The organism is Paraburkholderia fynbosensis (assembly GCF_902859935.1).
Lineage (GTDB): Bacteria > Pseudomonadota > Gammaproteobacteria > Burkholderiales > Burkholderiaceae > Paraburkholderia > Paraburkholderia fynbosensis.
Genome location: NZ_CADIKI010000009.1, coordinates 1 through 57,252 on the forward strand (window position 1 = coordinate 1; position 57,252 = coordinate 57,252).

General features: G+C 64.3%; 51 protein-coding genes and 1 pseudogene (1 of these 52 only partly in view). 19 read left to right on the plus strand and 33 right to left on the minus strand.

Translation table 11 applies throughout. The features are described from left to right. Both HV770_RS16230 and HV770_RS16235 read right to left on the minus strand, forming a co-directional pair. Window positions 1-813 (minus strand): annotated as a pseudogene (locus tag HV770_RS16230) (hypothetical protein); the annotation flags it as partial. A 1,614-nt stretch (window positions 814-2,427) separates the two neighbouring features. Next, complete coding sequence (locus HV770_RS16235; RefSeq protein ID WP_175161133.1) at window positions 2,428-3,849, minus strand: UbiA family prenyltransferase; 1,422 nt, start codon at window positions 3,847-3,849, stop codon at window positions 2,428-2,430. A gap of 698 nt (window positions 3,850-4,547) precedes the next feature. Between HV770_RS16235 and HV770_RS16240 the strand changes: the two genes are divergently transcribed. Both HV770_RS16240 and HV770_RS16245 read left to right on the plus strand, forming a co-directional pair. Beyond that, complete coding sequence (locus HV770_RS16240; RefSeq protein WP_175161135.1) at window positions 4,548-6,158, plus strand: hypothetical protein; 1,611 nt, start codon at window positions 4,548-4,550, stop codon at window positions 6,156-6,158. Between the two features lie 315 nt (window positions 6,159-6,473). Then, window positions 6,474-7,199 (plus strand): DeoR/GlpR family DNA-binding transcription regulator, encoded by a 726-nt coding sequence (locus HV770_RS16245; RefSeq protein WP_121322178.1) that lies wholly within the window; start codon window positions 6,474-6,476, stop codon window positions 7,197-7,199. Window positions 7,200-7,308: 109 nt separating this feature from the next. Here HV770_RS16245 and HV770_RS16250 read toward each other — a convergent pair whose 3' ends face one another. The 7 genes from HV770_RS16250 to deoC all read right to left on the minus strand — a co-directional run bounded on the left by HV770_RS16250 (window position 7,309) and on the right by deoC (window position 16,771). After that, on the minus strand, window positions 7,309-8,367 hold the full coding sequence (locus HV770_RS16250) for an ABC transporter permease (RefSeq protein ID WP_121322180.1): 1,059 nt from the start codon (window positions 8,365-8,367) through the stop codon (window positions 7,309-7,311). 15 nt (window positions 8,368-8,382) lie between these two features. Further along, the gene (locus tag HV770_RS16255) at window positions 8,383-9,939 is read right to left on the minus strand and encodes a sugar ABC transporter ATP-binding protein (RefSeq protein WP_175161137.1); all 1,557 of its coding nucleotides are present in this window, start codon (window positions 9,937-9,939) and stop codon (window positions 8,383-8,385) included. 90 nt (window positions 9,940-10,029) lie between these two features. Then, entirely contained in the window at window positions 10,030-11,034 is a 1,005-nt protein-coding gene (locus tag HV770_RS16260; RefSeq protein ID WP_175161139.1) for an autoinducer 2 ABC transporter substrate-binding protein, read from the minus strand. Window positions 11,035-11,146: 112 nt separating this feature from the next. Continuing rightward, complete coding sequence (locus HV770_RS16265) at window positions 11,147-12,178, minus strand: ABC transporter permease (protein ID WP_175161140.1); 1,032 nt, start codon at window positions 12,176-12,178, stop codon at window positions 11,147-11,149. A 32-nt stretch (window positions 12,179-12,210) separates the two neighbouring features. After that, window positions 12,211-13,173: a ribokinase gene (gene rbsK, locus HV770_RS16270; protein ID WP_175161141.1), complete on the minus strand. Its 963-nt coding sequence runs from the start codon at window positions 13,171-13,173 to the stop codon at window positions 12,211-12,213. 162 nt (window positions 13,174-13,335) lie between these two features. Then, on the minus strand, window positions 13,336-15,744 hold the full coding sequence (locus tag HV770_RS16275) for an aldehyde dehydrogenase family protein (protein ID WP_175161143.1): 2,409 nt from the start codon (window positions 15,742-15,744) through the stop codon (window positions 13,336-13,338). 16 nt (window positions 15,745-15,760) lie between these two features. Next, entirely contained in the window at window positions 15,761-16,771 is a 1,011-nt protein-coding gene (gene deoC, locus HV770_RS16280) for a deoxyribose-phosphate aldolase (protein ID WP_175161145.1), read from the minus strand. Between the two features lie 250 nt (window positions 16,772-17,021). Between deoC and HV770_RS16285 the strand changes: the two genes are divergently transcribed. From HV770_RS16285 to HV770_RS16295, 3 genes are all read left to right on the plus strand, one after another. Continuing rightward, window positions 17,022-18,659, plus strand: coding sequence for a sugar ABC transporter ATP-binding protein (locus tag HV770_RS16285; protein WP_175161147.1), 1,638 nt, complete (start codon window positions 17,022-17,024; stop codon window positions 18,657-18,659). Next, window positions 18,656-19,657, plus strand: coding sequence for an ABC transporter permease (locus HV770_RS16290; protein ID WP_175161149.1), 1,002 nt, complete (start codon window positions 18,656-18,658; stop codon window positions 19,655-19,657). Before HV770_RS16285 ends, HV770_RS16290 begins: the two co-directional genes overlap by 4 nt. Before the next feature lie 97 nt (window positions 19,658-19,754). Beyond that, window positions 19,755-20,900 carry a substrate-binding domain-containing protein gene (locus HV770_RS16295; protein ID WP_175161151.1) on the plus strand — a complete coding sequence of 382 codons (1,146 nt, stop codon included), beginning with the start codon at window positions 19,755-19,757 and terminating at the stop codon, window positions 20,898-20,900. A 174-nt stretch (window positions 20,901-21,074) separates the two neighbouring features. On the opposite strand, the gene HV770_RS16300 is transcribed toward HV770_RS16295, so the two are convergent. Next, window positions 21,075-21,926, minus strand: a complete 852-nt coding sequence (locus tag HV770_RS16300) for a LysR substrate-binding domain-containing protein (protein WP_175161153.1) — start codon at window positions 21,924-21,926, stop codon at window positions 21,075-21,077. A gap of 100 nt (window positions 21,927-22,026) precedes the next feature. Here HV770_RS16300 and HV770_RS16305 point away from each other — a divergent pair, with 100 nt between their 5' ends. Then, entirely contained in the window at window positions 22,027-22,878 is an 852-nt protein-coding gene (locus tag HV770_RS16305) for an alpha/beta fold hydrolase (RefSeq protein WP_175161155.1), read from the plus strand. A 22-nt stretch (window positions 22,879-22,900) separates the two neighbouring features. Here the strand turns inward: HV770_RS16305 and HV770_RS16310 are convergent, their stop codons facing one another. Next, window positions 22,901-23,104: a hypothetical protein gene (locus HV770_RS16310; RefSeq protein ID WP_175161594.1), complete on the minus strand. Its 204-nt coding sequence runs from the start codon at window positions 23,102-23,104 to the stop codon at window positions 22,901-22,903. 253 nt (window positions 23,105-23,357) lie between these two features. Between HV770_RS16310 and HV770_RS16315 the strand changes: the two genes are divergently transcribed. Then, window positions 23,358-23,741 (plus strand): hypothetical protein, encoded by a 384-nt coding sequence (locus HV770_RS16315; RefSeq protein ID WP_175161157.1) that lies wholly within the window; start codon window positions 23,358-23,360, stop codon window positions 23,739-23,741. A gap of 163 nt (window positions 23,742-23,904) precedes the next feature. Here the strand turns inward: HV770_RS16315 and HV770_RS16320 are convergent, their stop codons facing one another. The 13 genes from HV770_RS16320 to HV770_RS16380 form a co-directional block, all read right to left on the minus strand. Continuing rightward, window positions 23,905-24,951 carry a vWA domain-containing protein gene (locus tag HV770_RS16320; RefSeq protein ID WP_246290941.1) on the minus strand — a complete coding sequence of 349 codons (1,047 nt, stop codon included), beginning with the start codon at window positions 24,949-24,951 and terminating at the stop codon, window positions 23,905-23,907. Next, window positions 24,948-25,517, minus strand: coding sequence for a tetratricopeptide repeat protein (locus tag HV770_RS16325; protein ID WP_175161159.1), 570 nt, complete (start codon window positions 25,515-25,517; stop codon window positions 24,948-24,950). Before HV770_RS16325 ends, HV770_RS16320 begins: the two co-directional genes overlap by 4 nt. Beyond that, on the minus strand, window positions 25,514-26,500 hold the full coding sequence (locus tag HV770_RS16330) for a vWA domain-containing protein (RefSeq protein ID WP_175161161.1): 987 nt from the start codon (window positions 26,498-26,500) through the stop codon (window positions 25,514-25,516). The genes HV770_RS16325 and HV770_RS16330 overlap by 4 nt, the downstream gene beginning before the upstream one ends. Further along, window positions 26,497-27,426, minus strand: coding sequence for a calcium incorporation protein MxaA (locus HV770_RS16335; RefSeq protein WP_175161163.1), 930 nt, complete (start codon window positions 27,424-27,426; stop codon window positions 26,497-26,499). Before HV770_RS16335 ends, HV770_RS16330 begins: the two co-directional genes overlap by 4 nt. After that, entirely contained in the window at window positions 27,423-28,286 is an 864-nt protein-coding gene (locus tag HV770_RS16340; protein WP_121322211.1) for a DUF58 domain-containing protein, read from the minus strand. Before HV770_RS16340 ends, HV770_RS16335 begins: the two co-directional genes overlap by 4 nt. Before the next feature lie 13 nt (window positions 28,287-28,299). Then, complete coding sequence (locus HV770_RS16345; protein ID WP_175161165.1) at window positions 28,300-29,319, minus strand: AAA family ATPase; 1,020 nt, start codon at window positions 29,317-29,319, stop codon at window positions 28,300-28,302. Window positions 29,320-29,598: 279 nt separating this feature from the next. Beyond that, window positions 29,599-30,138, minus strand: coding sequence for a DUF3280 domain-containing protein (locus HV770_RS16350; RefSeq protein ID WP_246290944.1), 540 nt, complete (start codon window positions 30,136-30,138; stop codon window positions 29,599-29,601). 44 nt (window positions 30,139-30,182) lie between these two features. Continuing rightward, window positions 30,183-31,199, minus strand: a complete 1,017-nt coding sequence (locus HV770_RS16355) for a LysR family transcriptional regulator (RefSeq protein WP_175161169.1) — start codon at window positions 31,197-31,199, stop codon at window positions 30,183-30,185. A 5-nt stretch (window positions 31,200-31,204) separates the two neighbouring features. Continuing rightward, the gene (locus HV770_RS16360) at window positions 31,205-31,543 is read right to left on the minus strand and encodes a carboxymuconolactone decarboxylase family protein (protein WP_175161596.1); all 339 of its coding nucleotides are present in this window, start codon (window positions 31,541-31,543) and stop codon (window positions 31,205-31,207) included. A gap of 110 nt (window positions 31,544-31,653) precedes the next feature. Continuing rightward, window positions 31,654-32,409 (minus strand): hypothetical protein, encoded by a 756-nt coding sequence (locus HV770_RS16365; protein WP_175161171.1) that lies wholly within the window; start codon window positions 32,407-32,409, stop codon window positions 31,654-31,656. Further along, complete coding sequence (locus HV770_RS16370) at window positions 32,406-33,320, minus strand: substrate-binding domain-containing protein (protein ID WP_175161173.1); 915 nt, start codon at window positions 33,318-33,320, stop codon at window positions 32,406-32,408. The genes HV770_RS16365 and HV770_RS16370 overlap by 4 nt, the downstream gene beginning before the upstream one ends. A 29-nt stretch (window positions 33,321-33,349) precedes the next feature. Further along, on the minus strand, window positions 33,350-33,769 hold the full coding sequence (locus tag HV770_RS16375) for a c-type cytochrome (protein ID WP_042325673.1): 420 nt from the start codon (window positions 33,767-33,769) through the stop codon (window positions 33,350-33,352). Window positions 33,770-33,937: 168 nt separating this feature from the next. After that, window positions 33,938-35,755 carry a methanol/ethanol family PQQ-dependent dehydrogenase gene (locus tag HV770_RS16380; protein ID WP_175161175.1) on the minus strand — a complete coding sequence of 606 codons (1,818 nt, stop codon included), beginning with the start codon at window positions 35,753-35,755 and terminating at the stop codon, window positions 33,938-33,940. Window positions 35,756-36,206: 451 nt separating this feature from the next. Here HV770_RS16380 and HV770_RS16385 point away from each other — a divergent pair, with 451 nt between their 5' ends. The 9 genes from HV770_RS16385 (at window position 36,207) to HV770_RS16425 (ending at window position 44,391) form a co-directional block, all read left to right on the plus strand. Beyond that, the gene (locus HV770_RS16385) at window positions 36,207-36,605 is read left to right on the plus strand and encodes a 4a-hydroxytetrahydrobiopterin dehydratase (RefSeq protein ID WP_121322225.1); all 399 of its coding nucleotides are present in this window, start codon (window positions 36,207-36,209) and stop codon (window positions 36,603-36,605) included. Between the two features lie 354 nt (window positions 36,606-36,959). Beyond that, on the plus strand, window positions 36,960-37,985 hold the full coding sequence (locus tag HV770_RS16390) for a beta-ribofuranosylaminobenzene 5'-phosphate synthase family protein (protein WP_175161177.1): 1,026 nt from the start codon (window positions 36,960-36,962) through the stop codon (window positions 37,983-37,985). 135 nt (window positions 37,986-38,120) lie between these two features. Further along, window positions 38,121-39,047: an NAD(P)-dependent methylenetetrahydromethanopterin dehydrogenase gene (locus HV770_RS16395; protein ID WP_175161179.1), complete on the plus strand. Its 927-nt coding sequence runs from the start codon at window positions 38,121-38,123 to the stop codon at window positions 39,045-39,047. Window positions 39,048-39,054: 7 nt separating this feature from the next. Then, on the plus strand, window positions 39,055-40,278 hold the full coding sequence (locus tag HV770_RS16400) for an ATP-grasp domain-containing protein (RefSeq protein WP_175161181.1): 1,224 nt from the start codon (window positions 39,055-39,057) through the stop codon (window positions 40,276-40,278). Beyond that, window positions 40,241-41,281, plus strand: a complete 1,041-nt coding sequence (mch, locus tag HV770_RS16405; RefSeq protein ID WP_425497433.1) for a methenyltetrahydromethanopterin cyclohydrolase — start codon at window positions 40,241-40,243, stop codon at window positions 41,279-41,281. Before HV770_RS16400 ends, mch begins: the two co-directional genes overlap by 38 nt. Further along, window positions 41,278-42,330: an ATP-grasp domain-containing protein gene (locus HV770_RS16410; protein WP_175161185.1), complete on the plus strand. Its 1,053-nt coding sequence runs from the start codon at window positions 41,278-41,280 to the stop codon at window positions 42,328-42,330. The genes mch and HV770_RS16410 overlap by 4 nt, the downstream gene beginning before the upstream one ends. Continuing rightward, entirely contained in the window at window positions 42,323-43,195 is an 873-nt protein-coding gene (locus tag HV770_RS16415; protein WP_175161187.1) for a triphosphoribosyl-dephospho-CoA synthase, read from the plus strand. Before HV770_RS16410 ends, HV770_RS16415 begins: the two co-directional genes overlap by 8 nt. A 153-nt stretch (window positions 43,196-43,348) precedes the next feature. After that, a complete protein-coding gene (gene fae, locus HV770_RS16420) occupies window positions 43,349-43,858 on the plus strand; it encodes a formaldehyde-activating enzyme (protein ID WP_175161188.1) in 510 nt (169 codons plus the stop codon). A gap of 122 nt (window positions 43,859-43,980) precedes the next feature. Further along, entirely contained in the window at window positions 43,981-44,391 is a 411-nt protein-coding gene (locus tag HV770_RS16425) for a hypothetical protein (RefSeq protein ID WP_175161190.1), read from the plus strand. 78 nt (window positions 44,392-44,469) lie between these two features. Here the strand turns inward: HV770_RS16425 and HV770_RS16430 are convergent, their stop codons facing one another. Continuing rightward, entirely contained in the window at window positions 44,470-44,961 is a 492-nt protein-coding gene (locus HV770_RS16430) for a dihydroneopterin aldolase (RefSeq protein ID WP_175161192.1), read from the minus strand. Window positions 44,962-45,311: 350 nt separating this feature from the next. Here HV770_RS16430 and HV770_RS16435 point away from each other — a divergent pair, with 350 nt between their 5' ends. Genes HV770_RS16435 through HV770_RS16445 form a run of 3 tightly spaced genes read left to right on the plus strand, consistent with a single transcriptional unit; the run spans window position 45,312 to window position 49,317 of the window. Continuing rightward, window positions 45,312-47,363 carry a sigma-54-dependent Fis family transcriptional regulator gene (locus tag HV770_RS16435; protein WP_175161194.1) on the plus strand — a complete coding sequence of 684 codons (2,052 nt, stop codon included), beginning with the start codon at window positions 45,312-45,314 and terminating at the stop codon, window positions 47,361-47,363. Next, window positions 47,360-47,956, plus strand: coding sequence for a flavoprotein (locus tag HV770_RS16440; protein ID WP_175161196.1), 597 nt, complete (start codon window positions 47,360-47,362; stop codon window positions 47,954-47,956). Before HV770_RS16435 ends, HV770_RS16440 begins: the two co-directional genes overlap by 4 nt. Then, window positions 47,935-49,317 (plus strand): DUF6513 domain-containing protein, encoded by a 1,383-nt coding sequence (locus HV770_RS16445; protein ID WP_175161199.1) that lies wholly within the window; start codon window positions 47,935-47,937, stop codon window positions 49,315-49,317. Before HV770_RS16440 ends, HV770_RS16445 begins: the two co-directional genes overlap by 22 nt. 10 nt (window positions 49,318-49,327) lie before the next feature. On the opposite strand, the gene rpe is transcribed toward HV770_RS16445, so the two are convergent. From rpe to HV770_RS16485, 8 genes are all read right to left on the minus strand, one after another. Next, on the minus strand, window positions 49,328-50,032 hold the full coding sequence (gene rpe / locus HV770_RS16450) for a ribulose-phosphate 3-epimerase (RefSeq protein ID WP_175161201.1): 705 nt from the start codon (window positions 50,030-50,032) through the stop codon (window positions 49,328-49,330). 21 nt (window positions 50,033-50,053) lie between these two features. Further along, window positions 50,054-51,091, minus strand: coding sequence for a class II fructose-bisphosphate aldolase (fba, locus tag HV770_RS16455; RefSeq protein ID WP_175161203.1), 1,038 nt, complete (start codon window positions 51,089-51,091; stop codon window positions 50,054-50,056). A 32-nt stretch (window positions 51,092-51,123) separates the two neighbouring features. After that, the gene (gene tkt, locus HV770_RS16460) at window positions 51,124-53,175 is read right to left on the minus strand and encodes a transketolase (RefSeq protein ID WP_175161205.1); all 2,052 of its coding nucleotides are present in this window, start codon (window positions 53,173-53,175) and stop codon (window positions 51,124-51,126) included. 55 nt (window positions 53,176-53,230) lie between these two features. Continuing rightward, on the minus strand, window positions 53,231-54,103 hold the full coding sequence (locus HV770_RS16465) for a phosphoribulokinase (RefSeq protein WP_121322256.1): 873 nt from the start codon (window positions 54,101-54,103) through the stop codon (window positions 53,231-53,233). Between the two features lie 82 nt (window positions 54,104-54,185). Next, on the minus strand, window positions 54,186-55,289 hold the full coding sequence (locus tag HV770_RS16470) for a class 1 fructose-bisphosphatase (RefSeq protein WP_175161207.1): 1,104 nt from the start codon (window positions 55,287-55,289) through the stop codon (window positions 54,186-54,188). 27 nt (window positions 55,290-55,316) lie between these two features. After that, a complete protein-coding gene (gene cbbX / locus HV770_RS16475) occupies window positions 55,317-56,357 on the minus strand; it encodes a CbbX protein (RefSeq protein ID WP_246290946.1) in 1,041 nt (346 codons plus the stop codon). 68 nt (window positions 56,358-56,425) lie between these two features. Continuing rightward, window positions 56,426-56,860: a ribulose bisphosphate carboxylase small subunit gene (locus HV770_RS16480; RefSeq protein WP_175161209.1), complete on the minus strand. Its 435-nt coding sequence runs from the start codon at window positions 56,858-56,860 to the stop codon at window positions 56,426-56,428. Window positions 56,861-57,005: 145 nt separating this feature from the next. Further along, on the minus strand, window positions 57,006-57,252 hold the 3' portion of the coding sequence (locus HV770_RS16485) for a ribulose-bisphosphate carboxylase large subunit (protein WP_175161211.1). It continues 1,247 nt past the right edge of the window; the window shows 247 of its 1,494 coding nt (coding positions 1,248-1,494); its start codon lies beyond the right edge, outside the window — the gene reads right to left on this strand; it ends in the stop codon at window positions 57,006-57,008.

A 57,252-nucleotide genomic window follows, 5' to 3' on the forward strand; every position in this document is an offset into this window, starting at 1 on the left:
GAGGCCAGCACTCTGGAAAGCCTGCGCGATCTTGACCACAGCGTTGATCTGATTCTGATCCCGCGTGCACCCCACGCGATACGTCGTGCAGCCCATGCCCTTGAGGAGCGATACGAGCTGAGTTGGTGTGTAGGTGTAGTCATAGTGTCCGTTGACACCGTAGAACATGCCAGCAGCAGGCGCCGCTGCGATACGCGGGTCGGATGCGGGCAGCCATTGCGCTGCCACGCTGCGCACGTCCACGTTCACGTAGAACTGGCCGCCCGTGCCGCGAAGCCAGACTTTGCCGCCGTACCAGAGGACCAAGGACACGTTATACGTGTTGCCCACAGTCGCGCCGTTGCGGTAAACCACGCCATTCACGAGCGTCCAGACCGTGTTCAGCCTGTCGATAATGTAGGGCGAAGCGGGCAGCGTGGTACCTTCCGCCGATGTGCCTCCCATACGCGGGTCGAGGCATGCCGTCCATCCCGACCCGTTCCACGAGTAGAACTGGCCGCCGGTACCTTTGGAATAGATGGTGGTGCCGTAATAAATGATGAGTGTTACGTTGGAGGTATTCCCGGCTTTCGCGCCGTTTCTGTATACCACGCCGCCCGATAGCGTCCAGACTGCGCCGGCGCTGTCGGTGATCGAGCTTGCCGAAGGGATGGTGGTACCGCTTGCGGAAGCGGCGGCATGTGCTTTGGCGTCGGCAACGGCCGATCCAGTGCTGTTGCCGCTATCGTCCCCGCCACCGCCGCCGCACGCACTCAACAGGTAGCTTCCTCCGATAGCCGCAAGGCCGCTGATGAATTGACGTCGTTTTAGCATGGCAAATAATTCCACTGTCGAGAAAATTCTCGATAAAGAAACCCCAAAATCTATTTATGGCGCTTCGAGTAAGTAGATACGCGCGCCGATCCGGCCGCGGGCTAATTAGTAGTGCTTATAAACGCGCAATTATTTTTGCTTCGTCTACATACCGCAGTGCTGTAAATCACATTGAAATAATCGTGTGGTAAAGCGAATATTTTTTTGACAGGCATACATCCCGGACTAATGGAGCACTCGTTTGTGCGCCATTAGTTTATTTATCACCCACAAAAAGGAGATGATCGGATGACCGCTGAAATTCGCGCGTCGCAGGCACAGCAAACGTTTCACCACATGCCCGAGCAACCCGTTTGATTCGGTAACTTCCGCACGAATTCGTTGCTGCTGCTGTCTTGCGGCCCCGCTCCGCATGCGCCAGTAAGATGGCTTCCACCCAGAGGCCTTAGACGCTCCACAGGTGGAGGTCTTTTTTTCACCGAGAATCGTGCTGTCGAGAAATCCCACAATAAAAGCCCAAATGTCAGTTCTGTGGCGCTGTTAATAATTAAAGCCGCAGACGCGGGGACGAATCGACTAGGACTCCTCAGCAGCGTGTTTCGGCCCATCCTGCACGGCGTTGATACGTGCACTGCAAATCCAGCATCATGCGACGCCAAGGTCTATGAAGCTGCCCGGTCAGGCTTGCTGCTCCACGAACCAGACGATGTTTCAACGCCCCTTGCGGAGACCGCCGCAAACGTTTCACCGAAGAAACGTACGTCGACGCCGTGGGAAAAAAATGCGTACTTCAGGCGCCAGCGGCGTAAATAATACCCATTTTACGTCGGCACTTAAAGGAAATTTAGCCGATTTCAGACATAAAGCACAATCCTCCCCGCCATTTTTGCGAGTCGCGAACATCCTTGCTTTCTTCGGTTAATTAAGGGATTTCCCTGCTTAATTTGTTGGGACGCGACCCTTTTATAATCATGTCGAGTAAGTCATCCGGGATGAGAGGCGTAGGTCCTTTCTCGCACGAGGCGACAGCTATCGCCCTCCCCATTCGGCCTGGAACTCCAGCACTTCGTCCTGAACGGCTATTCGCTGTTCCGTTCGTCGATCGCGCGAAATGACCTTATCTGTGGGGCACCGTATCGATACCCGCGGAGACCATGACTTCTGTCACCTCGCGCGAGCCCGATCGTGCATTCCGCGAGCGGTCATTGCACATCCGCCAAGCTTCATCGTGAATGCGTAAAGAGTTCGGCGTCGGCCGAACCCCACATCACGGCGCATAGCGTGTTATGAGCTCAGCGCTATCTCACCGCTATATCCCTCGACGGAAGCCGAGTTGTGTTGGGTGAGTACTGGCGACTGGCGCCTCGGGGCTTCTCGGGGATGGGTGCGTCAAGCAATTCGAAGCGGGCGCTTCGAAGTGAGCACCATTGGCAAAGCCGGATCGGTTGATCTGAGCAGGATCTTGCGAACTCGCGATTCAACGCTTCTCTGTCGGAAGTCGACGTCGTGATCAATTGCGACATCGTTCAATACGCGACGAGGGACATTCCTCCTTTTTTAGAAAGTCGTTTTTCAAACGTAACGATATGATGCATCTTCACGCCAGATGTGCCTTCACGTTGCGGCGATCACGGTCAAGACGCACAACATGATGATCAACAGGCTCCCCCGGTTTTTGATTGCGAATACGATCGGGTCGTCATTCATCTTTCCCCGGAACGCGATCATCCAGACGCGGCTGATCCAATATAGGAGCAGGCAAAATAGAACCCAAAGCCTGTGAGGGTGACGATACAGCACGGTTACATCACTCGAATTCATATAGAGCGCAAGCACGAGCACCGCAACGTAGCCCGCCGCCGTCCCGAACGAGCGCACGATGCTCATGTCGTCCGCCAGATAGCCTCGCCCTGCTGCCGCTGTCTTACCGTCTCGCTGGATCTTGTCAAGTTCCGTATAGCGCTTGACCATCGCCAGACTAAGGAAAATCATCAGCGAGAACATGATCAACCAGTCGGACAGCACAATATTGCCGGCCGCACCGCCCGCAACGATACGCGCCGTATAAAGCGCCGCGAGCACGAATACGTCGATCAACACTATCCGCTTCAGACGAAAGGAATAGGCGAGCGTTATCACCACATAGCCCGTCAGCACGAGCTGAAACGCAGGCGTTAACATGATTGCAAGGCTGGCCGATGCAGAGAGCAGCACCAGCATCAATATAATGCCTGCTAGAAGAGGCAGCTTACCTGACGCAAACGGACGATCGCGCTTTCGAATATGCCGCCTGTCCGCATCGAGATCGAGCATATCGTTCAACAGGTATACCGACGACGCGCAAAAGCAGAACGAAAGGAACGCGATTCCCATGTCGATCAGAGTGTCGACTTGAGTAAAACGATGGGAAGCAAGTAGTGGCAAAAAGATCAACAGATTCTTCACCCATTGATAAACCCGCATTTCCTTGAGCGCGAGCCGTATGAACGGGCGTGATTCTTCAAAGAAAACAGTCGTCTGGTTCACCTTCCTCGCTGCCGCCTCAATGCTCTTGCTTCCGACGACGATCGCTTGTCGAGCCAGCGTCCACACGGGTATATCGGCGCGCGCATTGCCGCAGTAGTCGAACCCTTGTATGCCGAACGTGGCGGACAAGGTTTGCGCCTTGTGCGAGCCGGAAAGATTGCGCGACGCATCGCTCGCCATCACGCCTTTAAAAAAGCCGAAGTGCGATGCAACCTGCTCGGCGTACCGGTGATCACCGGCGGTGCATAGATAGAGGTCGCGGCCGTGAGACCGTTCCTGCCTTAGGAAATCAACCAGGCGCGCATTGTACGGAAGCAATGAAACATCGATCGCCACGCGAGCGGCGATCTCGGCCTTCAAGTGCGCCTTGCCGCGCAGTAGCCAAATTATGCAAAGGAAAACGTAGAGGGGATTCTGTTTGATCAATATAAGGAACGATTCGATCAAAACGTCGCTGTGCGTCAGTGTGCCGTCCAGATCGACGCAAAGGGGGACAGTTGCACCAGCCATCAGTAGCCTCGAGGAGTTGCCGACGTGACTTCACGCCATGCGCAGGCGCGCCCTCGGTCGCCAAGCTGCAAGCAGCCCTGACGCACGACCTCGAGGTCATGCGGTGCGACGCGTCACCTTCAACCTAGCACACGAATTCTTCCGGCGAAGTGCCGTGCGTCTTCGGTGGCGCGGGGAGCGGAGGTCGTGACCGATTTCGCCTAAAAAAATGCGCCGCGATGCTAACTGGTGCCCGGACGATGCAGATCCGTCTCGCTGGCGACAGGATTTAGTCCTCTTGTGTATTGGCGTCCCGTCCGACACAAAAGCGCGCTACCATGGTTCCAGATTTTTTGACCGCAAACGGCACAATATGTGGGAACAATTGTGCTCGGCAGGACCGCGTATTCGATATTGACTCGCTGCTTTCTGCTGCGGATTGCAGGCCCGGCTCAACTAATCCCGCTTGGGGCAGAGCGTGCGATTTCGCAATGATTCGCACGCTATGTTTTTCGGAAGTCTCCTCTGCCGCACGGCGTCAATATGAAAGTCTGCTGATTGTCCAGGGTTCTGGCTTCCAGAGCCGATTGCAGAGCAGTAGAAGTGCGTCTTGCAGTAGCGGCCTCGAAGCTGAGTGTCACTCGTTGCACCGGAGGTCCACAGGACACTCTCAGTTGGCGAGAGTACGGCGTCCCCTTCACCCGCAGAAAAGGCCATTCATGTTGACATCGATGAGAAATGTCTTTGACCGGATTCGTTGGACCCAATTTTCCGATCACATCGTTGTATTCGTGTTTGCTTCGTCGCTCTATGCCGCAGTGCTGTACAACGCGGGCTTCCATACGCCGTTCTTGCGGGCTCTGCTCGGGCTGGTCATTCTGCTGGCAATCGGGTTCTATGGATACCTATCCCGTGCCGAATGGCGCACGGCGATTCTGGCGATAGCGTTTATCGCCGTCGTGTTAGTTTCCTATGGATTCCTGCGCGAGTTCAGTTACGATGGTTTGAATTACCATAGCGCTGTGGCCCTTGCGCTGGATCAACAGACCACCGGGGTAACCGGAGCGCACGAAATTAGCGGCATGTTCTGGGCGGATCACTACCCGAAGGCATTCGAATTCTTCGCCTACACTGCCCACGTCCTGACTACACGCTTTAACAGCGGCAAGTCCTTCACCTTGTTGCTTAGCGTTCCCACATTGGTTTGCTTGATGCAGGTGTTCCGAAGCGCTGGACACTCGGTTAGGCCTGCGCTCGCCGCGGCGGTCGCGTGCGTCTACAATCCGGTCGCGCTAGGGCAGATAACAACGCTATATGTCGATGCGGCGCATTATTACTGCTGGACCATCTTCTCAGTCAACCTTCTCTTCGCGGTCTGGAAAAGACCGTACTCCGCTGTCCAGTTAGGCGTGTCACTTGTACTTCTCATTGGTTCGAAGATGACTGGGCCAGTGTTCGCCGGCATTTCCATACTAGTGATTTTCGCTGCGGCACTTGTCGCGCAAACCAGGCATAGCTTTCTGCGAAGTCATAGAAAGGTATTCGGGCAACTTGCTGTCTGGTCGGTCGTCGCCGTTCTGATCGTCGGCTACTCGCCGTACATGCAGAATGTTCTCGCAGGCAAGCACGTCTTCTATCCGATTCTTGGCAAGGACAAGTTAGATATCTTGAGCCGTCAGGCGTCCCCGCATTTTCTAAGCATGAATCCGTTGCACAGACTCGTTCTGTCCTATTTCTCCCTGCCCAGTAACTGTACTTATTGCGCGGCAGCGGAGCCGACATTCGTACCGTCGAAGGAACATCTGCGCGACGCGTTCGTCGCGCTCCATACGGCAGATACGCGCTTCTCCGGATTTGGTCCGTTCTTTGGGGCGATGCTGGTACTTGGCGTAATCGCTATGTTCGGAAGAAGGAAGGACGCGAACATCGTGAAGATCTATTTGCTGACGACGCTGGTAATCGTTCTGCTGCATCCTCAATCGTGGTGGGCACGGTACGTTCCCATGCTTTACGCGGCTCCGCTTCTGGCTGCCGCCGGTTTCTCCCATAGCCGCCGGATCTTTTACGCAATCATCGCTCTAGGTCTGCTGAACTCTTTGCTGGCAGCGGCAAGTGTCGCAGGCTACATCATGTTGAAACAGGCTCACTATAGAAACGCCGTGGCCTCGGTTCACGACATGTGCGAGCAACGCCCGCTTAGCTTGCCTCCTTCCATAATGAACTGGCAGTTCGATCTGCGAGACGACAATTTCCATATGACCAGCAACGGCACGGCTCCAGAGGCTGAATGCGCCGTCGATTTTGGCCAGTTGATGATAATGAAGAAATAGAAGCGTGGCAGGTCGCGGCGCACCGCACCCTCCACGTCGTGCGCTTCGGTGATCATCAAGGACTCCCTCGATGAGGCCGGCGGCGCTCTATCGGCCTCGGGCGGGCCGTGCGTGTCCGGGCGAACTGGCACAGATCAACCGCGGCATGACGGTTGGTCTGACCTGCTCCGGACGCAAGATCCGAGGTTTGGTGCTGCCGCAGCAAAAAACGCTGATCAGCTTCAAGCCACTCGCCCCGCACTCCACCTCTTGTTATAATCCTTTCACCAAATCGAACAAAATATAACGCTCCTCACACCGCGCGACAGGATCACCATGCTGAAACCCGATCGTCTCCGCGCCCTCGCCGATGCGCTGGCCAGGCAAAACGTGATGCGCTTGCGCGATGCCGCGAGCCTGCTGGGCGTGTCGGAGATGACTGTCCGGCGCGACATCGCAGCGAGTCCGGAACAATTCACGTATCTCGGCGGGTATATCCTCAGCGCGACGGACGTACCGAACAACGCCGGCTATTCACTCGAAGAAGAGAAAGACCACTTCGCGCAGGCCAAGGCCGAAGCCTCCGCGATTGCGGCGGGACTCGTCGTCGATCATGAAACGATCTTTATCGATTGCGGCACGACACTGACCACGCTTGCCCGGCTGATTCCGCTCGAGCGTCATGTCACGGTGGTGTGCTATTCGCTGAACGTCGCGGAAATTTTGCGGCGCAAGCCCAACGTGCGCATGATCCTGCTGGGCGGCGTGTACGTGCCGTCGTCGGATTCGTTCGCGGGCGAAGAAAGTCTCGAGATGCTACGTCGCATGGGGATCAACAAGGCCTTCATTTCCGCGGGCGGTGTGGACACCGCGCGTGGCGTCACGTGCTGGAATTTTCATGAAGTCGCGCTCAAGCAGGCGGCCATGGCCAGCGCGGTGGAAAGTCATCTGGTGGTGGACCAGAGCAAGTTCGGCGTAGTCAAAGCCGTGCGCTTTTCGCAAGTCGACGACTTCGACTCCATCATCACCGAAAAAGGCCAGACGCTGCGCAAACGCAAATAAGCCCGCTTGTCACGCGTTCCGGAGCACAAGTGAGCACAATGGAGCGCAATGGAACCCGAGAACGTGCATCGAAGCACGCCACGCGGTCACTCTGCAACGGCAACTGCGTTCAACCCTTGCGTTGCAACGCGAAGAGCGTGCCCGCGATCAGAATGAAGGCGCCGATAATCACCTTCTGCCAGGTGCTCGGCACGCCGACCAGAATCAGCACGCTGTTGATCAGCGTGACGAGCACCACACCGAGCAACGTGCCCGCCACCGTCCCCGTCCCGCCCGTAATACGCGCCCCGCCGAGGATAACCGCGGCGATCACATCGAGCTCCGAGCCCACGAGGTCGAACGGATTCGCGAGCCGGTTGTTCGACACATGCAAAATGCCCGCGATGCCCGCGAGCATCCCCGTATAGCCGAACACGAACAGATGGATCGCGCGCAGGTTGTAGCCGAGCCGCTCGGCGATCGCCAGACTGCCGCCCATGGCATAGACGCCCCGCCCCATCATCGTCCGGTTCAGCAGCCACCATGTGACGACCGCGGCCGCCAGCAGCGCGAGCACCGAGACGGGCAGCACCGCGCGCAAACCATCGCTCGTGTGATAGAAAAACAGCGGAATACGGCCGAAGCGATCCATGCTGTGCGGAATGTTCATGAAGAACGACGTGCCGATAAAGGTCAGCAGCAGCCCGCGAAACAGATACTGCGTGCCGATCGTGACGATCAGCGACGGCGCCTTCAGCCGATGCACCAGCAAGCCGTTGACGATGCCGAGCACCACGCCTCCCAACGCGCCGGCGATGAGGATCAGCGCAAACGGCGCGTCGGGCCACCACGCGAACACTGCCTTGGTGATGCCGTACATCGTCAGCGCGGCAATCGCGGTGAACGAGACGTCGATGCCGCCGGACGCGAGCACGACGAGCGTGCCGAGCGCGAACAGCGACATGGTGGTGGCCGAATGCAGCAGATCGAATAGCGTCGCGAACTGGAAAAAGCGCGGGTTGATCGCGCCGACAATCAGGCACGTCACCGCGATCAACGCGACGGTAAACCATTCCGGATTGCGCGCGAGCTTCGCCCGCAAGCTGGGCGGCTTCACCTCGGGTGCGACTTCGACAATGATCGGCGTGGTCATGGTCTGCTTCATGCGCGAATCGATGCGCGAGTTCATGGGTAGGAACGTCCTTTATGCGGCTTCTGAAAGCAACGCGTGATACAGATCGGCTTCGCTCAGCGTGTCGGCCTGATATTCGCTCGCCACGCGGCCCTTCTTCATCATCAGAATGCGATCGCAGTTCTGCAGCAGTTCAGGCAGGTCGTCGCTGATGAGAATGATGCCGATGCCGCGTTGCGAGAGGCGCTGCATGATGCGGTAAATGATGTCCTTCGACCCGACGTCGACGCCGACAGTCGGCCCATGCAGGATCAACACACGCGGATCGATCGCCAGCCAGCGGCCGATCAGCACGCGTTGCTGGTTGCCGCCCGAGAGCGACTGCACTGGCTTGTCGATATCGGGCGTCGCAATCTGGAGATCTTTCACCGTCTGTTGCGCAAGTGCTTGCGCGCGCGTGCGGTCGATCTGGCCGAAGCGGTCGCGCAAACTGGAGATCATCGCGGTGATGACGTTGTCGCGGATCGGCTTGTCGAGAAAGAGCCCCTCGTTCAGCCGGTCTTCCGGCACATAGCCGATGCGATGATTTTTCGCATCCGACGGTGTGCGCAAGCGGATGCTTTTCCCATCCAGCCTCACCTGCCCCGACTGCGCGGGCGCCACACCCGCGAGGGCGCGCGCGAGTTCGTTGCGCCCCGAATCGAGCAGCCCGGTGACGCCGAGAATTTCGCCGCCGTGCAGCGCGAACGACACATCGCTGAACTGGCCGGCGCGCGTGTAACCCTGCACTTCGAGCACGACGTCCTGCCCAATCGTACCTTCACGATAGCGCTCGTTCGACAAATGGCGTCCCGTCATCAGTTCGCTGATCTGCGCTTTGGTGAATTGCGCAATGGGCCCTTGCGCCATTTTCTGGCCGTCGCGCAGAACGATCACTTCACCGCCGATCGCGTAGCACTCGTCGAGCTTGTGGCTCACGAACAGCACGGTGACTCCCTGCGCGCGCAGATTAGCCAGCACGGCGATCAGGTTGTCGACTTCCTTTTGCGTGAGCGACGTGGTGGGCTCGTCCATGATGACGAACTTCGCCTCGCTGGCGATCGCGCGGGCAATCGCCACCAGTTGCCGCGTGGCGAGCGGCAGTTGCTCGATGAGCGTCGCCTGAAACCCGGCATCGCCGGGCAGGCCGACCGCTTCGAGCGCGCGCGCGGCCGTGCGCGCCAGCTCGCGCCGGTCGAACGTGCGGGCGAGCCGGCCCGCGTGCGTCGCCAGCTCCGAGGTCAGGGCGACGTTCTCCGCCACGTTCATGTTGGGCAGCAGCGAGAGGTCCTGATAGACGGTCTCGATTCCCGCCGCGAGCGATTCGAGTGCGGAAAGGCGCGCGTGGCGCACGCCTTCGATGATCAGTTCGCCTTCGTCATGCGGTTGCGCGCCGGAAATGATCTTGATGAGCGTGCTCTTGCCGCAGCCGTTTTCGCCGAGAAGATGGTAGATCTGCCCGCGCTCGAACGACAGGCTCACCCCGCGCAACGCGTGCACGCCGGTGAAGCGCTTATGCACGCCCACGACCTGCAGAAACGGCTGAGACGCGTGGGATTGCGGCTGCGGTGACGGTATGTCCTGGTTCATGATGGCGAGTGGTGAGTTAAGGCGTGTCCGGGTGGACACGCCTCGAAGGAAGTCCCCCAAGCGCTCAGGGGACGCCGTGGCCGTGACACATCAGAACGGATACTGCTTGTAATTCGACTTGTCGACGTTCACCCAGCCTTGCCCGCGCACGATGATGCCCTTGCCCGGCCCCTTCGCGACCGTCACCTTCGTGTAGCCTGGAATGCCGAGATCGGCGCCGTTCTCGACCGTTTTTCCGTCGATCAACATTTGCGCGACCTTGTTCATCGCAATGCCCGCGAGCTTCGGATCCCAGAACGCGATGCCGTTGACGGCGCCGCTTTCGAGGAATTTGCCCGCTTCCGTCGGCAGGCCCGTCCCGTACACACAGATCTTGCCCTGCATGCCGGCTTCTTCGACCGCCCGGCCGATGCCGATCACGTCGAGCGAAGACGAGCCCTGGAAGCCCTTCAGGTCCGGATGCTTGCGCAGCACTTCCTTCGCGACTTCATAGGCGCGCTCGCCGTCGTTATTGGTTTCGAGTTTCGGTTCGACCAGGTTCATCTTCGGATACTTGGCCTTGGCGTTGCCGATGCCGCCATCGGCCCATTGGACCTGCGAGCGGCTGCCGAGCGAACCGACCAGCACGGCCCACTTGCCGTCGTCGTGCATGCACGACGCGAGCCGTTCGTTCAGGCCGGCGCCATAGGCGGTGTTGTCGAATGCCTCGATGTCGACCATGGTGTTCTTCGCGTTGTCCGCCTCGTGGGTCACCACCTTGATGCCGCGATCCATCGCTTTCTTCAGCGCGGGTTCGAGCGTCGGCGGGTCGTAGGGCACGACGGCGATCGCCGTGACCTTCTTGGCGATCAGGTCTTCGATGATCTTCAGCTGCTGCGCCGCATCCGCACGGCCGGGACCGGTCTGATAGGCGGTCACGCCGGGGTTGTCCTTCGCGAATTGCTTGACGCCGTCGTCCATCCGGTTGAACCAGTTGATGCCGGTCACCTTGACGACCGTGACGATCGTCTCGTTGGTGGCAGCCTGCGCCGCGGCGATCACGCCTACCGTCAGCGCGCCTGCCGCGAGCGCGGCGCCCAGTCGAGTCAATTTCATGCGATGTCTCCTTTATCGTTCGATGTCGCCCCACTCCACCGTCACGGACAATCAGGGCTCGTTGTCCGTCGTGTACTGAAACCTCGATGATGCTGCGCGTCCGGATAGCGCACTAACGTTTCGGGGCGGCGCCCGAGCCGCCGCCGAAGCCGAAAATCGCCCGCACCCGCTCGCCACCCGCAAACGCGAGCGACAGCAACAACAGAAACCCCCACGCGCAATCGCCGAAAAACTGCGACACGCCCATCAGATTGAACAGGCTCGACAGAAACTGCAGCACCGTCGCGGCGAAAAACACGCAGATGATGCGGCCATGACCGCCCGCGGGATTCACCCCGCCCATCACTGCAATCAGGATCGCGATCAGCAGATAGGAATTGCCGTAGTCCCATTTCGCGCTGGACGTATGCGTCACGCTGATCAACCCGGCCAGCGACGCGAGTACGCCGCACATCGTGTAAGTGATGATCAGCATGCGCGCGCGCGGAATGCCCGCATAGAACGCCGCTTTGGGATTCGTGCCCATCAGATAGAGACGCAGGCCGAACGGGCTGCGTTTGAGCAACCAGCCCAATACGATGACCGCCGCGATGAAGATGCAGAAGGCGATCGGCACCTGAAACACGGTGCCGTTGCCGATATTCGACAACGGGTCGACATAGTCGACATGCACCGAGGCACCGTTACTGAGCACCACCGCAAAGCCCGTGAACAGCAACTGCGTGCCGAGTGTGCAGAGAATCGGCGTGAGCCGCAGCCACGCGATGACCACGCCGTTCAGCAGCCCGCCGAGCAACCCCATCGTCACGACGATCATGCAGAACAGTGCCGTGTAGAGCGCGGGCGAGTCGTCGCCATTGAGAAAACGCGGCACAAGCAGCGCGGCGACCATGCCTGAGAGGTTCGCGAGTCCGACGCCGGACAGGTCGATGCCGCCGTTGCCCGACACCATCGACAGCATGATGCCGAGTGCGAGCAGGCCGAGTTCGGGCAACTGGCCGCCCATCGACTGCAGGTTGTCGATATCGACGAATTGCCCGCGCGAGAGCCACGTCGCGACCAGCACGACGAGCACGTTGACGATCAGCAGAAAATTCAACTGCCGGTCGCCGAACAGTTTTCCAGCGGTGAACAAGGACTTCATGGTAACGACGATCTCCTTGAATCTTCAAACGGTCAAGATGACCGGGACAGGTCCGCCGGCTGGTTCAATACGCGCTCGACTTCATCGAGCTTCGGCATGGAAGGCGCCGTGCCCGGGCGCGTCACCGAGATGCCCGCAAGCGCGCAACCGAAACGCATCGCGGCGATCGCGTCGTCGCCGCGCGCGAGCGCCGCTGCGAAGCCGCCTGTGAAGCCGTCGCCGGCGCCCGCGGTTTCCACCACGCGGCCACAATGGTAGGCCGGCACGAGGACCGATCGAGTCGCCGAGTGCAGCAGCGCGCCGGCCTCGCCGAGCGTCACGATCGCCGCGCCGACACCTTTGGCGAGCAGCACGTCGGCGGCCCGGCGCGCGTCGTCGGCGTTCGCGATCGGCACGCCGGTGAGCGCGGTGGCTTCGGTTTCGTTCGGGGTAATGTAGTCGCACAGCGGGAAGATGTCGTCGTCGAGCGACATCGCGGGCGCCGGATTGAACACGGTGATCACGCCATGGCGGCGCGCCACATCGAGCCCGCGGCGCGCGGCGGCGAGCGGCTGTTCGAGCTGCGTGACGAACACGCTCGCGGCGGCGATGTCCGCTTCGATCGCGTCGACATCGGCGGCATTCATGGTGCCGGCCGCGCCGGACGCGACGATGATCGCGTTCATGCCGGTGGTGTCGTCTACGAAAATATGCGCCGCGCCCGTGGGCACGCCGTCGATCACCGAGGCGCGCGCCGTGATGCCTTCCCTCGCCCACGTCGCGCGCGCGATCTCACCGAACGCGTCGTTGCCGATGCGGGTGCAGAACACTACCTCGGCGCCCGCGCGCGCGGCCGCCACGGCCTGATTCGAGCCCTTGCCGCCCGGTCCCATCGCGAACGCCGTGCCCGCGATCGTTTCGCCGATCACGGGCATGCGGGCGGCGCGAAACGTCAGGTCGGTGACGTAGATCCCGAGAATGACGACGCGTCCGTTCCTGCGCGAAGACGTGTTCATTCGTATTCCTCCCAGGCGGCTTCGTTCAGGGAGGTTTCATTCGATGCCCGGCGTGCTCGCAGCACGTCGGCATTCAACTGCAGATCCAGATTCTTCAGCACGTTGTCTCCTCCATTTTCTGGTTGGCGTGCGTGTTGTTGATCCGTTCGGTACCGTTGCCCGTCAGTCTCCGTACGGTATCCAGATGTTCTTTACCTGCACGGCCTGACGCAGAAACGGCCGGCCTTCGCTTGCCCGGTCGAACCAGTCGAACTGGCGGCCGTGATCGACGAAGGTGCGCTTCAGATTGCCGACCGACTCGCGCTCCACCAGCGTCGAGTCAGCGGCCTCGCCAAAGCACCAGACGGCGTCGACATCGTCGTGTCTGGCAAGCGCGGGCAGCAGCGCCGCGCGTTCGCCCGTGACGATGTTCAGCACGCCAGCGGGCACATCCGACGTTTCGACGACCTGATAGAAATCAGTGACCGTCAGCGCACACGCCGTGCCCGGCAACACGACCACGCGATTGCCCATCGCCAGCGCGGGCGCCACCAGTGAAACGAAGCCAAGCAACGGCGCCTCGTCCGGACAGGCGATGCCGATCACGCCGAGCGGCTCGTGCATCGCCAGCGCGACGCCGCGCAGCGGCGGCGTATGCACGGCGCCGTCGAACTTGTCGGCCCACGCGGCGTAGCTGAACAAACGCGCGACCGACGCGTCCACTTCCGCCCGCGCCGCCGCTTCGGTCGCGCCATTGCGCACCACCAGTTGCCGCGCGAACTCATCGGCGCGAACGGCAAGGTTCTCGGCCAGATAGAAGAGCACCTGCGCGCGGTTATGCGTGCTCGCCTGCGACCACTTCTGCGCCGCGCGCGCCGCCTCGACCGCATTGCGAATGTCCTTGCGATTGCCCTCGCCCACTTCGCCCACCGGCGTGCCATCCGGTGCGCGAACCTCCAACGAGTAGCCGCTATCCGGGCGCACCTGCTTGCCGCCGATAAACAGCTTCGCAGTCCGGTCGATCGATGTGACGATCGATGGGACTTCCGCCAACGGAGCGCGCATAACGGCACCAGCCGATTGCTCGCCGGGCCGCGCCGCCTGACGCTGCGCAAGATTGCGCCACGCACGCGGTTTCAGGTATTCGTATATGCCCTCGCGTCCGCCTTCGCGGCCGTAGCCCGATTCGCGATAGCCGCCGAAGCCGACCGCCGCGTCGAACAGGTTCGTCGCATTGATCCACACGACACCGCATGCAAGGCGCGGCGCGATGTCGAGCGCGCGGCCGATCGTTTCGCTCCAGACGCTCGCGGCCAGCCCATAGCGCGAGTTGTTGGCGAGTGCAACGGCTTCATCCGGCGTGCGAAAGCTCATCGTCACGAGCACGGGGCCGAAGATTTCTTCCTGCGCGAGCACGCAAGCCGGTGCGACACCGGTCACGAGCGTCGGTGGATAAAAGCAGCCGCCGGACGGCAGCGAGGTTTCCGGTGATTGCCACACCGCACAGCCTTCGCGCCGCCCGCTTTCCACGAGCGACCGGATACGTTCCAGTTGCACCGGATCGACGATCGCACCGATATCGATGCTCTTGTCGAGCGACGTGCCCACCCGCAGCGTCGCCATGCGGCGTTTCAGCTTCGCGATGAAGCGTGCTTCGATTCCCTCCTGCACGAGCAGCCGCGAGCCCGCGCAACAGACCTGCCCCTGGTTGAACCAGATCGCGTCGACCACGCCTTCGACCGCGCCGTCCAGGTCCGCGTCGTCGAACACGATGAAGGGTGATTTGCCGCCGAGTTCGAGCGTCAATGATTTGCCCGTGCCGGCCGTGGCCGCGCGGATCGAGCGCCCGACTTCCGTCGAACCGGTGAAAGCGATCTTGTCGACTTGCGGGTGCTCGACGAGCGCGGCACCGGTGCGGCCATCGCCCGTCACGACGTTGAGCACGCCCGCCGGCAAGCCGGCCCGATGCGCGAGTTCGGCGAACAGCAGCGCGGTCAGCGGCGTGTATTCGGCGGGCTTCAGAACGACGCAATTGCCGGTGGCGATCGCCGGTGCGATCTTCCACGCGAGCATCAGCAGCGGGAAATTCCACGGCACGATCTGGCCGACCACGCCGAGCGGCGCATAGTCGGCGAATTCGCTCTCCTGCAACTGCGCCCAACCCGCGTGATGCAGAAAGTGTCTTGCCACAAGAGGGATATCGATGTCGCGTGTTTCGCGAATCGGCTTGCCGTTATCGAGCGCTTCGAGCACCGCGAACAGCCGGCTGTGACGCTGAACCATGCGCGAGAGCGCATACAGATGCCGTGCGCGCCCCGCGCCGCCCAGCGCGAGCCAGCCCGGCTGCGCGGCGCGCGCGGCGGCCACGGCCGCGTCGATATCGGCCGCGTCGCCCTGGGCGATGTCCGCGAGCCGGTCGCCCGTCGCGGGCGCGTGCGAGACGAAGCGCTCCCCGGCGGCGGGCTCATGCCACGCGCCGCCGATGAAATGCCCGAAGCTCGCCTCATGCTGCGCGAGCCATGCGCGCGCGGGTTGATCGTCCTCGGGTGCGGGACCGTACTCCATCGATGAAAAATACTCGGCTACGCTCATGGGATCGGTCTTGGGTTCAGGCTACGGGGTGACGGTTGAAAGCGGAGTAACGGCCGCTCACGTGATGTTCGAGCTGGCGTTCGATATCGGCCAGCAGGCTCGACGCGCCGATCCGGAACAGCTCCGGTTCGAGCCACGGACGGCCCAGTTCTTCTTTCATCAAAATCTGGTACGACAGCACGGACTTCGCGTTCGACACCCCGCCCGCCGGCTTGAAGCCGATCGGCACGCCGGTGCGCGCTTCATATTCGCGGATCATGCGCACCATCACGAGCGAGACGTCGAGCGTCGCGTTGACGCCTTCCTTGCCGGTCGAGGTCTTGATGAAATCGGCGCCGGCCATCATGCAGACCATCGATGCGCGGGCGACGTTGGACAGCGTGCGGATGTCGCCGGTGGCCAGAATCGTCTTCAGATGCGCCGGCCCGCAGGCCGCCCGGAAATCGCGCACTTCGTCATAGAGCGCCTGCCAGTTGCCGGTCAGCACATATTCGCGGGTCACGACTATGTCGATTTCCATTGCGCCGTCCGCCACCGACGCCTCGATCTCCTTGAGCTTCAGCGGGTGCGGAATCAGGCCCGCGGGAAAACCGGTCGATACCGCCGCGACCGGAATGCCGCTGCCCCGCAAGGCATCGACCGCCGCCGCGACAAAGCGGTGATACACACAGACCGCACCCGTGGTGATGCCATGCGGCGCGATGCCGAGCGCTTCGAGCAGATCGGCGCGCACCGGCTGGCGCGCTTTCGCGCACAGGCGGCGCACGCGGCCTTCGGTGTCGTCGCCGTTCAGCGTCGTCAGGTCGATGCAGGTGACGGCCTTCAACAGCCACGCGGCCTGCGCATCCTTCTTGACGGTGCGGCGCGTGGCCAGCGTGGCCGTGCGCCGTTCCACCGCGGACTGGTTGACGCGCAATCCGTCCAGCCATGACGCGTCGAACGGCGTGCCCGGATTGCGCACCGGATGGATGAGCGGCGCGCCGCGCAGCGCGACGACCGACGAAGACAACGAAGGAGCTTCAGGCATGGGACATCCGGAAATTTGGCGCGGCGCACAACAGCCGCCGACAATTTGTTCGCACTTATGCTACAACGATTGATAGAATCATAACAAGCATTACGACGTAATCTTCACATAAGCAGGCGCTTAAGGGCGTGAAAGGGCGATGAATGTGATTGACGCACCAAATTCATGATGCGAGGATCACAACATCGGCTGTGACCGGCGCGCTGCGCACAGAAAAAATTTCGTCGCATCGACGAAGGAGACAAGCCAGATGAATGAGCCGGATGCGGTTGCGACCGCGCCATCTCGTCAGGTTCCATTGATCCGTGTTGCGGGCGTCACCAAGCGGTTCGGCGGCGTGCAGGCGTTGCGCGGCGTCGACCTCGAGGTACTGCCCGGCGAAGTTCATGCGCTGCTCGGCGAAAACGGCGCGGGCAAGTCCACGCTGATCAAGATCCTCAGCGGCGTTCATACCTACGACGACGGCGCCATCGAGATCGACGGCCAGAAAGTGGCGTTCGACTCGCCCGCGCAATCGCGTGCGGCGGGCGTCGCGGTGGTCTATCAGGATTTGAGCCTCGTCGAATCGCTGTCGGTCGGCGCCAACCTGATGCTGGGGCGCGAGCCCCGCACGCGTCTCGGTTTCGTGAAGAACCGCCAGCTGATGGCTACCGTCAGCGAATTTCTGCGCTCGCGTGGCATTCCGCTCGATCCACGCACGCCGGTCGGCGCGTTGCCGTTCGCCTATCGGCAAATGACCGAGATCTGCAAAGCGTTGATGGGCGACGTGCGGGTGCTGATTCTCGACGAACCGACGTCGGCGCTGACGGGCGGCGAAGAACAGATCCTGTTCGACGCGATTCGCGCGGTCACGGATCGCGGCGTGGGCGTGATTTACGTGACGCATCGGCTGAACGAGGTGTTCCGGATTTCGCAGCGCGTCACCGTCTTCCGTGACGGTGCCAACGCCGGCGTGTTCCAGACCGCCGACACCGACATGAAGCAACTGGTCGCGGCGATCGTCGGCTCGGGCCATGCAGCTCTGCATGCCAGAGAGGAGACTGCCGTCGGCGTGACCGACGAGGTGCCGGTCGCCGCAACAACGCCAACCAGCGCCGCGCGAAATGCGGATAGCGCACCGGTTTTGCGGCTCTCGCACGTGAGCAATGACCGGCTTCACGATGTTGACCTCGTGGTTCGCGGCGGCGAGGTTCACGGTCTAGCGGGCCTGATCGGCAGTGGCCGCAGTGAAATCCTGCAGACCATCTTCGGGATTCGCAAGATCGAAGCGGGCGCGATCGAAATCGACGGTCGGCCCCGTTCGCGCAACACGCCCGCCGAAGCGATCCAACTCGGTATCGCGCTCGTCCCCGAGGATCGCCATCTCGAAGGACTCGTGCTCGACCATTCGATCGAGCGCAACCTCACCTTGCCGCGCCTGCCGCATTTTTCCCGCTGGGGATGGCTGCGCAGCCAGGCGGCCGTGCAGCAGGCGAAGCGCTCGATGAAGGAGCTATCCGTCAAGGCGCCCGGCGCCTCGACCGCGGTCAAGTTCCTGTCCGGCGGCAACCAGCAGAAAGTGGTCTTCGCGAAGTGGAATCACCCGCGTCCCAAGCTGCTTCTGCTCGACGAGCCGACCGTCGGCGTCGATGTCGGCGCGCGCGAGGAAATCTACGGCGTGGTCCATGAAGCCGCGCGGGCGGGCACCGGCGTGCTCATCGTGTCCTCGGACCTCGACGAACTCCTGCGCCTGTGCGACCGCATTTCGATCGTCGCGGACGGTTGCATCGTCAAGACCGTCGAGCGTGCCGAACTCGCCAACGCCGAAGCGCTTCATCACCTGATTCAACTGTCCCGTTCTTCCATCGAGTCTCCCGAGGGGACGTCCGTCGGAGCGCCCGCAACATGAACGATTCCGTCTCGCCGCTGACGGCCAAACGGCAGGCATCGCTAGCGCAGAAAAGCCGCGCGCGGCGCATTGCGCAACTGCTGCTGCAAGGCGACCGGCCTTACGCGCTCTATGGCGCGTTCGCGATCCTGCTGGTGGTCTTCAGTTTCGCCTCGCCGTGGTTTTTATCGATCGACAACTTCCTGAACATCGGCCGGCAGACCGCGCTCGTGTCGATCGTCGCGATCGGCATGACCTTCGTGATCATTGCGCGGCAGATCGATCTGTCGGTGGGATCGAGCCTCGCGTTATCGGGCATGTCCGCGGCACTCGCCATGACGTACGTCGGCGACAACTGGATCATCGGCGCGATCGCGGGCATCGGCACCGGCGCGCTTGTCGGCGCGATCAACGGCGTGGTGACCACGCGGCTCAATATTCCGTCGTTTCTCGTGACGCTCGGCACCTTGAGCGCCGCGCGCGGACTGGCCCTGATGGTCACGACGACCAAGCCCGTCATCATCACCAACGACTCGTTCATCGCGATCTTCGGCGAAGGCGACATTGCGGGCGTGCCGGTGCCGATCATCTGGACCGCGCTGGCCGTGATCGCCGGCATCCTGCTGCTGCACTACAGCGTGTTCGGCCGGCAGATCTACGCGGCAGGCGGCAATCCGACCGCCGCCCTCTATTCGGGCATCAACACGCGGCGCGTGACCACCCTTGCCTTCATTCTCACCGGCGCGCTGGCCGGGCTCGCCGCGCTCGTGCTCTCCGCACGCTCGCATGCGGCACGCCCCGACGTCGTGCAGGGACTCGAACTCGATGTGATCGCCTCGGTGACGCTCGGCGGCTGCAGCCTGTTTGGCGGGCGCGGCTTCGTGCTCGGCACGCTGCTCGGCAGCCTCATCATCGGCACGCTCAACAATGGGCTCGTGCTGCTCGGCGTCAGTTCGTCGCTGCAACTCGTGATCAAGGGGGTCATCATCGTCGCGGCGGTTGCGTTTACCCGGAAGTAATGCGGGACACGCCGAGCACGCGCGATATCACCTGCCCCCGGTTCTTGTGAATGGCTGGAGACGTAACACCGACAGGAAAAACCAACGGAGGGGAATTATGAAACATCGTCGTGGCTCGAGAAATGTTCTAACCGGTGTTCTCGCGGCGGCTGCCGTCGCGGCGCTCGCTTCGCCGGGCGCCTGGGCGCAATGCGTGAGCAGCCTGCCCGCAGGGTCGATCGGCCCGAAGACGATCGTCGGGCAAGGACCGAACGGCGAAAAAGCGGCCTCGGTGGATGCCATCAAGCTGACCGACGCCGATATCGCGAAGATCAAGGCCGGCAAATTCAAGGTGGGCATTTCGATGCAGACCATGAACCTCGACTGGTCGCAATTGCAGGTGCAAGGCATCACCGATACGCTCAGGAAATACGGCGTGGATGTGATCGGCACGGCTTCAGCCGAGTACCAGGTCGACAAACAGATCGCCGATATCGAGAACACGATCCAGCGCCATCCGGACGGCATCATCTCCATTCCGGTCGACGGCACGGCGACGGCCGCCACGTACAAGAAAGTGTCCGCCGCCGGCATCAAGCTCGTGTTCATGGACAACGTGCCGACCGGCCTGAAGCATCCGGAGCAATACGCGTCGATGATTTCGGCGGACAGCGAAGGCAACGGCCAGATCGCCGCCAAAGTGCTCGCGTCGTGCGTGCCGCAGGGCGCGACGATCGGGCTCGTGAATTTCGGCGTCGATTACTTCAGCACGACGGAGCGCACGAAAGCCGTCAACGACTGGATCAAGAAGAATCGTCCGGACATCAAGATCAAACAGGTTGCCTTTACGGACCCGTCGAAAGTGGGGCAAATCGCGGGCGATTTTCTCACCGGCAATCCGGACGTGAAGGGGCTGTTCGCTGTCTGGGACCAACCGGCGCTCGACACGCTGACGTCGATGCGCGCACAAGGCGTGAACATTCCGATGACGACGGTCGATCTGGGTCTTCAGTCCGCGATCGAGATCGCCAAGGGCGGACCGCTCAAGGCGACCGGTTCACAACGTCCGTATGATCAGGGCGTGGCCGAGGCCACGGCGATGATGAAGGCGCTCATCGGACAGACGCCGCCGGCGTGGATCGGTGTGCAGTCCCTGCCGGTGGTTCAGTCGAATGTGCTCGAGTCTTATAAGACCGTGTTCAAAAAAGATCCGCCGCCGCAGTTGGCCGATGCTTGCAAGAAGGCCAAACCGGCTTGTGGATGAGGTTGGAGTCGACCCGTTGCGATAGCTTGCGCGCGGGCCAATGGGCTTGCAGTCGACCGGCGATCTTCTTCGCCCGCGCGCACTGCGCTTCGGTTGGCGAAAAGCCCCGCTCGTTCGCATCCACCCGGCGCGGGTGGATGCGCAGGTTCGCGCCCATGCCGAACGATCGCGCGGCTAGCGCCTCAACTCCGCGACGATCTTCTCCGCCAGAAAATCACACGGCGGACGATTCGACGCCGTACTTCGCGCAAGCACCATCTCCAGCGCCGGAATCTCGGGCAATCCGTGCGTACGCCCGAGCCGCGCGAAGTGCGCCGGCACCGCGCATTGCGCGAGCGGCACGATGGCGAGCCCCGCTTCCGCCATCGACAGCAGTCCGAGCAGGCTCGGACTTTCATACGAGGTCCGGTACGGAATCTTGGCGCGTTCGAGGCTGCGAATCGCGTTTTCCCGCGCGACGCTGCCAGGCAGGAACACGGCGATTGGCAACGGCCGCTCGCGCCATATCTCATCGGCGCCCGGCGCCGCGGCCCACTCCATGGGTTCGAGCCGGATGAACTCGCCCGACAGTCCTTTGACCCGCGTCGCGCACACGAGATCGACGGAACCGTCCTTCACCATGGGCGCGAGCGCCACACTCGGCAAACCCACCACCCGGATTTCCACCTTCGGGTAGGTCGCGGAAAACTTCTTGAGGATCGGCGGCAGCAGCGACGACGCGTAATCGTCCGGCACCCCGATGCTCACGCGGCCCGTCACGTCCGGCCGAACCACGGCCGCCCAGGCTTCGTCGCGTAACGCCAGCATGCGGCGCGCGTAGGTGAGCAGTACTTCGCCGTCTTGGGTCGGGCTCACGCTTCTCGGCTTACGGACGAAGAGCGGCTTGCCCAGCGCGATTTCGAGCGTCTTGATCTGCATGCTGACCGCCGATTGCGAGCGATGCACGACCTCCGCCGCCCGGCTGATGTTGCCGGTATCGGCGACGGCGACGATCATGGTCAGCACGTCGAGATCGAGAGTCTTCATGTGCGCAAGTCACTATCAGAAAAATTGATGGTTTCGATCAATATTACGCGATTTTCCAAGCCAAAGGAATCGGGCATAGTGCCGGCAAAGGAGCCAGTCAATGAACGCCCGTACCAACCTCGCAGTGCTTGCCGTACCGGAAATATCCTTTGCGACCATCGCATCGGGCATCTGCGTACCGTATGTCGAGTGTGGCGAGGGCGAACCGCTGCTGTTCGTGCACGGCTCGCTTTGCGACTATCGCTACTGGAGCGCGCAGACCGCTGCGCTGTCGCAGCACTTCCGCTGCATCTCGGTGAGTCTGAGCCACTACTGGCCGGCCAGCGAGGCTTGCATCCAGAGCGAGTTCGGCTGGCAGACGCATGTGGCCGAGCTGGCCGAATTCATCGAGGCAATCGATCTCGGGCCCGTGCATCTCGTCGGCCATTCGCGCGGCGGCTGCGTCGCGTTCAATGTTGCGCGTGACTATCCGCGGCTCGTGAAGACGCTCACGCTCGCGGACCCGGGCGGTCCGCTGCACGTCGAAGGGATGACGCCGGCGACCCTGCCCGCGTCCACCACCGTACTGCGTGCGCGCGTCGCCGAACTGATCGAGAGCCAGCAGATCGACGAGGGACTCGAGCTTTTCGTCGACTCGGTGAGCATGCCCGGCGCGTGGCGCAAGAGCCCGGCTGCATTCCGCGCCATGGCGATCGACAATGCGGGCACGCTGCCCAAGCAACTGCGCGACCCTTTGCCCGCCTACTCCCACGAAACGGCACGCGATGTGAAGTGCCGGACTCTGCTCATCGATGGGCAAAGGAGTCCGCGCATGTTCCGCAACAATGTGGAAAAGCTCTCCACATGGATCGACTATGCCGAGCGGCAAACCATCGAAGGCGCTTCGCACGGGATGAACGTGTCGAACGCGGGCGCTTTCAACCGGTTGTTGCATGCGTTCGTGAAGCACTGAAACGCGACGTCAGCAGCGACGATCAGACGGAAATCTGCCCCTTCCGGCGCAAGACAGAAACGATCTCGTCGATGCTCATGTTCTCGAGCAAACGGCGACCGGCCGCTTTGCGCTCGACATTGCACGCATCCATGCGGCGTTGCATGGCTGAAGCCTTCGCCGCGATATAGACGGCCATGCCGTAACCGAAGCGCTCAATCAGCTGATAGTCGAAACAGTTTTTCATCACGCCCACTCACTCTCTCGGTGCACTGCGCCGTTGCCTGGCTCTGATTGCCGTGGACACCGGCCCGCTGCTCGACAAAAAAGGGGCGGATAGCGGGTTTTCACGATTCGAGGGAGCGAACTGAGATTGGCGCACCCGCTTGGCGACGACGACCACCGGCGCGCCGCCCGTTCCGATCCACTAGAGCTGGGACAAACACCGACACAATATTGGGTAAGCTTGTCGTCGCCCCTTTTACCGAGACTTCCCCGAGATGCCTTCTTCGATCCGCAATTCGCTCGTCTGGATATTCGACGCGTTTGAGCGCGATTCGACCTTCGTCCAGAAGCAGATGTTCGGCTGTGCTGCCGCTTATATCGACGGCCTGCTGTGTCTGATCGCCGCCGACCGCGGCGAGCCCTGGAATGGCCTGCTGGTCTGCACATCGAAAGAGCGTCACGCCGCGCTCATCGCCGAGATGCCGGCTTTGCGGCCGCATCCCGTGCTTGGAAAATGGCTGTACATCTCGCAGAGCGATCCGGCGTTTGAAATCGTCGTCGAACAGATGACGACCCTGGTGATGACCCGCGACGAGCGTGTCGGAGTCGAGCCGAAGCCGCGCAAGCGCCGCGGCAAACTCGCGTTGCCGAAAACATGAATGATCGCGGCCGGCGCCCGTTCACGAGCCGGCGGTGTGGGCAATTCGCCATACCGGAAGCTGCTCGCTCTCCCAAAGACCCTACTCATGCGCAACTGCGATTTCAGTGGATGGAGGTGGACCCGTTGTGCGGCCACCCTCGTTCCCCGAGATCAAGCAAAATTCAAACGTCTGCCTCCGTCACCCGCAACCTCTCCGGTCGCGGCCGTTCCACCACCGGACGCTCCGGCGAGCGCGCCGCCAGCGCCGACAAAATCCTCGCCGCCAGCCGCCGCAGTGCATCGCGCCCGATGCGCAGCCACGTCCAGACGACATCCGGCACGAACCGCCCCGCCAGCAGCACCAGCGCAAACAGCGCGGGAATCCAGCGCAAATCCACCGGCACCGGCTCGCGATGAGCGAGGCGCACGTCGAGCATCGCGTCGCCCAATGCATTCGTGGCCCAGAGCCGGCGATAACCGAGCCCGGTCTGCCCACCCACGAACGCGAGATACTGACCGCGCAACTCGGAAAGCTCCTCATGCGTCTCGATGCGCGGATCGGCCCCCGGCAAAGCGGGCACCTGTACCACGTCGTCGGCCTGCCAGTAGCCGATCCGATTGCCGTCGATGTCGGTCCTCGGAATGGCCGCGGGCTGGTCGCCCCCCACGCCGATCAGCCACCCCTCGATCCGCGCGGGATTCAGATCCCGCATCAGCGCGCGCGATGCAGGCAACGGCGGCGCCTCCTGCCCGTCGGTGACGAACACGACAGCCGCGCCACGACCGACCTCCTGCGCCACGCGCACCGCCGAGTAAACCCCGCCCTCGGCGATACGGCTCCAGTTGGTCCAGCGCATGCGTCCATCGATACCGTCGAGCGAGACCAGCAGTGCGTCGTAGTTGCCGCACACCTCGAGGGGCGCCAGCAACAGCAATGTGCGCTGCCCGGTAAATACGCTCCAGCCTACCTTCGAGCCGCACGGCAACCGCCCGAGCGCGTCGCGCATCGCGGCCTGCGCGAACTTGAGCCGGCTCACCGGCAAGCCGTTCAGCACGACGTCCTCGACGTCCATGCTTTGGGTGATATCGAACGTCACGATGTAGTCGAAGGTATTGCGCGGCAGCGTCACATCCGGCATCACGACCGCCGCGATCAACGCGACGAGCGCGAGCGGCGTCAACCAGTGGCGCGCCCTCGCGAAGCCGGGCTTGCGGGTCCCGGCGCTCATGGCAAGTCCTTGCTCTCAGGGTCGCGCACTTTCACGTTGTGCTGCTCTTTCACATCCGGCTCGTCGAGCGCGGTTGGCGTTTCAGGCGCGAGCCAAAGCGCGCGTTCGAGGTTATAGCGCGCGTCCCAATCGCCGGGTGACGCGCGCAGCAGCAGCCGGTAGCGCGCCTTGGCCTCGCCGATCATTGCGATCGACCTGATGCCGTTCGACGCGCCCTCGCCGCCCCCCTCGCGCAGATACATATTGCCGAGATCGAACAGCGCCGTGCGGCCGAGATCGTCGGGATGGTCGTGGATCAAACTTTCGTAGAGCCGCGCCGCCGTGTCGTAGGCGCCCGCTTTCGAGAGTGCCGTCGCGCGCGCCAGCAGAACCTGTGGCGCCTCTTCGTTCGGATGGGCCGGATGGGCCGAATGGGCCGCGCGGGCCTCACGCGCATCGCTGCTCGCGGCCGCAATGGCCTGATTCAGTTCGGTGGCGTGCTGAAGGCGTGTCCAGCTAGACACGGCGAAACCGGCGCAGGCCAGCGCCACGGTCGCGAACACGGCGTGAATGAGCGTGCGCGTCATGCCCAGCTCCGTACCTGAAACAGACGCATTGCCATCAGCATGGCTGCGCAGAACAGCGCGACTGCGAAGCAATACGGACTCCAGTCCTGGCGAGGCAAATGCTCGACAAACGACGTCAACGCATTCTGCTGCCGGTTGATTTCGGCGACGGCCGCCATCATCGCCTTCGCGTCGCCCGCCTGGAAAAGCCGGTAAGGCGTCGGAAGCGACAGAAAATAGCGATGCAATTCGGCTTCGGCCGACGCCTCGCCGGCGGGCAGCGTGGCGTTCAGATCAGGGCTATAGATGCCGCTGCGCAAGTAGATGAAGTACAGCGCGATCTGGTTGCGCAGCAGGCTCGCCTGAATGCGCCGCCGCACCGTTTCGTCGAGCCGCGCGCCGCCGTCGGAGACGAGTACGATCGCGCGGCGGCCCGACGACGGGCGGCCTTCGAACTGATCGAGCGCGGCCAGCATCCCACGGTCAAGTTGCGTGTCCGGCATGCCGCGTCCTATCGCCGTGGCGGCGATCGCATCGTCGATCGCGCGATGGTTGTAAGTGAACGGCATCGCCAGCACGGGACTGGTGCCGAACATCATGAACGCGAGGCGGTCGTTGGGGCGCTGGCTCACGAAGCTCGTCAACGACGCACGCGCCACTTTGTTTTTCGAGTCGCCGCGCGGCGACTCGACGCCGGGACTCGCCATCGGCTCGTCCATGCTGGCGCTGCGATCCATCAGGATCAGAATCTGCGCGCCGCTGCCCGTGCGCGGCACCTGCAGTTGCGAGCGCCCCGGCCCGGCGAGCCCGACGACGATCGCCGCGATCGCCAGCACGCCGCAGAGGCGCGCGAGCCATCCCACCCAGCGTCCGACATGGTCGGGCGGCAGCCACGCGACGCTGGAAAACGGCAGCGTATCGCTGCGCCGCGGCAGCACCGGCAGCACGGCGAACGGCAGCAGGATCAGCATCCACGGAGCGGCGAAGTCGAGGGCCATGGTCATCGCTGGTGACGCCGTTCGGCCCGATACAGCGCACGGCACAACGTCTGCAACGGAAACTCGGCGGCGTCCGGAACGGGCTTAAAAAAGCGCTCGGCCGACACCTGGTAGAAGTGTTCGAGTTGCTCACGCAGCGGCTGCAAATACGGCGCACGCGCAAAGAGACCCGGCAACGAACCTGCATGCACGACCTGTCCCGCGGTTTCGTTCAGCGCCCGATGCAGGCAGAACCAAGCGTCCTTCGACGCCGCGGCTTGCCCACCTTCGAGCCGCCGCATCTGCCGCCATGCGCGCGCAAAGGGCAAGCGGTCCGACTCGCGCCGGTTGCGCCAGGCCCACCATCCCGCCCACGCCAGCAACGTCGCGAGCAATAGTCCCAAGGCCCACGCGATCTGGCGACGCAAGCCGGCGGTGGGCAGCAACGGTGCCCCGCGATCGGGGCGCAACGGCTGCAGGTCGCCGTCGGCGAAAACGGCCGGCGGTGTCAGCGGTGCGACGCTCGCCGGCCATTCGGCCACCTGCAGTTGCGCGCCGCTTGCCGAGTTCAGCGTCAACGCGGGCAATACGATTTTGGTGAGCGTTTGCGGCGCATTGACGACCTGATAACCGATCACCATCCAGCGACGCCCGTCGGCATCGGTTTCGAACGACGCAGGCCCGCGTTCGAGCCAGACCCCGGTGCGGCCAACCGACGGCGGCGTGACCGCGCCCACGTCACGGCCACCCGCTTGCAGAAGCACGCGTTGCGTGAGGACATCGCCGAGCACGTAGCCGAATGCGCGCGGCTGTTCGACTGTGGCGGGCACCGCCGTGGCGGCATTGCCAGTGGCCGCGTGCGTAGCGCTCGTCAGCACGATCAGCACGGCGAGCAGCACGTGAGCTGACCAGCCACCCCGCGCGATGTCGATCCGAAGCCCCCCAGATCTCATACGGTCGCCTCGAGGAAATAGCGCGACATGGCTTCCGGATCGAACGCCCCTTCGAGATAGAACGGCCGCATGCCGCGCGAGCCGAACGTCGCGCCGAGTTCCGCGCGGCGACGCACGACGCCCTCGCGCCAGCGCTCGCGGATGCTGCCGCGCAGCCACACGCTGCGCTCCTCACCCGACTCGGCATCGTTGACGGCCAGCAGCGGACCGTTGCGCGGCGGCGAGATTTCCGCCTCGTCCCACACGACTATCGGCACCACGCACGCATGAACCAGCATATCGAGCACGGCCGGCATCTGCGCGAGCGGCCAGTGGAAGTCGGACACGACGAATACCAGCGCCTGCCGCCCAGCAAGACGCGCCGCGCAGCGCCGCAGCCCGTCGATGCCGCCGCGCCCTGCTGGCTGGGTCGCGCACGTGCGCAGCATCGTCGCGAGCAGATTGCCGGTGCCCCGGCCGTAGCGTTCCGGCATGAAGAGATCGTCGCGTGCGCCGGCATCGAAGGCCAGCATGCCCAGCCGGTCGCCGACCCGGAACGCGCTATAACCCAGCGCCTCGACAAAGTCCGCGGCAACCTGCAACTTGGTTCGACGTGAGCCGAACTGCATGGACGCCGACACATCGACGATCACCACCACCGGCACTGCCACGCGCTGCAGATGAACCCGCACGAGCCATTCCGAGCGCGCCGCGCGCACACTCGCGCGCAAGTCCAGCCGGCGCGGATCGGGGTAGTCGAAGAGGCGCCCGTGCATCGCGAATTGCTGGCCGGAGCCGAAGCTCGAACCAGGATGCGAGCCCGGCCGAGCGCCGCCGGCGCGGGTCGGCAAACGGTAGTGGAATTCTGCTGTGCCGTTCATGGTTCGGGGCGCATCAGGGCACGGCCACTTTGGCCATGATCTGCGCGATCAGCGCTTCGGCGAGCTCCTGGCGGCGCAGTTCGTAGATCGGCGTGAAGAAGACCCGGTGACCGAGCGCCGGCATCAGCACCTCGTGGATATCCTCCGGAACCAGATGCGAGCGTCCCGCGAGCCACGCGACCACGCGGGCGGCGCGCAGCAGCGCGCTCATGCCGCGCGGACTCGCACCGGCGAGAATCAACTGCTGCATGTCGACGCCGTCGAGCGTAATGCCGAAGCGCAGCGGCGTTTCCGTCGCCTGCCAGATGTCGAGCGCGTAGCGTTCGATCGTCGCGCTCGCCTGTACGCCTTGCTGAATCGCCGCACCGACGCTGTTCAACTGTTCCCACGCGACGACGGCGGGCTTCAGCTGCGCGAGCAGCGCATCGACGTCATGGAACATGGTGTCGAACACGAGCGCGCGCCGGATGTCCGGCTCGGCTGGCGTGGGCATGTTCAACTCGAACAGGAAGCGGTCGCGCGCGGCCGAGGCGAGCTCGAAGGTTTCCTCTTTTTCGACCTTGTTGCGATCGGCGAACACGGTCATATGCGGGAAGCGGTGTTCGCGGTCGAACGCCCAGACCGAACGCTCGGCCATCGCGCGCAGCAATAGCGACTGCACCTGCGGACGGGCGCGATTGATTTCGTTGAAGAAGAACGTGGTCAACTGCTCACCGTGACGCAGGAGCGGACCGGGATCGATACGCGGCTTGCCGTCGGCGTCGACGTACGTGTGATAGACGAGGTCGCCCGGCATCAGATCGATGGTGCCTTCGACGCGCTCGAACTCGCCGCCAACCACCCGCGCAAACGCGCGCAACACCGTCGTCTTGCCGACGCCGACACCGCCTTCGAGCAGCACATGGCCCCGGGCGAACAGTGCGACGTTGATGAGCCGCAGCGTTTGCTGCTGGCCGATGACAACCCTGGCGACTTCGCTTTCGATTTGCAGTGCGTGAAGACGCCAGTCCTGAAGCTGTTCACCAGAACTCATCGATGCGATCCCCTCTTTATACCCTGCTGATTATCGTGCGGCGGGCGCTGTGTGCCGGACCGGCGAAACGCGCCTGTCTTTCTGCTTCTGTTCTATCCGTGCGCTCGTCGACGCCAGCTGCGTCTGCTTGCATCGGCATCCGTTCAAGCACGGTTTATGCCGGTTACGCTGAGCCGCACGGAGCGCCGCATCGCAGCCCGATCGTTGTCATCCTGTCACGACATTCGGGTACACACTGTGCCATTGGCACACCTCTGCTGCTGCGGAATCGCGTCAATGTCACGGTGCCGCGTGCGTGCCCGACGCATGCGCGGCGTCTGCCTCCACGAGCAATCCGACGAGTGCCGTCGCGCCGCGGCGCCACGAAAGATCCGTGTTGCCGCGAATGTCGACCGAGCGCTGGAACAGGGTCTTGCCGCTCGCGACGTCTTCCACGCGCAGGTTCAGATTGAGAATGAGGTTGCTGACCTTCTGGACCCAGCAGACCGCCGCCTGTTGAACGCCCAACTCGCGCCCGACCTGCCGTGCGCAGTTGTCGCACGTGGACAGGTCCTGCTGCGCGCCGAGTTTCGCGATCAGCCCGGCCGCCGGGCTGTTGTCGGCGACTCGGTAGCGTTGGCTCGCGTCCAGTTGCGCGCGCACCGCATCGCTGATCATGCCGATGCGCGCCGCCTGGATGCGATTGGTCTCGGCGTCGTTGTAGGCGGCGTTGTCGTCGATCAGAACGCAGTTCATCACCGCAATCGAAACCGGGCCGGCCCACGCGGGCGCTGCCCCCCACCCGAAGCCGGCGATGACGGCCACGATGACGCACGACACGCGCACACCATGCGCAAGCCACGCGCGCGGCGAAAACCGCCGCCTCATTTGACAAGCCCCGCGCCGGCCACAGAGCCCGCCACGCCCACTAATTTTTCAAACGGCGCGTACTCGTGCTCCAGATGTGTCGCTGCATGATCGAGCAGAAACTGGCGAAACACCACGCTGGTCGGTGACAACTGCTTGGACCGAAGATGCACGATCTGCCAGGTGCGCTCGATCGGCGTGCCGTTCACGTCGAGCAATGCAATCTCGCCGGTGCGCAGTTCCAGCAGTAGCGTATGCAGCGAGATCAGGCTCACGCCCATGCCCGCCATCACCGCCTGCTTGATGGTTTCGTTGCTGCCGAGCGTGACGATTTTCGCGGGTGTGAAAAGATGCTGCCGGAACATCACTTCGGCGGCCATGCGCGTGCCCGAGCCGGGCTCGCGCAACAGGAACGTATCGCCGCGCAACTCCTGCAGATCGAAGCGGCGCGCACCGCACAACGGATGACTCAGTGGCGCGATCACCACTTGAGGATGGCTCGCGAGCGGCTCGGTCGTCGTATCGAGTTCGGGGGGCGGGCGTCCCATGATCGCGAGATCGATCGCGTTGTCCTGCAAGAGCCGCAGCAGCGCATCGCGATTGCCGACCGAAAAGTGCACGTCGACCTTCGGGTACAGATGCGAATAGAGCGCGAGCAGTTTTGGCGCGAAGTACGTCGCGGAACTGACGATCCCCACGTTGATCGAGCCGCTGTCGGCCTGCTTGAGCGAGGTCATCGCATCTTCGGCGTCCTTGATCTCGCCGAGAATGCGGCTCGCGTGGTGCGTCAGCATCTCGCCCGCTTCGGTCAGCGTGAGCTTGCGCGCGACGCGCTCGAACAGCCGCAGCCCGATCGCATCTTCGAGTTGATGAATCTGCATCGAGACGGCCGGCTGGGTCAGATGCAGTTCCTCGGCCGCGCGCGCAAAGCTCGTATAGCGGCTTGCCACGACGAAGATCTGCAACTGCCGCAGGGTCAATGAGCGGATGAAGTTCAGCTTGACCCGGTTCGTCGTGAAGCGCGCGGTCTGCATGTGAGCTAGCCGCTTTGCTGACCGAAGGCGTCGAGCGCGCGCGCGGAATAGACCAGCGCCGCGCCGGCGTTCAGCGCGATCGCCACTGACAGCGCCTGCGCCACCTCGTCCCGGCTCGCCCCCGCCTTCGCGGCGGCGGCGCTATGCAGCGCAATGCAGCCGTCGCAACGGGTGGTGACGGCCACCGCCAGCGCGATCAGCTCGCGCGTTTTCGCGTCCAGCGTGCCGGAGCGGGCAGCGGCGCCGTCGAGCGCCTGGAAGCCGGCGAGCGTGGCCGGCGCGGCGGCGCCGAGTTCGCCGATGGCCTGCTTCAGTTTCGGGGCGTAGTCGTCGGTGTCGATCAACATGCGTGAAGTCCTTGTGGAAGTTCAAGGGTGCGCCGCGACGTAACGCGGGACGGCCGCGCAAGCGCGCGGCACGCGGCTAGCCATGCCTGCAACCGCGGGTAGCCGCGCTAACGGCTCGCCCTCGGCGCATTCGACGACTTCAGCGGCGCTTTGCCCGGTGTCGGCAACTTGTGCAGTACCGACTGGAAGCTCAGCGTCTCCGAATGCGCCGGATGCGCGAAGTCGTTGTTCGCGCCCGGCACATCAGTGCGAATCAGGACGACCTGGCCCGGCACATCGTCGGCGAGCAGAAAGGTGTAGCGCTTGCCCGTGAGCTGCGCGAAACGTTCCGCGTTCGGGTCGTGCAGATACGGCTGCACGACGACGCGCCGGGCCCGCACGGACTTGCCGCCGGCCTCGGCCGTCACACTCTCGATTTGCGGTCCGGCCGCGAGCGCGAGGCGCAGGCGCTGCTGAAAATAACGCCGCTGTCCGCCGGTCAGACCCTGCATCTCCGTGATGTCACGTTCCAGAAAATAGATGATCACGGGGTTGCATTGCAGCCCGCCGTTTGGCAACGGCACGCTGCCGCTATGGTCCGACACCTCGGCGTCGCCTTTCGCGTTATCCGCGCTGAGCACCAGCACCTTGACCAGATCGGCGCTGCGCGACGGCTTTTCGGAGTCGACCATGGCGTAGTCGAGCTCGGTCTGCGCAGCGACGCCGTGCAGATGATCCGTCGTGAAGATCAGCTGTTCCGCCGGCGTGATGACGCCGGTGCCCGGCGCGTCCGCCGCGTGCGCGGCGAGCGGCACGGCGCACATCGCCCACATCGTCATCCATGCCGCCGCCGCGCGAAGCAAAGCGCTTCGTGCAGCCATCATGGCGACGCGTCGCCGGGTTTGGCCGCCGGTACGTCGACCGGTTTGAGCAGCGGCACCTGGTAGCTGGTGAGGATGTTGTCGATCTTGTCGTGATTCGCGCCGATCCATTGATCCACCTTGTCTTTCCAGGCCTTCTCGCCGTAACGCACGCCCATCGAGATCGCATAGTCGAAACGGATGCCGGGCCCTGCGGGAAACGGCACGAGTCTGACCGTGTCGCCGGCGTGCTTCGCGAAGTAACCGGCGATCGGCCCCCACAAGAACACCACGTCGACGTTGCCCGCGCTCAGGTCGTGCTCGATCATCTGGCCGGGGTACTCCTGCGGATCGCCGCTTTGCACCCGGTACGAGACCGCCTGCTCGATCAGATTGTGGCTGAGCAGCCAGTCCACCGCAGGGGTCTGCGAGAAGATGCCGAAGCGCAGTTTGTGCAACTGTTCGGGCGGCAGCTTGAGCAGGTCGTCGGGCGTCTTGATGCTGGCGAATTCGGGCCGATTCGGGAACACCATCGCGTAGGTCGAACGCAGATACGGCTGCGTCGTCGAGGTCATGTCGTAACCCTTCGGCACGCCGATGATCAGGTCGCATTTGAAGCGATCGCTGCCCTCCGCCTTCTCGCGCAACGTGTGGCGCACGAAGCCCATGCGCTGCGGGAAGTAGGTGTACTCGAGCTTGTAGCCGAAATCGCTCGCCATCTGGCTGGCGATGCGGTTCTCGTAGCCCTCGCCCTTACTGTTGGACAGCGGCATGTTGTTCGGGTCCGCGCACACTCTGAGGATGCCGTCCGCGCCGTCGTTGTTGGGTAGCGCGGGGCCGTCCGCCCTGACCGCCGCGCATGCGAGCGCCGCGCAGCAGAGCGCGGCCGCGCTGAGCGCGACGTGCACGGACATGCTTCTTTTTTTATGACGCATCGTGAGCCTCCGAAAGAGTTGCGCCGGCCTCATTTAGCATCGATGGCTTGCAGATCGCCCGGCTTGATCTGGCCGTCGGAGCGCCCTTTCAGATAGGCATAGAGATTTTCCCAGTTCTTCTGCATCATCTGGCTCGTGCTGAAATCGGGCATGCCCTTCTCCACCCGGCCGCCGAACACCGTGCGATGAAACTCGGTCTTGTCGAGCGTCTTGAACGCGTCGATCAGCGACGGCCCCACCATGCCTTGCTGCTGCGCGCCGTGGCAGCGTTCGCAAGCGAGCGCGCGCCATGTTTTCCACCCTTGCAGCGTATTACTGTCGACCTTGCTACCGTCGACCACCTTGTATGCGACCTGCGCAATCGAGGGATTGTTCTGAGCGTACCCGACGGGTAGCAGGACAAGTGCCGCGGGCAGTGTCGCGAGCAACAAGATTGATCGGCCTTTCATGCACATGTCTCCTTCAGGATGAACGGCGCCCCCGATGCGTGTGATCGACGCATCGGCGCAACGGGCGCGCGTGGGGTGATTCGTGTGCCGGGACGGACTCGGGCGCCGGCCGGTGCGCCCTCCGTACAACGGACGCGCCGGCCATGCGTATCAATCCGCTCCGGTGGTTCAGCTCTTTTCGCTCGGGATCGCGAACACGAAGAGCGTGCCGCCTAGCGCGGTGTACTTCGCGAGTTCACGATAGCCGCCGACCGCGCCCAGACCTTCGGTCGACTTTTCCAGACCGGCCGCCATGCCGATGCCAGCCCAGCCGCCGATGCCCGAGTACACGCCGACGAACTGCTTGCCGCCGTACTCATAGGTAAAGACGTTGCCGATGATTCCCGACGGCGTCTTGAAGCGCCACAGTTCCTTGCCGTCCTTGATGCGCACTGCCTTCAGGTAGCCTTCGAGCGTGCCGTAGAAGGCCACGCCGCCGGCCGTGGCGAGCACGCCGGACCACACCGAGAACTTCTCCGGCTTCGAGTAGACGATCTTGCCCTTGCTCGCATCCCACGCGATGAAGTTGCCCATCGCATTGTTCTCGTTCGGGCCGGGATACATCGACAGCGTGGCGCCGACATACGGCTGTCCCGACACGTAGTCGACATCGAACGGCTCGTAGTCCATGCAGACGTGGTTGGTCGGCACGAGGAACAGGTTCGAGTTCGGATCGAACGCGGCCGGTTGCTGGTCTTTCGAACCGAGCGCCGCCGGGCAGATGTTCTTCACGTTGTGATCCGAGCCTGCTGCCTGGGTCGAGTACGCCGCGTTACGGATCGGCAGACCGCTCTTCAGGTCGACGCGATCGGCCCAGTTCACCGCCGGGTCGTACTTCTGCGCGACGAGCAACTGGCCGGTTTCACGATTGAGCGTGTAGCCGAAACCGTTGCGATCGAAGTGGACGATCGCCGGCACCTTCTTGCCGCCGATGTTCAGGTCGGACAGGATCATTTCGTTGACGCCGTCATAATCCCATTCGTCGTGCGGCGTCATCTGATAGACCCAGCGGGCCATGCCGGTATTCAGGTCGCGCGCGAAGATCGACATCGACCATTTGTTGTCGCCCGGACGTTGCGTCGGGTTCCATGTGCCTGGATTGCCAGTGCCGTAGTAGATCAGGTTGAGTTTCGGGTCCCACGCATACCAGCCCCACGTGGTGCCGCCGCCCAGCTTCCACTGATCCCCCTTCCACGACTTGAGCGACGAATCCGCGCCGACCGGCACCATCTGGCCGTCGGTGTAGGTCATCGTCTTTTGCGGGTCGAGCAGCATTTCGTTGTCGGGGCCCGTGCTGTACGCCGTCCAGACCGGCTTGCCGGTCTTGATGTCATACGCGATGAGCCGACCGCGCACACCGAATTCACCGCCCGAAATCCCGGTCACCACCTTGTCGCCGAAAACGTGCGGCGCGTTGGTGTTGGTTTCACCCGCTTTCGGGTTGCCGTTCTGCGCGGTCCAGACCACATCGCCTGTCTTCGCGTTGAGCGCCACGAGTTTGGTGTCGGCCTGCTGCAGGAAGATCTTGCCGTCGCCGTAAGCGAGACCGCGGTTGACGGTATCGCAGCACATCACGGAGACGACCTGCTCGTCCTGCTTCGGTTGATACTGCCAGGCGAACGTCTGGTCCTTCAGGTTGATCGCGATGACCTTGTTGGGAAACGGCGAGTGGATATACATCGTGTCGCCGATCACGAGCGGCGAGCCTTCATGGCCACGCAGCACGCCAGTCGACATGGTCCAGGCAACCTGCAGCTTGCCGACGTTGTTCTCGTTGATCTGTTTGAGCGGGCTGTAGCGGTGATTCGCATAATCGCCCGCCTGGGTTGCCCAGTTGGATGGATTCTTCATCAGGCCGTCGAGCTGCGGATCGGCCTGTGCGACGATAGAACTAAAGGCTGCCGATGCGAGGATCGCGAGCCCAAGAACCGTGGTGCGTAAGTTCATGTCTCCTCCAGAATTGTCCTGCTGTTCAACTCACGAATGACCCACGCTACCTCGCACGCATCGTGCGCGCCTTCTCGAGTGCAGGTAACGATTTGCGCGCTGTCCCGATTCGACGTCGAGCTTCGCGGCGCATTAACGGCTAACGCATATTCCATGCCGAGCGTGGTGCCGATGAACAGCCCATGGTTCACATGGGGATGGCGCGCGGCACGCGAGCCCGGCTGCGCGAGTCGCGCGTCGCGAGGCGGCCGTTGCCGGGCTATGATCGATGCCGCGCGATGCCACGCATGTGACACGGGTGAACCGATTGCGCCACGCGATGCGACACATTCTGTGTCACTCTGGTGATACGAAGCGTGTCCTTTGCGAGTCATGTACCCGTGCAAACTGGCCCGGCACTTGCAGCATTGCGTCATTCGGCGGGCGCTTCCCGCATCCGAGGAGAACAGTCATGGCAAAGACAGAGCAGGTCTATTCCGACGAGGAGATCCAGCAACGCCTCGTCGGTCCGCTGCAGCACTGGTATCTCGAGGATGGCTGGCTGCGGCGCAAGTACCGGACCGAAGGCTGGAAAGGCACGCTGATGGTGGTCAATACGGTGGGCCATCTCGCGGAGGCCGCCTGGCATCATCCGGATCTGACGGTGTCCTACGCATTCGTGACGGTGAAGCTCAAGACGCACAGCGCGAAGGGCATCACGGACAAGGATTTCGCGCTCGCCACGAAAATGGAGTCGGTGATCCAGTGGCAACCGGGGCTCGAGGACGGACCGCTCGAAGGCACGCCGTCCGACGATCAGCGCTTTCGCTATATCAAGTACGACGCGGCGAAGCCCGCACAAGGCGAGTAAGGGGTTTTCCCTGCCGCCCATTCCCGCTGACTGGATGAGCGCATCGCGGCGATCGCCTCAGCGCTATGACGCCAGATGAAACACCGCGTGACACAGTGCACCTTCAGCGTCACACAGCGTCCACCAGTACGCGGGACAACCCGGCAGGCGACGCGTTTCGCCGCGACCTGAAGCGGCTTTCCACGCGGCTTGATTGTCGCGTGAGACGGCTGCCTCCCGCGCCGGCAGCACGGCTGCGCGCCTGGTACGGCTTCTGCTTGAACTCGCCCGGCGTGCTGCCGCGATCTACCGCGCCGCATTCACGCGGCGCCCTTCGGCCAGACCCTGTTCAGCGCACCCACAAGGATACTTGCGATGCCGCTTCAGTTTCGCCGCCTTCCGCCTCACACCGCCATCACCATCGATGCGCCCGCGCGCCTGCATCTGGGTTTTCTCGACCCGAACGCGTCGCTCGGACGTGCGTTCGGCAGCCTCGGACTGATGATCGACGCGCGCGGCACACGGCTCGAAGCACGCCTTGCCGAGCGCGAGCAGATCGACGGCGCGGTGACCGAAGCGGACCGCGAGCGCATCGCGCTTTGCCTCGCGCGCTTGCAGGCCGCCTATGGACCGGCGACGGTCGCAATCGACGTCACGCATGCGCCGCGTGCGCACACCGGGCTCGGCTCCGGCACGCAGCTCGCGCTGGCCGTCGGCACGGCGTTCGTGCGCCTGCTCGGCCAGCCGGCGAGCACCGCCGAGATCGCCGCGTTGCTCGGGCGCGGCGCGCGCTCCGGCATCGGCATTCTCGGTTTCGATGCGGGCGGCTTGCTGCTGGACGGCGGACCGGCCGGCGATCTCCATCAGGGCGTGCCGCCGCTGCTCGCGCGCCAGCCGTTTCCGCACGAGTGGCGCGTGCTCCTCGTGAGCGACCACGCCCGCCAGGGTTTGCACGGGACCGAGGAACGCCGCGCCCTCGCCTCGCTCGCGCCGTTCCCGCAGGCGCTCGCCGCGCACCTGTGCCATCTGGTGCTGATGCGCATTCTGCCGGGCGCGGCCGAGCACGACTTCGTGCCGTTCGCCGAGGGCCTCACCGACATGCAGCAGACCATTGGCGAATACTTCGCCAGCGCGCAAGGCGGCGTGTTCGCGAGCCCCGATGTCGAGCGCGTGCTGCGCGCGGTCGCCGCCGAACGGACGGCGGGCATCGGCCAGACTTCGTGGGGTCCGACGGGCTTTGCGATTCTCCCGAGTGCGCTCGATGCCGACAGCGCGCTCGCCACCGCGCGCGAAGCGGTCCGCACGATGCCGCATATCGAATGCACGGTCGTCGCCGGACGGGACAGCGGTGCGGCCATTCGCAGCACCGACGCGCACGCGCAGCGGAGCGACGCCGCATGACGCGCCTCGGGCTCTGCGCCCGTGGCGAGCGCCCGCACGCGGCGGCGCACCATCGCCACCGCCGGCGCGCTGCCACGCGCCCTTCGCTTGCGCGGTCCAACGCGTTGCCACTGAAACCTGAACGAGCCTGCTGCCATGTCCGAAACGATTGAAAGGCCCTATATCCTGCACATGCTCACGGCTACGCCGCAGATGAGTCCGTTCGACGTCAACATGGCGGCCGACGCGGGCTACCAGGTCATCGTGCCGTACTGCAACGTCCTGCCGACCATGGTCGCGAACCTGACCCAGGACGCCATCTTTTCCCGTGGCCCGAAAGGCGTGTCGCGCACCGGCATCTTCATCGGCGGACGCGACGTGATGCAGGCCGCCGACATGCTCGACACCGCGCGCAAGGCGATGGTGCCGCCGTTCGAAGTTTCCGTGTTCGCCGATCCGAGCGGCTCGTACACGACGGCGGCCGCGGCCGTCGCCCTCGTCGAGCGGCATCTCGGCAAGCAGCACGGCATGGAGCTGGGCGGCAAGCGCATGCTGATTCTCGGCGGGACCGGCGCGGTCGGACGCGTCGCGGCGGCGATGGCCGCCTCGCGCGGCGCCGACGTGACGATCGCGAGCCACCACGATCGCGCCCGCGCGCTCGGCGTCTCGGCCGAAATCAACCAGCGCTTCGGCATCGTCACCAACGGCATCAGCGTCGCGACGCCGGACGAATTGCGCGGCGCGCTGGCCGACGCGGAGATCGTGCTCGCCACCGCCGTGGCGGGCGTCCAGGTAATCAGCAGCGACGACCTCGCGTTTGCCAAACGCCTGCTGATCGCCGCGGACGTCAACGCCGTGCCGCCGGAAGGCATTGCCGGCGTCAACGTGATGAACGACGGCAAGCCCATCGACGGCGTGCCCAGCGCGGGCGCGGTCGGCATCGGCGCGCTGGCGATCGGCAACGTCAAGTATCAGGTTGAACATCGGCTCTTCATGCGCATGCGCACCGGCGGTAAGCCAGTCTACCTCGGCTTTCCGCAAGCATTCGACGAAGCCCGCGAGGTCGCGGCCGGCCTCGGTTGAGCCCGCCGTGACGACGCCGCGTCAGCCGCTCGCCCAGGCGCCGTTCGTCGCGGTGGCGGGGCTGTCCGCGCGTCTGCTCGCCCAGTCCGCGGCGCTCGCGGGTCTGCGGGTCGCCGCGCTCGACATCTTCGGCGATCGCGATACGCGCGCGGCCGCCGAGGTGTGGTGCGATATCGGCGGCGGCGCGCTGACGATCGATCGCGAGCGGCTCTCGCATGCGCTCGGGCGCGTCGCGCGTCTGCCGCGTTTTCTCGGCTGGATCGGCGGCAGCGGCCTGGAGCCGCTGATCACGCAATTGTGCGATGCGCCCGGCTTGCCCCGCTTCATCGGCAACACTGCCGAAGGGAGCGCCGCCGTACGCGAGCCACGGCGTTTTTTCGCGCTGCTCGATGAGCTGCGTATTCCACATCCGGCTGTCTCGTTCGCGCGGCCCGCGACCGCCCAAGAAGGCTGGCTGTTCAAACTCGCCGACGGCTGCGGCGGGACGCACATCAAACCGGTGGCGGCGCTCGGCGCGCAGAGCGTGCCCGCGCAAGGGTATTTCCAGCGTATCGGTCGCGGCCGGTCGCTGTCGGCGCTCTTTATCGGCGCGCAAGGCCGCGCCCAACTGATCGGTTTCGCGGAGCAGCTCACCTGCGCCCTGGGCGAACTGGCGTTCGTCCATGCGGGATCGATCGGTCCGATCGATGTGCCGCCGCAGGTCGCCGCGCGCATGCAGTCCGCCCTCGACGCACTCTGTGCGCGAACCGGGCTGATCGGCCTCAACAGTTGCGACTTCCTGCTCGATGGCGACGCCTTCGAGCTGCTCGAAATCAACGCGCGGCCCTCCTCCACGATGACGCTTTACGAAACCGCGTCGCCCGATGCGTGGCCGCACGGACTGCTCCAATGCCATCTCGACGCGTGCCGTTTCGACCGGCTGCCGTCGAATGGCAGCGCAGCCCTGGCGCGCCAGCCGCGCTGGCGCACCGGCCAGCGCGTGCTGTTCGCGCCCGCGCCGTTCACCGTGTCAGCCGAATTCTCCGACGCCTGTCTGCGCGATCCTCAGTGCCGCGACGTGCCGATGCCCGGCACGCGCGTCGAACCCCGGCAGCCCGTCTGCACCCTGCTCGTGCGCGCGGCATCGGTGGACGCGGTGCGGCGCACGCTCGATGCGCAGCGCGCCCTCGTCCTGCAACGAATCGAAACCTGCGATGAGTCCGACCATGTCCGCCTCCCCTTCCTCGCCTGACACTTCACGGCCAGCCGCCGCACCCAGCGTCAACGCGCTGAGCGAGCGCCTCGTCGCCCGGCTGATCGACAATGCCGCCCGCCTTGGCGTCGTAATCAGCCATACAGCAGGCGGCACCGTGATCGTGGACGCCGGGGTCGACGCCCCCGGTAGCATCGACGCCGGCGTGCTGATCGCGCGCATTTGCATGGGCGGGCTCGGCCGCGTCACGGTGCGCTCGAACTTCGACGCGGCGCCGCTCTGGCCCACGATGATCGAAGCGCGCACGTCGTCACCGGTGCTGGCGTGCCTCGGCAGTCAGTACGCGGGATGGAGCCTCGCGGCCACCAAGGAACAGACCGGCGGCAAGAAGTTCTTTTCGCTCGGCTCCGGTCCCGCGCGCGCGCTGGCCGTCAAGGAGCCGCTGTTCGCCGAACTCGGCTATCGCGACCGCCATGAGCGCGGCGTGCTGGTACTCGAAGTCGATCGCATGCCGCCGCAGGTCATCATCGACAAGGTGCTGCATGATTGCGGCCTCGCGCCCGAGGGCCTCACGCTGATCGTCACGCCGACACACTCTGTCGCGGGGACGGTACAGGTGGTGGCGCGCGTGGTGGAAGTTGCGCTGCACAAGACGCACGTACTCGGCGTGCCGCTCGATGAAGTGGTGGAAGGCGCGGGCTCGGCCCCGTTGCCGCCGCCCGCGCCCGACGGCATCCAGGCGATGGGGCGCACCAACGACGCGATTCTCTACGGTGGCCGCGTCCATCTGACGGTCAGGCGAGATGACACCGCGCGGCGCCTCGCCGCGAGCTTGCCCGCCGCGAATTCGCGCGACTACGGACGGCCGTTCGCGGACATCTTCACGTCGTTCAACTTCGACTTCTACCAGATCGATCCGGCGCTGTTCGCGCCCGCCGAAGTATGGGTGAGCAGCCTCGAAAGCGGCGCGACCTATCACGGCGGGCGGCTCGAAAGCGCGTTGCTGCAGGACCAATGGGGCGGCGAGCCCGTCGCGCCATGACGCTCACGCGAGCCGGCGCCGCGCCGGACACCGACCGCGACGCGAAGTCCGACACCAGGCACGCGGGCGTGCGCATCGCGATCCTGACCGACGAAACCGGCTGGCACACCGGGCGGCTGAAAAAAGCGTTCCGCGCGCGCGGCGCCGAGGCGCGCTGCGTCGATCTCGCGGATTGCCGCATCGACACCACGTGGCAACCTCACGGGCTGGTGGTGCCGGGCTTCGGTCATACGCTGCCGGATGCGGTCTTCGTGCGCGGCATCGCCGGCGGCACCTTCGAGCAGGTGACGCTGCGGCTCGGCATCCTGCACGCGCTGCGCGAATCGGGCGTGCCGGTCTACAACGATGCGCGCGCGATCGAGCGCAGCGTCGACAAATCGATGACCAGCTTCCTGCTGCACCGTGCCGGCGTGCCGACGCCGGCGACGTGGGCGGTCGAATCCGTGGCCTTCGCGCAGCGCGTACTGATGCGCGAAGCGGCCGCCGGCCGCCAGGTCGTGCTCAAACCGTTGTTCGGCTCGCAGGGCCACGGCCTCAAACGGCTCGGCGCACGCCGTGGCGGGCTCGCGCCAATGCCGTCGCTCGCGCCTTACCGGCAGGTCGCTTATCTGCAGCGCTATGTCGCCGGCGGGCGGCCCGGGTTCGACTGGCGCGTGCTGGTGATCGGCGGGCGCGCGGTGGCGGCGATGCGGCGTGTCGGCGGCAAGGACTGGATACACAACTTCGCGCAAGGCGCGCTCTGCGAGCCGGCCGAACTCGATGCGCCGCTCGCGCAAACGGCCGTGCAGGCAGCCGCCGCGCTCGGCCTCGACTATGCCGGCGTGGATCTGATCCCCAATCCCGACGACGCCGCGCGTCCGCTCGTGCTCGAAGTGAACGGCGTGGCCGCGTGGCGCGGCCTGCAGTCGGTCACGCCGCTCGACCTCGCGGCGGCGCTCGCCGATGACCTGCTCGAGCGCAGGCTCGCCGCGCAGCGGCGTTTGCTCACGCAGGTCGACGAGTCGACCGATACACCGGCCGTCGCCACGCTGCCCGCACGTCATGCCTGAGACCGGCGCGCTCACACCGGACCAGGTTCGCGCGGCGTTCCTGCAAGCCTGCGCGCTCGACGTTGCCACGCCCAAACCCGGCAACGTCAGCGTGCCAAGCCCCGGTCACGGCATGAGCGCCGCACAGTTCCTCGCCAGCGCGGATGCCGCGGCGGACGCATTGCTCGCGCACGGCGCACCCGTCGGCCGGCGCATTCTCGATGCAGTCACGCGCACGCGCGATGCGGTCGGCTGCAACACGAACCTCGGCATCGTGCTGCTCGTCGCACCGCTCGCGGCGGCGCTGGAAGACTGTGCGCAAGCACCGTCGGCGCACGCGTGGCGCGCGGCGACCTCGCGCACGCTGGCGGCGCTCGACGTCGACGATGCGCGCCTCGCCTACCGCGCGATCGCCCTTGCCAATCCGGGCGGCCTCGGCGACGCACCCGAGCAATCGGTCCATGCGCCGCCGACGGTCGGCCTGCTCGACGCGATGCGGCTCGCCAGCGACCGCGACAGCATCGCCCGTCAATACGCGAACGGCTGTCAGGACATCTTCGAAACCGGTCTCGCCGCGTATCGCGACGCGCCGGCGGGCGCGCCCGAAGCGGCGATGCTCGGCGTGTTCCTCGCGTTTCTCGGCGGCTGGCCCGACTCACACATTGTGCGCAAGCACGGCATGGCGCTGGCGCAGAGTGTCACGCTTGCGGCACGCGCACATCACGTGCGCTGGCGGCAAACGGCGCTTCACGCATCAAGCGCGGACGCCGTCGCGCGGCTCGACGCATGGGATGCCGAGCTCAAGGCGCGCGCAATCAACCCCGGCACCAGTGCCGATCTCGCGGTCGCCACGCTGTTCGTCGCCGCTTGCCTCGAGCGTGGCTGACGAACAGGCATGACGCGATCCGGGCCGCGCACTGGCACGGAACATGTTAGTTAGTACCGCCGTGCATCAACACGCCGCCGTGCGATGCAGGAGCAGGACGATTGCAGGCGGCGGCCAATCAGCAGGTCCGTAACCACTCATCGGAGGAACAGAATGGCCAAGATCAACCGCGTCATGATCGGAGAGTCGCTAGTCGGCGACGGCAACGAGGTCGCGCACATCGACTTGCTGATCGGTCCGCGAGGTTCCGCTGCGGAAACCGCGTTCTGCCACGCGCTCACCAACAATAAGGATGGCTTCACATCGTTGCTCGCGGTCGTCGCCCCGAATCTGCTCACCAAGCCGAACACGATCCTCTTCAACAAGGTGACGATCAAAGGCGCGAAGCAGGCCGTCCAGATGTTCGGCCCTGCGCAGCACGCGGTTGCCCTCGCGGTCGCCGACAGTGTCGAGGACGGCACGATTCCGCCAGACGAGGCGGACGATCTGTTCCTGTGCGTCGGCGTGTTCATTCACTGGCAGGCGGAAGACGACAAGAAGATCCAGGAGTTCAACTATCAGGCGACGCGCGAGGCAATCAAACGCGCCGTCAACGGCGAACCGAACGCGGCGGAAGTCGTCGCGAAGAAAAGCACTGTCGCGCATCCGTTCGCACCGAACTGATCACGCGCGGCACGGGAGGAGACGCGGCGCTCGCAACGGGCCGCCTCCTCGCGCATCCCGCTGCACGGCTGAGCGCACCGATGTTCGACAAGCAGATTCAATGCTCCCGCAGAGGCATGACAATGACCATAAGATGTCGCGCGCTTTTCGCCTTCACCTGCCTAGCGCTGGCAGCACCGCTCAGCTGGGCGGAGGGCGACGCGCCAACCCGGCCCGCTCCGGCGGGCGGCTACAACTATCCGACTCAGGGCCGCGTGGAATACGTGCTGACCTGCATGGACGACAACGGCCACGATTTCGCGAACGTCTACAAATGCTCGTGCGTGATCGACAAGATGGCGGCCGCCCTTCCGTACGACGAATTCGTCGCCCAGTCGACCTTCTCGAAATACGCGACGCTCGGCGGTGAGGGCGGCTCGGAATTCCGCGTCGACCATGCGAAGTCGCAAACGAAGAAATTCCGCGCGCTGCAGACGACCGCGTATCAGGCGTGCGGGTTGGGTTCGCAGAAGACACCCACCGCCGCGAAGTAGTGACGCGATGCACCGCCAATGCGCTGCATGCATGTCGTGGATGGCGCCGCCGGTGCGGCGCCATCCACCTGCTCCGTTTCAGTTCGGCACCAGCCCTTCTCCTAGCGATGCATAACTGACGATGCCGGCACCGGTCGCGGCCAGTTGACCGCGTCGCCGTTCGATCTGCACACCCACCGCCGCCACGTCGTCGAATTTCGCCGGCTTCGCGAGCGACACCCGCACCCAGTGAGCGCCAAAATCCGCAATCAGTAATTGCGCGATATTTTCCGCGAGCGCTTCGAGCAAGCGGACCCGATGTGTCGCGAACAGATCGAGCAATGCGCTGCGTACGGCCGCATAGTTGACCGTGTCCTCGATCCGGTCCGTCGTGCATGCGCGAATCGCCGGCACGCCGATTGCGAGGTTCATGCGCACCGGCTGCGGGACATGCTGTTCGCTGCTGTCGATACCGATGACCGTCTGGCCTACGAAGTTTTCGATGAAGACGATGTCCATACGCTCGGGCAACGCGGCGGTGGCGGAGATGCCGGGAAAAGCGGCAAGGCGAACGGTATCGATACGATCCATGGTGTACTCCGCCGCGGCGCGGCTTCGGGTTAATACTGCATCAGGAACAGCGGCAACGGCGGCGGCACACTCTGTGCCGAAGCTGCCACAACGCCGTTGAATAGGCCCGTCAACAACGCAACGAATAGAGAAAAGCAAATATCGGGCACAGTCGGTGGTGTTAATGCGACTTCCTGTTGAACCAAACCGCCATCGGGCGTAGAGTTTTAAACAGCCGCCTTAGAGAGGCCGGCCGCGTAGGCGCATGCGAACGTACGAATTCGTGGCGTCAGGGGAATACAGGATTGATAAAGCGGCATTCGCGGCGTGCTCAATAGCAGGTCCGAAATGCCGCAACGGAGACAAACCCCATGTCGTTGCTCGCTGACAGCAATACGCACGTCCGAGAGGTGCTGAACGTCGTCAATCATCAGTTGACTACGCGCCCGACGAGCCAATCCGTCGCCCAATCGTGGGCGCGCTGCATCAACGAATTTCAGCTCGACCCCTCGCGTTTCATCACCCCGCCAGTCCTCACGCAGTACGAATTAAGCGCGCGCCGCGAAGCGCTCGGCGATCTGATCGCCTGCTCGAAACTCGAAATGACGACGCTCTATCAGCAATTGGCCGATCCCGAACTGGCGGTCGTGCTGGTCGATGCGGGCGGCGCGATCGTGCATCAGGTGTCGTCGGTGCCGTTTGCGGAGGCGGTCGCCGAAGACGGCTTCCGGGTCGGCGCCCTATGGAGCGAACGCGAAGCGGGCACCAACGGCATGGGCACCTGCCTGGCCGAGCGCGACTGCATCGCCGTGTGTCAGCACGAGCATTTTTATCCGCGCTATACCTCGCTCACCTGCTCCGCCGCGCCGATCTTCGACGACAGCGGCGAGATCGCGGGCGTACTCGACGTCACGAGCCGCTCGAAACTGCTGCAACAGCACTCGCTGGTGCTCGTCGGCATGTCGCGGCAGATGATCGAAAACCGTTTGCTGGACGCGCGTTACCGTCACGCGAACATGATTCACTTTCACAGCCGCCCGGAATTCGTCGGCACGCTGCACGGCGGCAAGCTCGCCGTCGGGGACGACAGTACGGTGCTCGCCGCGAATCGCAGCGCGCTGTTCCAGCTCGGCTTCCGCTCGCTCAGCGAACTGCGCGGGCGGCGTATCGAAGAAGCGTTCAACGCGTCGCTCGAAGACATGATCGCGCGCAGCATCCGCGGCTCGTTCCATCCGGTCACCGTGTATAGCGCGAACGCGACGAACCGCTTCTTTCTCGTTGCGCAGACCTCGCAGAACAACAGCGGGCGTGTCGCGCGCGTGCTCGGCAGCGAAGCGCCCGCCGCCGCTCGCAACAGTGCGCCCGGCAAGCGCCCGCCCGCGCCGAAGCTCGACGAGATCGCGCACCTGGAGTTCGGCGACCCGCGCATGGCATCGCAGATTCAACTGGCCGTGCGCGTGATCCAGCGCAAGATTCCGATCGTGCTCAGAGGCCAAACCGGCACCGGCAAGGAAGTGTTCGCGCAGGCGCTGCATAGCATCAGCCCGCATGCCGGCGGCCCGTTCGTGCCGGTCAACTGTGCGTCGTTGCCCGAGAACCTGATCGAGAGCGAACTGTTCGGCTATCGTGCCGGCGCGTTCACCGGCGCGCAGCGCGAAGGACGGCGCGGCAAGATCGTGCAGGCCAACGGCGGCACCCTCTTTCTCGACGAGATCGGCGACATGCCGCTCGTGTTGCAGGCTCGTCTGTTGCGCGTGATCGAGGAGCACGAGGTCACGCCGCTCGGCGCCGAGACCACCGTCAAGGTCAATTTCCAGCTGATCAGCGCGAGTCACCGCAATCTGCTCGAACTCGTGCATAGCGGACAATTCCGCGAGGATCTCTATTACCGGCTCAAGGGTGTCGAGCTGAATCTGCCGCCGCTGCGCGAGCGGCTCGACAAGCTGCCGCTGATCCACCATCTGCTCGCGAACGAGACCGACGATCCGCCGGAACTGAGCCCAGAAGCCGAACACGCTCTGCTGAGTTACGCGTGGCCGGGCAACATCCGGCAACTGCGCCATGTGCTGCAAATGGCGATCGCGCTGTCGGACGGCCAGCCGATCCGTTGCGAGGACCTGCCGCCCGAAATCACGCAGCGCGCGCCGGGCGGCGACATGCCGACGGCGCTCGGCCTCACCACCGCGGACATGGACGCGCATCTCACCGACGACGCGGACATTTCGGCGCTCAACGCGATCCAGTTGAACGAGCGCGAAACCGTGTTGTCATTGCTCGACGAGCATCGCTGGAACGTCAGCAATGTCGCGAAGGCGCTCGGCATCAGCCGCAACACGCTGTACCGGAAGATGCGCCGGCTGCACATCCGGCTGTCGCATGAAGGCTCGCCGTCCGACGGAATGCCGCTCGATCTCGACGCATGACCCCGACGCCCGCACGCGAGCTTGCCGACTTCAAGCCGGACGCGCGCTTCGCGTGGTGCGTGACCGGCTCCGGCCATCTGCTCGAAGAGTCCATCGCGCTCGCGCTGCAATTGCCGCGCGTGGACCTCTTCCTGTCCGCGGCGGCGGAGGAAGTGCTGCCGCTGTATGGTTGGCCGATCGATAAACTCCGCGAAAAATTCCGCGTGCTGCGCGACAACAGTGCGAGCGGCGTGCCGGTCGGGATGCTTTATCACGGCGTCTATCACACGGTCGTGATCGCGCCGGCCACCAGCAACACCGTCGCCAAATGCGCGTACGGCATCTCGGACACGTTGCCCACCAACATGTACGCGCAGGCCGGCAAGCAATGTATCCCGGGCATTGTCTTTGCATGCGACACGGAGCCGACCGTGATCACGGCGAGCCCCGACGAATGGGTCGAACTGCGGCCACGGACGATCGAACTCGACAACGTTGAGCGCCTGTCGCACTTCGAATACACGACGCTCGCCCGCTCGCTCGACGAACTCAAAGCGGCGCTCGATCAACGCCTGTCGACCCTCGATCTTGCATGGACCACATCCTCTTCCTGACCGGCCGGCTTGCCGAACCCAGTCTGCTGCGGGTGCTCGATAGCATGGCGCCGACGCCGTTCAGCTGGGAAGTCCGCGAACTTGGTCTGCAGGTCGCCGCTTTGATGACGGCCGACATGATCCAGCGCCGCGTGCCCGCCCCGCTCGCCGCGCAACGGGTGATCGTGCCCGGGCGCTGCCGCGGCGATCTCGATGCGCTCGCCCTTCACTATGGCGTGCCGTTCGAACGCGGTCCCGAGGAGGTCAAGGACCTGCCGCAATTTTTCGGCCGCAAGGCCAAGCCGTTCGATCTGAGCCGTTACGAGACCGAGATTTTCGCGGAGATCGTCGATGCGCCGCGGCTGGACCTCGACGGCATCGCGCGCCGCGCGCGCGAGTATGCCGCTCAGGGCGCCGACGTGATCGACATCGGCTGTCTGCCTGAAACGCCGTTTGCCCATCTCGAAGACGCGGTCCGGCGGCTGAAGGCCGAAGGCTACCGCGTGAGCGTCGATTCGATGCGCACCGACGAACTGCTGCGCGGCGGCCGCGCGGGCGCCGACTACCTGATGAGCCTGAACCTGGACACGCTCTGGATTGCCGACGAAGTGCCCTCGACGCCGATCCTCGTCGCTCGTGAGCCGGGCGACCCGGCCTCGCTCGACGCAGCGATCGAACAACTGTCCGCACGCGGCCGCGCCTTCTACGCCGATCCGATCCTCGACCCGATTCCGTTCGGGCTTGCCGTGTCGGTGGCGCGCTACGTGCGCTTGCGCGAACGCTATCCGGACATCGCGATCATGATGGGCATCGGCAACGTGACGGAGTTGACCGAAGCCGACACGAGCGGCATCAACGCGGTGCTGCTCGGCATGGCCGCCGAGTTGCGGATCGGCGCGGTACTCACTACGTCGGTGAGTCTGCATGCGCGGCGAGCGCTGCGCGAAGCCGATGTCGCGCGCCGCATGATGCATGCCGCGCGCGAGGCGCAAGTACTGCCGAAAGGCATCAACAGCGATCTCGCGACCGTCCATGCGAAACGGCCGTTTCCCTATAACGCCGACGAAATCGACGAATTGGCGCGTGGCGTGCGCGACCCGAATTTCCGCGTGCAGATCAGCGCCGACGGCATTCACGTCTACAACCGCGACGGCCATCTGCGCGCGGAAGACCCCTTCGCACTCTATCCGCAACTGAATCTCGACACCGACGGCGGCCACGCGTTCTATATGGGCGTGCAACTCGCGCGCGCGGAAATCGCGTGGCGGCTCGGCAAGCGTTTCGATCAGGACCAGCCGCTCGACTGGGGCTGCGCGGTCGATCGTCCCGACGAAGATCTGCTCGCCTGGCGCGCCCCCGGCGAGACGATGAAGAAAGGCTGACGTCCAGTCATCACAGCGCGGCCACGCCCGCGCTTTGCGCCACCGTATCGAGTTCGTCGTGCAAGCGGCCGATTGCCTGCTTGCGATCGGGTGCGCCGAACACGGCCGAACCGGCCACGAACACATCGGCGCCGGCCGCGGCGATTCGCGCGATATTCGACGCATTGACGCCGCCATCGACTTCGATCAGCAGTGGCCGGCCGGTACGCTGCATGGTCGTGTCGACACGCTCGCGCAACAGCCGCAGCTTGTCCAGCGTTTGCCCGATGAACGCCTGGCCGCCGAAGCCCGGATTGACCGACATCACGAGCACGACGTCGAGCAGGTCCATCACGTGATCGAGCACGGCGAGCGGCGTGGACGGATTCAGCGCGAGCCCGGCGCGCACCCCGTGCGACTTGATCAGTTCGATGGTCCGATGCACATGCAGCGACGCCTCGGGATGAAAACTGATCGAATTCGCGCCTGCCTCGGCAAAGCCGGCGACGAGCGGATCGACCGGCATCGTCATCAGATGCACGTCGAACGGCATCGTCGTATATGGCCGGATCGCCGAGCACACCAGCGGTCCGACGGTCAGGTTCGGCACGTAGTGGTTATCCATCACATCGAGATGAAGCCAGTCCGCGCCGGCTGCGCTCACGTCGCGAACCTCGTCCGCAAGACGGGCGAAGTCCGCCGACAGCAGCGACGGGGCAATCAGGAATTCACGCATCACGTTCTCCCCGCCAATGGTTCAGTGATAGCGGTGCGCCATCGCGTCGAGCGGGAGCGGCTTGATCCGTGCCGCCTGGCCTGCGCAGCCAAACGCCTCGAAGCGCTCGGCGCAGAGTGCGCTCGCGGCCGCCGTCGCCGCCTTGAGCGCCGCGCGCGGATCGAACTCGGAGCGTGCGTTGGCGAGCGACTTGCGCATCGCGCCGCTCATCGCGAGCCGGATGTCGGTGTCGATGTTGACCTTGCGCACGCCATGCGCGATGCCGCGCCGGATTTCCTCGACCGGCACGCCATACGTCTGCGGAATTTCACCGCCGTATTCGCGGATCACCGCCAGCCATTCCTGCGGCACCGACGACGATCCATGCATCACGAGATGTGCGTTCGGAATCCGTTCGTGAATGTCGATGATCCGGTCGATCGCGAGAATGTCGCCGGTCGGCTCGCGGCTGAACTTGTAGGCGCCATGGGAGGTGCCGATCGCGATCGCGAGCGCATCGACGCCGGTCGCTTCGACGAAGCGCCATGCTTCCTCGGGGTCGGTGAGGAGATCGTCACGCGCGAGCTGGCCGCTGGCGCCGACGCCGTCCTCCTCGCCCGACATGCCGGTTTCGAGCGAGCCGAGGCAACCCAGTTCGCCTTCGACCGAGACGCCCACCGCGTGCGCCGCTTCCACCACGCGGCGGCTTACCTCGACGTTGTAGTCGTAAGCGGCGGGCGTTTTCTGATCCGGCAGCAGCGAGCCGTCCATCATCACCGACGTAAAACCCGAGCGGATCGCCTGCTGGCAAACCGCGGGGCTCGCGCCGTGATCCTGATGCAGCACCAGCGGGATATCCGGGTGCGCCTCCAGCGCGGCGAGCACCAGATGGCGCAGATAGGGCTCGCCCGCATACTTGCGCGCGCCCGCCGAGGCCTGCAGGATCACCGGGCTGTTGGTGGCCTCGGCGGCTCGCATGATCGCGTGAATCTGCTCCATGTTGTTGACGTTGAACGCGGGCACGCCGTAGTCGTGTTCGGCCGCGTGATCCAGCAGCTGCCGCAGGGTGATGAAGGCCATGACTGACTCCTCGAGATGAAAATCGGTTCGGCTCAGCGCGCGCGTTGCGCGACGCGGCGTGCGGCGTCCACCACCGCCTGCGCGCTCAGATTGAAATGTTTGAACAGCGCGGCGGCCGGGGCCGATTCACCGAACGAATCGATACCCACGACGCCGCCGTCCAGCCCGACGTATTGCCGCCAGAACGCGCTGACGCCCGCCTCGATCGCGACGCGCGGCACGCCCGGCGGCAGCACCGTCTCGCGCCACGCGGGCGTTTGCCGGTCGAACGCGGTGGTGGACGGCATCGACACGACGCGCGCGGCGATGCCCGCGGCTGCGAGGGGCGCCACGGCATCGAGCGCGAGCGCGACTTCGGAGCCGGTTGCGATGAGCACGACGCGTGCGTGGGACGCAAGCGCCGGGTCGTCCGGCCAGTCGCGCAGCACGTAACCGCCCCGCGCGATGGCCGCGATCTGCTCGGCAGCGCGGGTGACGAACGGCAGGTTCTGCCGGCTCAGCAGCAGACATGAAGGCCCGTCCCGTTCGACCGCGGCAACCCACGCCTGCGCGGTTTCGACCGTGTCGCACGGACGCCAGACGTCCAGGCCCGGAATCAGCCTGAGGCTCGCCGCATGTTCGACCGCCTGGTGCGTCGGGCCGTCCTCGCCAAGCCCGATCGAATCGTGCGTGAAGACAAAGATCGTGCGCGTTTTCATCAGCGCGGCCATACGCAGTGCGTTGCGCGAATAGTCGGAGAACGTGAGGAACGTGCCGCCGAACGGCAGATGCCCGCGATGCAGCGCGATGCCGTTCATCACCGCGCTCATGCCGAACTCGCGCACGCCGTAGTGCAGATAGTTGCCGCCTTGCAGGCCGCCGTCGTCGGTGCGGACTTCGGTCGCGCCTTTCCAGTCGGTCAGGTTCGAGCCGGTCAGATCGGCCGAGCCGCCGAGCATTTCCGGCAAGCTGCGCGCGAGCGCGGCGATCGCCTGTTGCGAGGCCTTGCGCGTCGCAATCGATTCGGCCGCGCAATCGGCGTCACGCACCAGCGCGCGAACCGCGTCGGGCCAATGCGCGGGCAGCGCGCCCCGCATGCGCCGCTCGAACTCGGCGGCCTCGTGCGGATAGTGCTGGCGGTAAGCCTCGAAACGCGCGCGCCAGTCGGCTTCGGCGGCCTCGCCACGCGCGCTCGCGTCCCAGCTTGCGCGGACTTCGCCGGGCATCTCGAACGGCGCATGCGCCCAGCCGAGCGCCTGGCGGGTTCGCGCGACCTCGTCGGCGCCAAGCGGCGCGCCGTGCACGTCGTGCGTCCCGGCCTTCGACGGCGAGCCCTGGCCGATCACCGTCCTGCAGCAGATCAGCGTGGGGCGGTCCGCGGCGTGAGCGGATTGCAACGCGCGATCGACCGCATCGACGTCGTGTCCGTCCACATCGCGCACCACGTGCCAGCCATAGGCGGCGAAGCGCGCCGGCGTATCGTCGGCGAACCATTGCTGCACATGACCGTCGATCGAGATGCCGTTGTCGTCGTAGAGCACGGTCAGCCTGTCGAGCTTCAACGTGCCCGCGAGCGACGCCGCTTCGTGCGAGATGCCTTCCATCAGGCAGCCGTCGCCAGCGAACACGTACGTGCGATGATCGACGATCCGATGTCCGGGCCGGTTGAATTCGCGTGCGAGCAGCGCCTCGGCCAGTGCCATGCCGACGCCGTTCGCGAGCCCCTGGCCGAGCGGGCCGGTGGTCGTTTCGACACCCGGTGTGACGCCTACTTCGGGATGCCCCGGCGTTTTGCTATGCAACTGGCGAAAGCGCTTCAACTCGTCGATCGGCAGGTTGTAGCCGCTCAGATGCAAAAGGCCATACAGCAGCATCGAGCCGTGCCCGTTGGACAGCACGAAGCGGTCACGGTCGGGCCACGCCGGATTGCGCGGATTGTGTTTCAGATGGCGGTCCCACAACGCAACCGCAATCTCGGCCATGCCGAGCGGCATGCCGGGATGCCCTGATCGGGCCGCTTCCACCGCATCGATCGCAAGCATGCGCAACGCGTCGGCCATCAAGCGGGTGGCGGGTACGACCAGCGGGTCTGCGACAGCACTCATCGAATCTCTCCTTGCGAAATGAACGCGCTCTGCGCCGACAGGCACACGGCACGCCTCAGGCGCGCGCGCGCCGGTCGATCAGTTGCAGAATCATCGGCGTGAAGATCAGCTGCATGGCGAGCCCCATCTTGCCGCCCGGCACGACGATCACGTTCGGGCGCGACATGAAGGAGTCGTGCAGCATCGTCAGCAGATACTGAAAGTCGATCCCCTTCGGCCGCGCGAAGCGGATCACCACGAAGCTCTCGTCCGGCTGCGGAATCTCGCGGGCGGTGAACGGATTCGAGGTGTCCACGGTCGGCACACGCTGAAAGTTGACATGAGTGCGCGAGAACTGCGGGCAGATGTAGTTCACGTAATCGGGCATGCGGCGCAGGATCGTGTCGACCACCGCTTCATGCGAGTAGCCGCGCATTGTCTGGTCGCGGTGCAGCTTCTGGATCCATTCGAGGTTGATGATCGGCACCACGCCGATCAGCAGATCCGCATGCCGCGCAATGTCCACCTGGTCGGTCACGGCCGCGCCGTGCAGCCCTTCGTAGAACATCAGGTCGGTGCCGGGCGCGACATCCTCCCACGGCGTGAAGGTGCCGCCATCCTGTTTGTACAACTGCGATTCGGCGGCGTCGTGCACGTAGTGGCGCAACTGGCCGGTGCCGCTTTCGCCGTAGCGCGTGAAAAGCGTCTCCAGCTCTTCGAGCAGATTCGCCTCCGGGCCGAAATGGCTGAAGTTCGGCGCGCCGTCGTGTTCATGCTCCTTCATCGCCGCGCGCATGCCGTTGCGGTCATAGCGATGGAACGCGTCGCCCTCGACGATCTGCGCGTTGATGTGCTCGCGTCTGAAGATATGGGTGAAGCTCTTCATGACGGTCGTGGTGCCGGCGCCGCTCGAACCGGTCACGGCGATGATCGGATGTTTGACTGACATAGGTTGGTTGTCTCCGGATGGCAATGTTCTGGCCGCCTTCGTACCGGGCGGTGCGCGACCTGCTGCCGCTGCCTGCGGCGCGTTACGCGGTGAAATCCGGCAGAAACAGCGAACGCGGGCTGAACAGCGGCGACGTGAACGGCTTGTCCTCGCCACGATCGTATTCGCCGTGATAGCGCGCGATGCGTTCGACTTCGTTCTTCGAGCCGAGAATCACCGGCACGCGTGCGTGCAGCGCATGTGGACGGACGTCGAGAATGCGTTCGCGCCCGGTGATCGACAGGCCGCCGGCCTGCTCGACCAGAAAGCTCATCGGGTTCGCTTCGTAGAGCAGCCGCAGGCGCCCTTCCTTCGCCGGCGTTTTCGAATCGCGCGGATACATGAAGACGCCGCCGCGCATCAGGATGCGATGCACCTCCGCGACCATCGACGCGATCCAGCGCATGTTGAAGTCGCTCGCCCGGCAACCGCTGCGGCCGTCCTTGCACTCCTGCACATAGCGGCGTACCGGCGGTTCCCAGAAACGTTCGTTTGAGGCGTTGATCGCGAACTCGACGGTATCTTCAGGAATCCGGATGTTCGAATGCGTGAGCACGAAATTGCCGATGTCACGCTCGAGCGTGAAGCCGTGCGTGCCGTTGCCGACCGACAGCACGAGCATCGTCGACGGCCCATACACCGCGTAGCCGGCCGCGACCTGCTCGCAGCCCGGGCGCAGGAAGGCGGCGTCGCCCACTGCGTTCCTGTCGCTGCCGTTCACGCGCAGCACCGAGAAAATCGAACCCACCACGCCGTTGATGTCGATATTCGACGAGCCGTCGAGCGGATCGAACGCAAGCAGATAATCGCCACGCGGATAGTGCGGCGGAATCGCGTACACGTCTTCCATTTCCTCCGATACCATCGCCGCCAGCAGGCCGTCCCACTCGCATTGCTGCACGAAGATCTCGTTGGTCGCGACGTCGAGCTTCTTCTGCTCCTCGCCGTGCGTGTTGACGGTCTGCGCGGATCCGTAGTGGCCGCCTAGCGAGCCTTTCGTGAGCATCGCCGAGATCGACTTGATCGCGGCGGCCACGTCGATCAGCAGCGCCGAGAGCCCGGCCGTCTCCCCACCGTTCCCGGGCGACGGCTGCCGGTCGAGCGTGTCGATCAGGAACTTCGAGAGTGTCGTGCGTCCGTCCTGCATGGCGTTTCTCCTGGAGGGTGTCATGACTCAGCCTGACGGCGCCGTATGGGCGCGCGATGTCGGTATGGACGGCAGCGGCTCGTCGAAGACGCGGCTCGCGCGCACGTCGGTTGCGTCGATTAGCGTGAGCGCGGCGGCGTCGATCGGCGCGCCGCCATCGAGCGCGCTCGCGAACAGCCGGTTGGCCTGGCGCAGCCGCGCGCGGTCGAGCGCATTGCGCACCGAACGGGCGTTGGCGAAATTCGGTTGACGGATGCGCCGCGCGAGATAGTCGGCGAACGCGTGCCGCGACGCCGCGTCCAAGCGGTAGTGCATGGTGCCGAGCATTCGCTCGGCGATATCGAGCAGTTCGGCTTCGGCGTAATCGGGAAACGTGATGTGATGGGCGATGCGTGAGCGGAAACCCGGATTGCTCTCGAAGAACACTTCCATGCGCGAAGCGTAGCCCGCCAGAATCACCACGAGATCGCCGCGCTGGTTCTCCATGGTTTGGAGCAGGATTTCGATCGCCTCCTGGCCGTAGTCGCGCTCGTTTTCCGGGCGATACAGGTAATAAGCTTCGTCGATGAACAGCACGCCGCCCATCGCGCGCTTCAGTACATCACGCGTTTTCGGCGCGGTATGGCCAATGTACTGCCCGACCAGATCGTCGCGCGTGACGGAGACCAGATGATTGCGGCGAATGTAGCCGAGCCGGTGCAGCACCTCGGCCATGCGCAGCGCGACCGTCGTCTTGCCGGTGCCGGGATTGCCGGAAAAGCACATGTGCAGCGTCGGCGCCGCGCCCGCGAGGCCAAGCGAATCGCGCGCGCGCTCGACCAGCAGATGAGCGGCCACCTCGCGGATGCGGGTCTTTACCGGCGCGAGCCCGACCAGATCGCGATCGAGTTCGCCGAGCACGTCGCCGATGCCGGAGTCCCGATACAGCGCCGCGAGATCGACGTGCGGCGCCTCGTTGCGCAGGCGCGGCGCGTCGGCTTGCGGCGCGGCGGACCGCGTGTCCGGCGCATCGGGGCTTCGCGGCATCGATGACAGAATCGCGTCCGCTATGGCAGCGTTGTCTCTCATTGCTCCTCCTTGTGGCGATTCGTCTCGATTTGTCGAAGATCGCTTCACGTTGCATGCCTCGCGTGCATTCAGCGCCCTGCCCCTGGCCCATAGCGCTCGCCCGACGGCCGGTCACTCGCATAGCCCGCGAGACCGTAGCGCTGCACGCGCCCTTGCGCGTCCTGACGCGTGAGACGGAAGCCCGGCTCCTCGTCCGGCCGGTTGACGATGAACGACAGCCGCATCGTCTCGAAGCTGCGCACCGAATCGAACGCATTGACCTTGATGTAGTGCTGCGGCCGTGCCGCGCGGCAGGCCTTCACTTCCTGCAACACGCCAGCCGCGTCGTGCAGATCGAACATCGGCAAGCCCCACATTTCCCAATAGGTGTTGCGCGGATGCGGGTCGTCGGTGAATTCGACCGAACATGCCCAGCCCTGGCGCAGCGCGTAGTCGATCTGCAAGCCGATCTCTTCGTCGGTCAGCTCGGGCAAAAAAGAGAACGTTCCTTGTGTGATGCGCATGACGAACCTCGTTGATTGATGTCACGTTCGGATGAACGGCGCCAGCAGTCCCTCGCGGTGCGGTGGCACCGCCATATGGAGCCGCGTGTGAATCGGCAATGGGCGCTGACCCGATGCCTCGCGTTGCCGACGTCGCTTACATCGCTTAGGCTGCCGTTGGCGTGGCGGCGAAATCCGGCGTATCGGTGGACGCGTAGTTGAAGGTCACATCTCGCCACGTATCGAGCGCCTGCTTGAGCGGCGTGCACCAGCGAGCGGCGGCCTCGAGCACCTCCGGCCCCTCGTTGAGAATGTCGCGGCCTTCGTTGCGCGCCTTGACCATCGCTTCGAGCGCGACACGGTTCGCGACCGCGCCCGCCTGAATACCGCCCGGATGGCCGATCGTGCCGCCG

Excerpts from the sequence above, each read along its gene's own strand:
- HV770_RS16235 (WP_175161133.1), bottom strand. The coding sequence starts at position 3,849 with ATGGCTGGTGCAACTGTCCCCCTTTGCGTCGATCTGGACGGCACACTG.
- HV770_RS16240 (WP_175161135.1), top strand. The coding sequence starts at position 4,548 with ATGTTGACATCGATGAGAAATGTCTTTGACCGGATTCGTTGGACCCAA.
- HV770_RS16245 (WP_121322178.1), top strand. The coding sequence starts at position 6,474 with ATGCTGAAACCCGATCGTCTCCGCGCCCTCGCCGATGCGCTGGCCAGG.
- HV770_RS16250 (WP_121322180.1), bottom strand. The coding sequence starts at position 8,367 with ATGAACTCGCGCATCGATTCGCGCATGAAGCAGACCATGACCACGCCG.
- HV770_RS16255 (WP_175161137.1), bottom strand. The coding sequence starts at position 9,939 with ATGAACCAGGACATACCGTCACCGCAGCCGCAATCCCACGCGTCTCAG.
- HV770_RS16260 (WP_175161139.1), bottom strand. The coding sequence starts at position 11,034 with ATGAAATTGACTCGACTGGGCGCCGCGCTCGCGGCAGGCGCGCTGACG.
- HV770_RS16265 (WP_175161140.1), bottom strand. The coding sequence starts at position 12,178 with ATGAAGTCCTTGTTCACCGCTGGAAAACTGTTCGGCGACCGGCAGTTG.
- rbsK (WP_175161141.1), bottom strand. The coding sequence starts at position 13,173 with ATGAACACGTCTTCGCGCAGGAACGGACGCGTCGTCATTCTCGGGATC.
- HV770_RS16275 (WP_175161143.1), bottom strand. The coding sequence starts at position 15,744 with ATGAGCGTAGCCGAGTATTTTTCATCGATGGAGTACGGTCCCGCACCC.
- deoC (WP_175161145.1), bottom strand. The coding sequence starts at position 16,771 with ATGCCTGAAGCTCCTTCGTTGTCTTCGTCGGTCGTCGCGCTGCGCGGC.
- HV770_RS16285 (WP_175161147.1), top strand. The coding sequence starts at position 17,022 with ATGAATGAGCCGGATGCGGTTGCGACCGCGCCATCTCGTCAGGTTCCA.
- HV770_RS16290 (WP_175161149.1), top strand. The coding sequence starts at position 18,656 with ATGAACGATTCCGTCTCGCCGCTGACGGCCAAACGGCAGGCATCGCTA.
- HV770_RS16295 (WP_175161151.1), top strand. The coding sequence starts at position 19,755 with ATGAAACATCGTCGTGGCTCGAGAAATGTTCTAACCGGTGTTCTCGCG.
- HV770_RS16300 (WP_175161153.1), bottom strand. The coding sequence starts at position 21,926 with ATGAAGACTCTCGATCTCGACGTGCTGACCATGATCGTCGCCGTCGCC.
- HV770_RS16305 (WP_175161155.1), top strand. The coding sequence starts at position 22,027 with ATGAACGCCCGTACCAACCTCGCAGTGCTTGCCGTACCGGAAATATCC.
- HV770_RS16310 (WP_175161594.1), bottom strand. The coding sequence starts at position 23,104 with ATGAAAAACTGTTTCGACTATCAGCTGATTGAGCGCTTCGGTTACGGC.
- HV770_RS16315 (WP_175161157.1), top strand. The coding sequence starts at position 23,358 with ATGCCTTCTTCGATCCGCAATTCGCTCGTCTGGATATTCGACGCGTTT.
- HV770_RS16320 (WP_246290941.1), bottom strand. The coding sequence starts at position 24,951 with ATGAGCGCCGGGACCCGCAAGCCCGGCTTCGCGAGGGCGCGCCACTGG.
- HV770_RS16325 (WP_175161159.1), bottom strand. The coding sequence starts at position 25,517 with ATGACGCGCACGCTCATTCACGCCGTGTTCGCGACCGTGGCGCTGGCC.
- HV770_RS16330 (WP_175161161.1), bottom strand. The coding sequence starts at position 26,500 with ATGACCATGGCCCTCGACTTCGCCGCTCCGTGGATGCTGATCCTGCTG.
- HV770_RS16335 (WP_175161163.1), bottom strand. The coding sequence starts at position 27,426 with ATGAGATCTGGGGGGCTTCGGATCGACATCGCGCGGGGTGGCTGGTCA.
- HV770_RS16340 (WP_121322211.1), bottom strand. The coding sequence starts at position 28,286 with ATGAACGGCACAGCAGAATTCCACTACCGTTTGCCGACCCGCGCCGGC.
- HV770_RS16345 (WP_175161165.1), bottom strand. The coding sequence starts at position 29,319 with ATGAGTTCTGGTGAACAGCTTCAGGACTGGCGTCTTCACGCACTGCAA.
- HV770_RS16355 (WP_175161169.1), bottom strand. The coding sequence starts at position 31,199 with ATGCAGACCGCGCGCTTCACGACGAACCGGGTCAAGCTGAACTTCATC.
- HV770_RS16365 (WP_175161171.1), bottom strand. The coding sequence starts at position 32,409 with ATGATGGCTGCACGAAGCGCTTTGCTTCGCGCGGCGGCGGCATGGATG.
- HV770_RS16370 (WP_175161173.1), bottom strand. The coding sequence starts at position 33,320 with ATGCGTCATAAAAAAAGAAGCATGTCCGTGCACGTCGCGCTCAGCGCG.
- HV770_RS16375 (WP_042325673.1), bottom strand. The coding sequence starts at position 33,769 with ATGAAAGGCCGATCAATCTTGTTGCTCGCGACACTGCCCGCGGCACTT.
- HV770_RS16380 (WP_175161175.1), bottom strand. The coding sequence starts at position 35,755 with ATGAACTTACGCACCACGGTTCTTGGGCTCGCGATCCTCGCATCGGCA.
- HV770_RS16385 (WP_121322225.1), top strand. The coding sequence starts at position 36,207 with ATGGCAAAGACAGAGCAGGTCTATTCCGACGAGGAGATCCAGCAACGC.
- HV770_RS16390 (WP_175161177.1), top strand. The coding sequence starts at position 36,960 with ATGCCGCTTCAGTTTCGCCGCCTTCCGCCTCACACCGCCATCACCATC.
- HV770_RS16395 (WP_175161179.1), top strand. The coding sequence starts at position 38,121 with ATGTCCGAAACGATTGAAAGGCCCTATATCCTGCACATGCTCACGGCT.
- mch (WP_425497433.1), top strand. The coding sequence starts at position 40,241 with ATGAGTCCGACCATGTCCGCCTCCCCTTCCTCGCCTGACACTTCACGG.
- HV770_RS16410 (WP_175161185.1), top strand. The coding sequence starts at position 41,278 with ATGACGCTCACGCGAGCCGGCGCCGCGCCGGACACCGACCGCGACGCG.
- HV770_RS16415 (WP_175161187.1), top strand. The coding sequence starts at position 42,323 with ATGCCTGAGACCGGCGCGCTCACACCGGACCAGGTTCGCGCGGCGTTC.
- fae (WP_175161188.1), top strand. The coding sequence starts at position 43,349 with ATGGCCAAGATCAACCGCGTCATGATCGGAGAGTCGCTAGTCGGCGAC.
- HV770_RS16425 (WP_175161190.1), top strand. The coding sequence starts at position 43,981 with ATGACCATAAGATGTCGCGCGCTTTTCGCCTTCACCTGCCTAGCGCTG.
- HV770_RS16430 (WP_175161192.1), bottom strand. The coding sequence starts at position 44,961 with ATGGATCGTATCGATACCGTTCGCCTTGCCGCTTTTCCCGGCATCTCC.
- HV770_RS16435 (WP_175161194.1), top strand. The coding sequence starts at position 45,312 with ATGTCGTTGCTCGCTGACAGCAATACGCACGTCCGAGAGGTGCTGAAC.
- HV770_RS16440 (WP_175161196.1), top strand. The coding sequence starts at position 47,360 with ATGACCCCGACGCCCGCACGCGAGCTTGCCGACTTCAAGCCGGACGCG.
- HV770_RS16445 (WP_175161199.1), top strand. The coding sequence starts at position 47,935 with ATGGACCACATCCTCTTCCTGACCGGCCGGCTTGCCGAACCCAGTCTG.
- rpe (WP_175161201.1), bottom strand. The coding sequence starts at position 50,032 with ATGCGTGAATTCCTGATTGCCCCGTCGCTGCTGTCGGCGGACTTCGCC.
- fba (WP_175161203.1), bottom strand. The coding sequence starts at position 51,091 with ATGGCCTTCATCACCCTGCGGCAGCTGCTGGATCACGCGGCCGAACAC.
- tkt (WP_175161205.1), bottom strand. The coding sequence starts at position 53,175 with ATGAGTGCTGTCGCAGACCCGCTGGTCGTACCCGCCACCCGCTTGATG.
- HV770_RS16465 (WP_121322256.1), bottom strand. The coding sequence starts at position 54,103 with ATGTCAGTCAAACATCCGATCATCGCCGTGACCGGTTCGAGCGGCGCC.
- HV770_RS16470 (WP_175161207.1), bottom strand. The coding sequence starts at position 55,289 with ATGCAGGACGGACGCACGACACTCTCGAAGTTCCTGATCGACACGCTC.
- cbbX (WP_246290946.1), bottom strand. The coding sequence starts at position 56,357 with ATGAGAGACAACGCTGCCATAGCGGACGCGATTCTGTCATCGATGCCG.
- HV770_RS16480 (WP_175161209.1), bottom strand. The coding sequence starts at position 56,860 with ATGCGCATCACACAAGGAACGTTCTCTTTTTTGCCCGAGCTGACCGAC.